General features: G+C 68.8%; 46 protein-coding genes (1 of these 46 running past the window's edge). 19 read left to right on the plus strand and 27 right to left on the minus strand.

Annotation, left to right across the window (positions count from 1 at the left end):
- On the plus strand, positions 1-1736 hold a 1736-nt coding region (locus D7X99_RS19570), incomplete at its 5' end, for a hypothetical protein (RefSeq protein ID WP_121779100.1).
- Between the two features lie 246 nt (positions 1737-1982).
- Here the strand turns inward: D7X99_RS19570 and D7X99_RS19575 are convergent.
- Positions 1983-3551, minus strand: coding sequence for a glucan 1,4-alpha-maltotetraohydrolase domain-containing protein (locus D7X99_RS19575; protein WP_121779101.1), 1569 nt, complete (start codon positions 3549-3551; stop codon positions 1983-1985).
- A gap of 184 nt (positions 3552-3735) precedes the next feature.
- Between D7X99_RS19575 and D7X99_RS19580 the strand changes: the two genes are divergently transcribed.
- The 3 genes from D7X99_RS19580 (at position 3736) to D7X99_RS19590 (ending at position 6740) form a co-directional block, all read left to right on the plus strand.
- Positions 3736-5031, plus strand: coding sequence for an MFS transporter (locus D7X99_RS19580; protein WP_233613539.1), 1296 nt, complete (start codon positions 3736-3738; stop codon positions 5029-5031).
- Positions 5032-5036: 5 nt separating this feature from the next.
- Positions 5037-5519, plus strand: a complete 483-nt coding sequence (locus D7X99_RS19585; RefSeq protein ID WP_121779102.1) for a GNAT family N-acetyltransferase — start codon at positions 5037-5039, stop codon at positions 5517-5519.
- A 183-nt stretch (positions 5520-5702) separates the two neighbouring features.
- A complete protein-coding gene (locus D7X99_RS19590; RefSeq protein ID WP_121779103.1) occupies positions 5703-6740 on the plus strand; it encodes a hypothetical protein in 1038 nt (345 codons plus the stop codon).
- A gap of 80 nt (positions 6741-6820) precedes the next feature.
- Here D7X99_RS19590 and D7X99_RS19595 read toward each other — a convergent pair whose 3' ends face one another.
- From D7X99_RS19595 to D7X99_RS19625, 7 genes are all read right to left on the minus strand, one after another.
- Positions 6821-9898, minus strand: coding sequence for a hypothetical protein (locus D7X99_RS19595; RefSeq protein ID WP_147476188.1), 3078 nt, complete (start codon positions 9896-9898; stop codon positions 6821-6823).
- On the minus strand, positions 9895-11067 hold the full coding sequence (locus D7X99_RS19600; protein ID WP_121779105.1) for a tryptophan 7-halogenase: 1173 nt from the start codon (positions 11065-11067) through the stop codon (positions 9895-9897). The genes D7X99_RS19595 and D7X99_RS19600 overlap by 4 nt, the downstream gene beginning before the upstream one ends.
- Complete coding sequence (locus tag D7X99_RS19605; RefSeq protein WP_121779106.1) at positions 11064-13073, minus strand: LodA/GoxA family CTQ-dependent oxidase; 2010 nt, start codon at positions 13071-13073, stop codon at positions 11064-11066. The genes D7X99_RS19600 and D7X99_RS19605 overlap by 4 nt, the downstream gene beginning before the upstream one ends.
- 228 nt (positions 13074-13301) lie before the next feature.
- Positions 13302-14534 (minus strand): HlyD family secretion protein, encoded by a 1233-nt coding sequence (locus D7X99_RS19610; protein ID WP_121779107.1) that lies wholly within the window; start codon positions 14532-14534, stop codon positions 13302-13304.
- Between the two features lie 3 nt (positions 14535-14537).
- A complete protein-coding gene (locus tag D7X99_RS19615; RefSeq protein WP_121779108.1) occupies positions 14538-16169 on the minus strand; it encodes a DHA2 family efflux MFS transporter permease subunit in 1632 nt (543 codons plus the stop codon).
- Between the two features lies 1 nt (position 16170).
- Complete coding sequence (locus D7X99_RS19620; protein WP_120596180.1) at positions 16171-16791, minus strand: TetR/AcrR family transcriptional regulator; 621 nt, start codon at positions 16789-16791, stop codon at positions 16171-16173.
- Positions 16792-16938: 147 nt separating this feature from the next.
- On the minus strand, positions 16939-20211 hold the full coding sequence (locus D7X99_RS19625) for a C45 family autoproteolytic acyltransferase/hydolase (RefSeq protein WP_121779109.1): 3273 nt from the start codon (positions 20209-20211) through the stop codon (positions 16939-16941).
- 230 nt (positions 20212-20441) lie between these two features.
- On the opposite strand from D7X99_RS19625, the gene ada reads away from it, so the two are divergent.
- The 4 genes from ada (at position 20442) to D7X99_RS19645 (ending at position 25002) form a co-directional block, all read left to right on the plus strand.
- Positions 20442-21515 carry a bifunctional DNA-binding transcriptional regulator/O6-methylguanine-DNA methyltransferase Ada gene (ada, locus tag D7X99_RS19630; RefSeq protein WP_121779110.1) on the plus strand — a complete coding sequence of 358 codons (1074 nt, stop codon included), beginning with the start codon at positions 20442-20444 and terminating at the stop codon, positions 21513-21515.
- Complete coding sequence (locus tag D7X99_RS19635) at positions 21512-22252, plus strand: 2OG-Fe(II) oxygenase (RefSeq protein ID WP_121779111.1); 741 nt, start codon at positions 21512-21514, stop codon at positions 22250-22252. The genes ada and D7X99_RS19635 overlap by 4 nt, the downstream gene beginning before the upstream one ends.
- A 697-nt stretch (positions 22253-22949) precedes the next feature.
- A complete protein-coding gene (locus D7X99_RS44670) occupies positions 22950-23255 on the plus strand; it encodes a DUF4573 domain-containing protein (RefSeq protein ID WP_366934525.1) in 306 nt (101 codons plus the stop codon).
- A 610-nt stretch (positions 23256-23865) separates the two neighbouring features.
- Positions 23866-25002 (plus strand): DUF3103 domain-containing protein, encoded by a 1137-nt coding sequence (locus D7X99_RS19645; RefSeq protein ID WP_121779113.1) that lies wholly within the window; start codon positions 23866-23868, stop codon positions 25000-25002.
- A 44-nt stretch (positions 25003-25046) separates the two neighbouring features.
- Here the strand turns inward: D7X99_RS19645 and D7X99_RS19650 are convergent, their stop codons facing one another.
- Entirely contained in the window at positions 25047-25604 is a 558-nt protein-coding gene (locus D7X99_RS19650; RefSeq protein ID WP_121779146.1) for a cysteine hydrolase family protein, read from the minus strand.
- Between the two features lie 112 nt (positions 25605-25716).
- Between D7X99_RS19650 and D7X99_RS19655 the strand changes: the two genes are divergently transcribed.
- Positions 25717-26700 (plus strand): GlxA family transcriptional regulator, encoded by a 984-nt coding sequence (locus D7X99_RS19655; protein ID WP_158627036.1) that lies wholly within the window; start codon positions 25717-25719, stop codon positions 26698-26700.
- A gap of 50 nt (positions 26701-26750) precedes the next feature.
- Here the strand turns inward: D7X99_RS19655 and D7X99_RS19660 are convergent, their stop codons facing one another.
- Positions 26751-28169 carry a cytochrome P450 gene (locus D7X99_RS19660; protein WP_121779115.1) on the minus strand — a complete coding sequence of 473 codons (1419 nt, stop codon included), beginning with the start codon at positions 28167-28169 and terminating at the stop codon, positions 26751-26753.
- Between the two features lie 21 nt (positions 28170-28190).
- Complete coding sequence (locus tag D7X99_RS19665) at positions 28191-30221, minus strand: lipoxygenase family protein (protein WP_121779116.1); 2031 nt, start codon at positions 30219-30221, stop codon at positions 28191-28193.
- A gap of 259 nt (positions 30222-30480) precedes the next feature.
- On the opposite strand from D7X99_RS19665, the gene D7X99_RS19670 reads away from it, so the two are divergent.
- The gene (locus tag D7X99_RS19670) at positions 30481-32544 is read left to right on the plus strand and encodes a lipoxygenase family protein (RefSeq protein ID WP_121779117.1); all 2064 of its coding nucleotides are present in this window, start codon (positions 30481-30483) and stop codon (positions 32542-32544) included.
- A gap of 46 nt (positions 32545-32590) precedes the next feature.
- Here D7X99_RS19670 and D7X99_RS19675 read toward each other — a convergent pair whose 3' ends face one another.
- The 4 genes from D7X99_RS19675 to D7X99_RS19690 are packed head-to-tail and all read right to left on the minus strand — an operon-like array spanning position 32591 to position 35277.
- Positions 32591-32842: a hypothetical protein gene (locus D7X99_RS19675; RefSeq protein WP_306414345.1), complete on the minus strand. Its 252-nt coding sequence runs from the start codon at positions 32840-32842 to the stop codon at positions 32591-32593.
- Between the two features lie 53 nt (positions 32843-32895).
- Positions 32896-33387 carry a serine/threonine protein kinase gene (locus D7X99_RS19680; protein WP_121779147.1) on the minus strand — a complete coding sequence of 164 codons (492 nt, stop codon included), beginning with the start codon at positions 33385-33387 and terminating at the stop codon, positions 32896-32898.
- A gap of 11 nt (positions 33388-33398) precedes the next feature.
- Positions 33399-34331, minus strand: a complete 933-nt coding sequence (locus tag D7X99_RS19685; protein ID WP_121779118.1) for a DUF2381 family protein — start codon at positions 34329-34331, stop codon at positions 33399-33401.
- A 52-nt stretch (positions 34332-34383) separates the two neighbouring features.
- A complete protein-coding gene (locus D7X99_RS19690) occupies positions 34384-35277 on the minus strand; it encodes a 1,4-dihydroxy-2-naphthoyl-CoA synthase (protein WP_120577562.1) in 894 nt (297 codons plus the stop codon).
- Between the two features lie 87 nt (positions 35278-35364).
- Here D7X99_RS19690 and D7X99_RS19695 point away from each other — a divergent pair, with 87 nt between their 5' ends.
- The 3 genes from D7X99_RS19695 to nth are packed head-to-tail and all read left to right on the plus strand — an operon-like array spanning position 35365 to position 37496.
- Complete coding sequence (locus D7X99_RS19695; RefSeq protein WP_121779119.1) at positions 35365-35682, plus strand: putative quinol monooxygenase; 318 nt, start codon at positions 35365-35367, stop codon at positions 35680-35682.
- A gap of 1 nt (position 35683) precedes the next feature.
- Positions 35684-36850 carry an iron-containing alcohol dehydrogenase gene (locus D7X99_RS19700; protein WP_121779120.1) on the plus strand — a complete coding sequence of 389 codons (1167 nt, stop codon included), beginning with the start codon at positions 35684-35686 and terminating at the stop codon, positions 36848-36850.
- A gap of 10 nt (positions 36851-36860) precedes the next feature.
- Positions 36861-37496 carry an endonuclease III gene (nth, locus tag D7X99_RS19705; RefSeq protein WP_121752138.1) on the plus strand — a complete coding sequence of 212 codons (636 nt, stop codon included), beginning with the start codon at positions 36861-36863 and terminating at the stop codon, positions 37494-37496.
- 4 nt (positions 37497-37500) lie between these two features.
- Here nth and D7X99_RS19710 read toward each other — a convergent pair whose 3' ends face one another.
- From D7X99_RS19710 to D7X99_RS42865, 6 genes are all read right to left on the minus strand, one after another.
- Positions 37501-38346: a hypothetical protein gene (locus D7X99_RS19710; RefSeq protein WP_147476190.1), complete on the minus strand. Its 846-nt coding sequence runs from the start codon at positions 38344-38346 to the stop codon at positions 37501-37503.
- Positions 38347-38420: 74 nt separating this feature from the next.
- On the minus strand, positions 38421-38828 hold the full coding sequence (locus tag D7X99_RS19715; protein WP_147476191.1) for a hypothetical protein: 408 nt from the start codon (positions 38826-38828) through the stop codon (positions 38421-38423).
- Positions 38829-38840: 12 nt separating this feature from the next.
- Complete coding sequence (locus D7X99_RS43170) at positions 38841-39140, minus strand: hypothetical protein (protein ID WP_199756354.1); 300 nt, start codon at positions 39138-39140, stop codon at positions 38841-38843.
- Positions 39141-39323: 183 nt separating this feature from the next.
- The gene (locus D7X99_RS19725) at positions 39324-40280 is read right to left on the minus strand and encodes a DUF1152 domain-containing protein (RefSeq protein ID WP_233613541.1); all 957 of its coding nucleotides are present in this window, start codon (positions 40278-40280) and stop codon (positions 39324-39326) included.
- Between the two features lies 1 nt (position 40281).
- Positions 40282-41388: a hypothetical protein gene (locus D7X99_RS19730; RefSeq protein ID WP_147476192.1), complete on the minus strand. Its 1107-nt coding sequence runs from the start codon at positions 41386-41388 to the stop codon at positions 40282-40284.
- Positions 41375-42316, minus strand: a complete 942-nt coding sequence (locus D7X99_RS42865; protein WP_158627037.1) for a hypothetical protein — start codon at positions 42314-42316, stop codon at positions 41375-41377. Before D7X99_RS42865 ends, D7X99_RS19730 begins: the two co-directional genes overlap by 14 nt.
- 125 nt (positions 42317-42441) lie before the next feature.
- On the opposite strand from D7X99_RS42865, the gene D7X99_RS19740 reads away from it, so the two are divergent.
- Positions 42442-44106, plus strand: coding sequence for a M14 family zinc carboxypeptidase (locus D7X99_RS19740; protein WP_121779124.1), 1665 nt, complete (start codon positions 42442-42444; stop codon positions 44104-44106).
- 117 nt (positions 44107-44223) lie between these two features.
- A complete protein-coding gene (locus tag D7X99_RS19745) occupies positions 44224-47007 on the plus strand; it encodes a CHAT domain-containing protein (protein ID WP_121779125.1) in 2784 nt (927 codons plus the stop codon).
- Between the two features lie 12 nt (positions 47008-47019).
- Here D7X99_RS19745 and D7X99_RS19750 read toward each other — a convergent pair whose 3' ends face one another.
- From D7X99_RS19750 to aspS, 5 genes are all read right to left on the minus strand, one after another.
- Positions 47020-47913 (minus strand): hypothetical protein, encoded by an 894-nt coding sequence (locus D7X99_RS19750; RefSeq protein ID WP_147476193.1) that lies wholly within the window; start codon positions 47911-47913, stop codon positions 47020-47022.
- Complete coding sequence (locus D7X99_RS19755; protein WP_121779127.1) at positions 47910-48722, minus strand: cupin-like domain-containing protein; 813 nt, start codon at positions 48720-48722, stop codon at positions 47910-47912. The genes D7X99_RS19750 and D7X99_RS19755 overlap by 4 nt, the downstream gene beginning before the upstream one ends.
- Before the next feature lie 485 nt (positions 48723-49207).
- On the minus strand, positions 49208-50197 hold the full coding sequence (locus tag D7X99_RS19760; RefSeq protein WP_121779128.1) for a cupin-like domain-containing protein: 990 nt from the start codon (positions 50195-50197) through the stop codon (positions 49208-49210).
- A gap of 59 nt (positions 50198-50256) precedes the next feature.
- Entirely contained in the window at positions 50257-51513 is a 1257-nt protein-coding gene (locus tag D7X99_RS19765; RefSeq protein WP_121779129.1) for a carbohydrate porin, read from the minus strand.
- A gap of 181 nt (positions 51514-51694) precedes the next feature.
- The gene (gene aspS / locus D7X99_RS19770; RefSeq protein WP_121779130.1) at positions 51695-53512 is read right to left on the minus strand and encodes an aspartate--tRNA ligase; all 1818 of its coding nucleotides are present in this window, start codon (positions 53510-53512) and stop codon (positions 51695-51697) included.
- A gap of 190 nt (positions 53513-53702) precedes the next feature.
- Between aspS and D7X99_RS19775 the strand changes: the two genes are divergently transcribed.
- From D7X99_RS19775 to D7X99_RS19790, 4 genes are all read left to right on the plus strand, one after another.
- Positions 53703-54803 (plus strand): hypothetical protein, encoded by a 1101-nt coding sequence (locus D7X99_RS19775; RefSeq protein WP_121779131.1) that lies wholly within the window; start codon positions 53703-53705, stop codon positions 54801-54803.
- Between the two features lie 23 nt (positions 54804-54826).
- Positions 54827-56122 carry a hypothetical protein gene (locus tag D7X99_RS19780; RefSeq protein ID WP_121779132.1) on the plus strand — a complete coding sequence of 432 codons (1296 nt, stop codon included), beginning with the start codon at positions 54827-54829 and terminating at the stop codon, positions 56120-56122.
- An 11-nt stretch (positions 56123-56133) separates the two neighbouring features.
- The gene (locus D7X99_RS19785) at positions 56134-56910 is read left to right on the plus strand and encodes a hypothetical protein (protein WP_121779133.1); all 777 of its coding nucleotides are present in this window, start codon (positions 56134-56136) and stop codon (positions 56908-56910) included.
- Between the two features lie 201 nt (positions 56911-57111).
- Positions 57112-57351: a YHS domain-containing protein gene (locus D7X99_RS19790; protein ID WP_121779134.1), complete on the plus strand. Its 240-nt coding sequence runs from the start codon at positions 57112-57114 to the stop codon at positions 57349-57351.
- Between the two features lie 24 nt (positions 57352-57375).
- Here the strand turns inward: D7X99_RS19790 and recJ are convergent, their stop codons facing one another.
- On the minus strand, positions 57376-57671 hold the final stretch of the coding sequence (gene recJ / locus D7X99_RS19795) for a single-stranded-DNA-specific exonuclease RecJ (protein ID WP_120579145.1). The gene runs 1420 nt beyond the window's last position; only the last 296 of its 1716 coding nucleotides appear in the window; the start codon falls outside the window, past its right edge; it ends in the stop codon at positions 57376-57378.

Genomic DNA, 57671 nt, shown 5'->3' on the forward strand with positions numbered 1-57671 from the left:
CTCCCGTGGTCGTGGCTCCCCCACGTCCCTCCCTCCAGGCGTACCGGCTCCTGCCGGACGGGACGTCCTCCCCGTGGGGCCTGCTGCCGGCGGGTGATGCCGCCCCCCAGCCGCTTCCCGACGGAGACTGGTACGCGGAGCCTCTGGAGCCCGTGAGCACACCGGCCGAGGCCCAGGCGCTGGCCGCCGTGCTGCGCGAATACCGCGTCCCCGGTCTCTCCTTCGGGGAGCAAGGCCTCCCCGCCCCAGCCCTGCTCGCGCTCCTCGTCGAGGGCTCCTCGGTCGTATCGCTCCATCTCTCCGATACCGCGTTCGGCGACGAGCACCTGGCCGCCCTGAGGAACGCGGCACGGTTGAAGGCCCTGCACCTCGACGGCACACGGGTAACCGATGCGGGGCTCGCCTCTCTCCAGGGAATGCCACACCTGGCCATCCTGCGGCTGGATGCCACGGCGGTGTCCGACCGGGGGCTGGTTCTCCTCGCCTCGCTGACGACGCTGCGCCGGCTCTCGCTCAGCGGCACGTCGGTGAGCCCGCGGGGGCTCGGCCTGCTCGCGGCACAGACGGAGCTGGAGTGGCTGGATCTCTCGGACACCACGGTCGATGACACGGTCCTTGCGTCCCTGCCCGGGGACCGCTTGCGCACACTCGTCTTGAGCGGCACCCACGTCACGAATGCCGGCCTCGGAGCCCTGAGGAGAATGCCGGCCCTGGGCTGGCTGGGGCTGGCGCGGACGGCCGTCTCGGACCCAGGCCTGGCACACATTGAAGGGCTGCGCGTGCTGGACGCGCTCCACCTGGGAAGCACCGGGGTGACGGATGCGGGGCTCGTCCACCTGGCGCGGTTGCCGGTGCTCCGGGTGCTGGTGCTCAGCAAGACACGCATCCGCGGCCCAGGGGTTCGTCACCTTGCCGGGCTCACTCGGCTGGAGGTTCTCCATCTCGACGACACCCTGCTCGGGAACGCGGCGCTGCGCCACCTGCAAGGCCTCCACCACCTGCGCGACCTGGAGCTGTCGCGCACGGCCGTCACCGGGAGCGGCCTCCCAGCGCTGGCCGGCCACCAGGCGCTCGAGAGCCTCGGGCTCTCGGGTCTCGCGCTGGCGGACGCGTCGCTCGCGTCGCTGGAGCCCCTGGAGCGGCTCTCCCGGCTCGACCTCAGTGCCACGCGCATCGGCCCCGAGGCATTGAAGCAGCTCGGCTCGCGCATGGTCCTGCGGCACCTGGATCTGAGCCGGACCGACTTCAACGACGGGTGGGTGGCCACCCTTCGGACCTTTTCCCGGCTGCAGTCGCTCCGCGCCATCCGCACGCTCCTCACGGACCTGGGGCTTGGCCAGCTCTCCGAGTTGCGGGAGCTGGAGTCACTCCAGGTCTCGGGGAACCCCATCAGCGGCTCAGGGCTGGTACCGCTCCAGAAGCTCCCCCACCTCGTCAAGCTCGACCTGGGAGGCACCTGGCTGGACGACAACGGGGCGCGGATGCTCGCGGGCTTCGAGAAGCTCTCCTGGTTGAGCCTCGCCGGCACCCGCCTCGGGGACGAGGCGCTCGTTCACCTCCCGGGCTCCCTGCTCACGTTGTACCTGCTGCGCACGAAGGTCACGGACGCCGGCATGCCCGCGCTCCACCGGCTTCCCCTCCTTCGTGAGCTCGACCTGCGCGAGACGGCGGTCTCCGAGGCCGCGCGGGCCACGCTGGTGCGCGAGCATGGCGTCCGGCTGATGTCCTCCCCCTGAGATGAGTGCAGGCTGATCAACGCGCTTCAGCCCGCATCCACCCACGCCGCGTCACGGGCACGCTCCAGCACCACCCGGGCCATGACGGGAGAACCCCCAGGCCAAGAGTGGCCAAGGGGCTACCGTCCGCGCAGGGGCCAGGGCGTGCCGCTGGAGCAGCCCCTTGCAGCGCATCCCTGCTCGCCAGCCGGCACGGCTTCCTCCCCCCCAGGGAGCCGATGCCGAAGAGGGTTGGAGGGGTGCGTCCTAGAAGCTGGCGGTGGCGGTGATGCTGCCGCCGGCGGCCGGGGTGGTGACGGTGTTGTTGCCACCGCCCTGCCAGACGACGTTGCCGCTGCCGTCGCGCTTGAGGCACTTCCACTGCACGGTGGTGTTCGCGGGCAGCGCGTAGGTGCCGCGCCAGGTGGGGTACGCGGTGGGGCTGAGGATCTTGGTGGTGGTGGGGCTCCAGGTGTCGAGCTCCGCGACGCCGCCGGTGACGTAGACGTTCTGGCCCATCACGGTCGTGCCGTTGTTGCACACGAACTCCACGTTGGCGGTGGTGCCGGTGGGCGGCGGCGTGTTGGTGGTCCACACGGTGTAGTCCGTACCGGTGGCGGCCTGCGTCCAGCCGGTGCCCGGGGTCCAGGAGCCGGTGCCCAGCTTCACCGCCACCTTGCCGCCGATGATGGCCGCGTACAGGCCGCTCTCCGCGCGCTGGATGCTGACGGTGGACTCAGACGTGAGGCCCGCGTTCTTGCGGATGTCCATCAGCGTCTTGATGGAGCTGCCCAGGCCCCAGTTGAAGTAGTGCCCCCAGTAGACGGTGGGGATGCCCGGGTGGGTGAGCACGTAGGCGTAGCCCGTCATCACCTTGGTGCACGGCACCGGCCAGTGGTTCTGCCCGTTGCCGCACGTCTCGCTGGGGCCGGTGTCGTGGTTGTCCACGAAGGTGACGTGGCGGCTGGCCCACCAACCGATGCCGCCCGCGGGCTTGCCGTCGGACGCCTTCAAGCGCGTGTAGTTGTTGTTGGTGAGCGCGTCGTTGAGCAGGCCCTTGGTGGCGAAGTCGAACGCGGCGCAGGTGCCCGTCGTGGCATCCACCCAGTTGGTGATCTGCTGCTTCCAGTTGTTGGGGTTGTTCGCGTCGAAGTAGTTCGTGGGCCAGAACTCACCCACGCAGAACCACGGGTCGGTCGCGGTGACGTACTCCTTCACGTAGCTGCCCGCGAAGCCCTTCACGAAGTCGAACCGCCAGCCCGCGAAGCCCACGCCCTTCAGCCGGGTGCCCATCCACGTCTTCAGGTCCGCGCGCACGTTCGCCTGCGAGTGGTCCAGGTCGCGCGCCGCGGCGTAGCCCTCGCCGCTGTCCGCGTTGCCGCAGGCGCTGGGCCATTCGTCACCCGCGGCCACCGCGCTGCAGCCGCTCCAGGTGGGGTTGGTGAAGTCCGCCCAGTTGGCGGTGCCCACGCGGTGGTTCACCACGATGTCCGCGATGGGCTTCACGCCCTGCGCGTTGAGCGCGGCCAGCGCCTGGGTGAGCTCCGCCTCCGTGCCGTAGCTGGAGTTGAGCACGTTGAGCTGCCGGGGCAGGTAGCCCTCCGTGGACGCCGCGTCGGAGGGAGGCGGCAGCCAGATCATCGTGAAGCCCGCGGCCTTCACCGCGGCCGCGTTGTTCTTCACCGTGTTCCACCACCCGCCCGCGCTGGCGGAGTTCCAGTGGAAGCCCTGGAGCATCACGTCGGTGCTGGCGCCATCCAGCGGCTTGGCCACGGCGGGCGCGGCGGCGAACAGGCCAGCCGTGGAGACGACCAGCAGTCGGGTCTTCAACGTCATCGGGGGACCTCGGGGTTGTGGGGGGAAGCGCGGGCAAGCTAGTCCTGCCTTCCGGCACGGACCAGGACTCCCCGTTGAAGGGCACCCTCCCACCCCGTGCTTCCGAGGAGACGGCGCAGTGCGTTGGGCTGTGCAGGACGCAGGAGGTGTCTAGAATCCCACCCTCCCCTGTCCTCCCCTGTAGGTGTCGCCCTTGATTGAACAAGAGACTGCCCTTCCGGCCACCGCTTCCGCCGAGGAGCCGCGCTGGGCCTGGCCCCCGCTGTTCGGCCTCCTGGAGGTGCAGTTCGGCGCCGCGGTGGGCTACCTGCAGACGGCGGTGCCGTACTGGCTGGCGAAGGACGGGATGCCGCTGGCGGAGATTGGCGTGCTGTCCGGCACGGCCTTTTCGCCGCACGCGTGGAAGCTGTTGTGGGTGCCGCTCATCGACCTGGGGCCGTGGCGCCGCGTCTGGTACGGCGTGAGCACGATGCTCACCGCGCTGCTGCTCCTGGCGTGCGCGATGTTCCCGGAGCCCGCGCAGCACCTGGGCGTCTTCACCCTGCTCCTCACGGCGTTGCAGGCGGCGGCGACGACGGCGCACGCGGCGCTCAACGGGCTGATGGCCACGACGTCCAAGCCGTCCGACAAGGGGCGCACGGGCGGCTGGCAGATGGCGGGCAACGTGGGCTCCACCGCGATGATGGGCGCGCTGGCCATCTTCCTGGCGACCCAGTTCTCCCGGCAGGTGGCGGGCATCGTGCTGGCCACGCTGGTGCTGGCGAGCGGCGCGGGCATCTTCTTCATCACCGAGCGGCATGACCCCTCCACCGTGCCCACGGGGCCGTTGCTCAAGGCGGCGGTGGACCGGGTGAAGAGCATCGTGATGGACCTGGTGAAGACGGCCTTCAGCCGCGACGGGCTCATCATGCTGGTGCTCTGCCTGGCGCCGGTGAGCTGCGGCGCGCTCAGCAACCTCTTCAGCGCGATGGCGGGCGCGTACCAGGTGCCGGAGCACACGGTGGAGATGGTGAACGGGCCGGGCATGGCCGTCACCGGCGCGGTGGGTTCACTGATGGGCGGCTGGCTGTCGGACCGGATGAACCGCAAGCTCGCCTACGCGCTGATGGGCGGGGCCACCGCGATGTGCGCGTTCGCCATGGCGGCGGGGCCCATGACGACGGACACGTACATCTGGGGTTCGCTCGCGTACAGCTTCGCGAACGGCGCGGGCTTCGCGGCCTTCGCCGGCATGGTGCTGGAGATGGTGAACGACGGCGCGGCGGTGACGACGAAGTACTCGCTCTTCGTCGCGGCCTCCAACTTCGCCATCAGCTACACGACGGCGCTGGATGGGAACGCGTCGGAGTTCCGCGGCATCGGCACGCGCGCCACCATCGCGGCGGACGGGCTGATTACGCTGGTGGGCATCAGCATCGTGGCGCTCATCTTCGCGCTCTTCCTGCGCAAGAAGCCCGCCGCGGCGGCCGCCACCGCGTGAGCGCCATGGCCCCTGCTTCTGTCGAGGTCGTCCCCTACCGGCCGGAGCTGCGCGAGCACTTCGCGCGGCTCAACCGGCAATGGATTGAAAAGGACTTCCGCATCGAGGGCTCGGATGAGGCCTCGTTCGCGGACCCCCACGGGATGTTCGTGGCGCCGGGGGGCGAGGTGTTCTTCGCGCTCGTGGACGGCCAGGTGCTGGGCACGTGCGCGCTCAGGCGCGAGGACACGGACACGTTCGAGCTGTGCAAGATGGCGGTGGCCCCGGAGGCGCGGGGCCGCGACCTGGGCGACGCGCTGATGAGGGCCGCGCTGGCCACGGCCCGGCAGCGTGGCGCGAAGCGGATGGTGCTGGTGACGAACAGCGCGCTGGGGCCCGCGCTGGGCCTGTACCGCAAGCACGGCTTCGTCACCACGCGCGAGGGCCCGGAGATTGCCCGGGAGACGGGCTACTCGCGCGCGGACGTGGAGATGGCCGTCACGCTCTGACACGTCAGCCCCTGTGCCTGCCGCGTCAGGGTCGTGGGGAAGACCCACCGTTTCGCCGGGCCGCCCAAATGGTTCCAACCAGTTGGGATTCGAACATCCTTGGCATTCAGGATGCACTTGCAGGGCCGCAGCCCTGCGAGCCACGCCTCACGGGGAACGACACCCAAGCCAAGGTGGACACCCATGACCCAGTACAATGATTTGTTCTTCCGTGTGAGCACCAGTGACACCGGGGATCGTAACTTCGGGAACGAGTCGGCGGAAACCATTGCCTATCAATCGCCGGACATCATTCCCCAGGGCCTCAGCCCCACGCCCAATCCGGTGGAGTTCTTCACCGGGAACTACGGCTCGGATGTGGGGCAGAACCTGATCGAGAGCGGCGACAACTACATCTACCTGCGCGCCAAGAACCTGGCGGGTGAAAACCGGTCCGGGAGCGTGTCGCTGTATGCCGTGCCGTTTAGTCTGCTCTTGTACCCCTATTTGTGGGCGGGCAATGAGCTGCAGACCAGCGACAAGAACGTCGACAACGGAAACAAGAATGTCATCCAGGCCGACAGCGGCAAGATTGCCGTGACGGACAACCCGTTCGTCTGGAGAGCCCCCACCCCTGACCACTACTGCTTCATCTCCCGGGTCTCGAACGCGACGCACCCGAACCCTGTTCCCACCACGGCCGTGGGCAACATGGACCAGCTGACGGAGTTCATCCTGGACAACCCAGGGTTCGGATGGCGGAACGTCAGCATCGTTGATGCCAACAAGCCGGACTACACCACCAAGGGCGTCGACTACACGCAGGGCCACGCCGCGGCGATGGTGACCTTCGACATCAAGTGCGTGAACGTGCCCGCGGGGGCGAGCGTCGCCTTCTCGGCGGGGACTCCGGGGCCTTCGCCTCTCATCAGCCTGGGAGAGACGACGGTGCCCCAGACGCTTCCGGACCAGGATGGCAACCACAACTGGCACACGGGGATCGACTGCTTCGTGCCGGCCGATTACAAGACGACCATTGACTATTCGTATTGGTCCCATGGCCTTGCCCCGCTTCCGGGGATGTCCATCACGGTCCGGGTCCTCCCGTTCGTCTCCGATGACCACCGGCTCTACGGCCGGCTCTTCACGCCGGAGCAGCTGGGGATGTCTCCCGAGCGGAGCAAGGCGCTGGCGGGCAAGCGCGGCATCGTGCTCGGCTCCCACACCACCGTCTTCCGCTGAGCGGCGCGGCACGCCTTGAGAAATGAAAGCGGCCACCGGCTCTTGAGCCGGTGGCCGTTTTTCGTTGGAGCCGCGGTGCTTCAGCGCTTCGTCACGCGGGCTTCACCCAGGACCATGGACCAGTTGTTCATGACCTCCGTGGGCTGGGCGGCGCCATAGGTCTGGCTCTGCATGGACGTCTTCGTGTTGAGGTGGCTGCTCATGTAGATGAGCCGGCTCATGGCAGGCCCCGGCTGCTGGTTTCCCTGGAGCGCGTCCTTGAACCGCGCGCCGAGATAGCCCGGAGGAATGCTCTGGTAGTTCAGCCGGACCCGGATGGAGGCCCACGAAGGAATCTCCGCCAGGGGAACCTGGTACACCAGCGTGTCTTCGCCCTCGGCCTCCTGGGGATGGCTGTCGTTGGGGTAGTCCGGGTCGCTCTCAATAGCAGGCTGGGTTCCCTGGACCTCGCTCAGGGGCATGGTGATTTGAGCCAGTTGGTAGAGGTCCAGCCCCAGCTGAAGCTCGCCGGACTTGCGCAGGCTCGGCGGCTTCCAGCCCGCGGGGAGGATCCGGTTGTCCTTCAGGTCCTTGAACTGCTGGAGCTCCAGGCTGGTGACCTTCTTGACGTCGTCCATGACGCGGACCTCGTAGATTTGGACCTGGTCCTGCCGCTGGAGGGTCTGGAAGTGCGGCTGGAGCTGGCCGGGGTCTGACGAGAACTCGCTGGTGAGGATGTTGTCGCCACTGGCATTGCAGGGGCCATTGCAGATGGCGCCTTGCGCGTTGGGTTGTCCCGACGCCCAGAGCGCCTTGCCGGACGCGTCCAGGACCTCGAACTGGATGAACGCCCGGCGGAAGCCCGCGCCGCTGGGGAACTTGTGACCCGCGTTGTTGCTGAGGGTGACGGGGACGCTCAACATGCCGTTGTCCGTGGACATGTTCCCCAGGGAAACCTGCACGGCGGGGAGCCGCGGATTGTAGGAGCCCTGGGCCGTGCTGTACGCGAGGTCCAGGATGGACTGCTCGGCGTTGAGCAGGTTCTGCGCGACCACGTAGTTGCGTCTGGCATCCGTCAGCGGTGCGACGGTGCCATCCGGGAAGCGCAGGGCGAGGAAGAGGTCATCCAAGAGGAGCACTTCGCCACTCCGGCCGGTGAAGCCCAGCTCCAGCCGCCGGGTGTCCGCGCCCACGGCCAGGGTCGCCTGAAGCGCCTGCCACCTCGACTGTCCCGGCTTGACCGCGAGCGGAGGTGTCGTGGACGCCGCGACTCCTTGCGCGTTGAAGGTGCGCACGACGAGCTCACCGCAGGAGAGCTGGTCGCACCAGGCGGTGGCGCCCCAGAGGAGGGTCGTCTTGCTGCCTCCCTTCTGGAGGGCGTCCTGGTAGCGGCTGAGGTCGATGCTCAGCGTCGCGCTGCCCGGGTTGAGCTGGAAGAAGTAGCGGCCGTGGCTCGGGTGGATGGAGCGGCCCTGGTCCCCCGTGACCTTCTGGACGGCGGCGATGGCGCTGTGGTCGCTCCAGCCCTTCGTATTGCCATCCTCCGCGCCCGGGTTGGGGACGAGGTTGGGCGTGCGGTTCAGGATGTCTGGGGATTGGAGGAAGGGCGGGATGCGTGAGTCCTGCGACAGGTAGAAGTCCAGCCCGAGCACGTCCGGGAACTGCTGGAACATCTCGTGAACGAACAGGTTGATGCCCAGCAGCGTGTGCCGGTTGTATTCGCGCGCCACCGGGGGCGGACTGCCTTGGTAGAAGGGGTCCAGGTCGTCGTTGTACTGCGCCACGTACACTCGGTTGTCGTGGGGGGATGACGGCGAGGTGAGCGGCATGTGGCAGCCCTGGCACGTCGTCTTGGAGTCGGGGTAGCCACTGTTGAGCCACTCGAAGTAGGTGGTCTGCTCATAGGCGAGCGCGACGCAGGGGTCCTTCGTGAAGTTGCCGTTGGCGTCGAAGGTCGTCTTGCTGGCGTCGCAGCTCGCGGGGCGCTCGTAGCCTTCGCTCGCTTCGGAGATGCGCATGCCAGGCCTGTAGTTGGTGGGGACCTTGGGGAGGATGACGACGTGGCAGGCGCCGCAGACCATGGAGTCGCGCAGGTAGCTGTGTCCGTCCACGTGCGCCGCGGTCTCCAGGCTCACCCCCGCCGCGGCCATGGGCTTCGCGTTGAGGCCGAAGTCAGGCCCGAGGATGGCGCCGGGGTGCAGGTTCATGGACGAGGTGAAGGGGAAGGACGGCGGCGTTTGCGTCTTCTTCTCCTCCGCGCTGACCAGCCGGTCCGACACGGTTGCGCCGAAGAGGTCTCCGTCGGAGCCATAGAAGAAGCTGTAGTCGGCGCCATCCCAGGGCTGGCCCTCCTTCGGCGCCATGGAATGACAGACGGCGCAGGAGAGTCCGTCCCGGGCCAGCGCGCCGTAGGTCGCGTATTGCGAATCCGCCGAGGGGGCCGAGGGGAACGGGTTCTTGTAGGGCGCTCCCTCGGGCGTCGCGTAGAGGGTGAAGTGGTCGAACGGGGCGTTGTTGGCCAGGGCCTGGCGCTCCGCCAGGGGGGAATGGCATCGCAGACAGAGCTGGTCCACCTGATAGGGCTGGTGCGGAGACAGCGAACGGGTCGTCTCCACCTGCGCGAGGAAGACAGGGTCCCGGCCCGCCAGGGCCTTGATGGAGGCGCTCCAGTCTCCGAAGGGGGACCAGTTGGCGGACAGGTTCATGGGGCCCGCGCCACCGCTCGGCCAGAGGCTGTTGACCGTGGGCTGCTGCCAGAACGCCATCTCCGGCAGGTCGCTGTCCTGGGCCTTCCAATCCGAGTCATGGCAGGACTGGCACACCAGCGAGGAGTTGAAGTCCTGGCTGCCGAGGTTCAGTCCGTTGTGCGCGATGTCCAGGTTCCGGGGCGGCAGTTTGACGAGGTCAGCGCTCTGGATCCTGGGCAGCTGAACGCCCAGCTGCGTCGAGTAGAACTTCAGGAATGCCTGGGCCTCGTCGCTGGACTCGGCGAGGGGCGTGAGCAGGGCATTGCCTCGCGGGAACACGGGATAAGGAGGAGGAACGAGGCCATCCCCTCCGCTGCCGCTCGTGGCCAGGACCGCTGGCTTGGGCGCTCCGCTCCGCACGACCACCGCGGCCGCGATGGCGAGCCCTACGCCCGCCGCGACAATCACATGACGCGCATATCTCGTCTTCATGGGTTCACCTCGGTGGAATGGGAGCGGCGGAACTGCGCGGGGGACGCGGCGGGAGCGGGCAGCGCCTCCCACCGGTTCCTCCAGAAGGGGGCCTGGGGCCACCGCTGTTCCTGGCGGTAGTAGACGCCGCGTGTGCGTTGATGGTCCTGGAACCGCGCGTTCAGCGTGGACTCGTAGGCCTGGAGCGCGTCCGCGTCGCCGCTCAGGCAGCGCTCCAGCGCGTCGGCGGCCAGGAGCGCGGAGTCCAACGACTTGGTGATGCCCTGGGAGGACAGCGGATCATAGGTGCACGCCGCGTCGCCCACGGCGAGCCACTGTTCCCCCCGCGGCCGGACCAACTGTCCGACAAGCACGGGCACCGCGATGAGCGCCTCACCGGCGAAGTCACAGGCATCCAGCCGCGCCCAGGTCACCGGCGCCTGCTTCAGCAGATTCATCCAGGGCTCGGGCGTGGCCCAGCGCAGGCCGCGCAAGGAGTCGCCATCACCGACGAGCGCGACGACGACCCGCCCACTCGGTAGCAACGCCGAGTACCACCAGCCCTCCGGGCAGGACTCCACCAGCGCGTGGGTGGGGAAGGTCGCGCCGCCCTGAAGATGAAAGGCGCCATACACGGCGAAGCAGCGGTCGCTCACGAACCGCCGCGCGCCGCGTGCCGAGGCGAAGGAGGCCTTGCCTCCCGTGGCGTCCACGACGAAGCGTGCCCGCAGCGTGCTGGGGTCTGCTGCCCCATGGGACAGGCGGAGCCGATAGCCATTGCGCCCCAGGGATTCCGAATCCACCAGGGTCGTCGCCCGCAGCACCCGAGCGCCTTGCCGGGCGGCTTCGACGCTCAGCCGTTCGTCGAAGCGCGTCCGGTCCAGGTGCCAGGCGGAGCCCCAGGGGGACATCATCGTGTCATTGAAGCCCGGCTCCGCCCTGCCCCAGCATGACGCCGTGCCGCGGGAGGCAAGGTGTCCGTCGCGCAGGAAGCCTTCCCAGACGCCGAGCCGTGACAGCGGCAGGCGGACGTCCGGTGGCAGGGTCTCTCCCAGCCGGGGGGCGTCATAGGTGGTTCGCTCCACCAGGGTGACGGAGAGCGACGGCGCCTTCCGTCTCAAGGCCACGGCCACGGCCGCGCCCGCGGGGCCGCCGCCGATGACAGCCACGTCGCAGGAGTCCTCGCTCACGAGTTCGCCACCTTGGCGAGGACCGGTTCCTCCTGGCCCGTGGCGGGCGCGTACGTCCGCTCCACCTCGATGAACGTGGGCGCGGGCGGCAGTCCTGGCGCGGCCTCAGGGCCCTGCTGGGGGGCGGGGGCATCCGACCGCTTGAGGACGAAGCCCAATTCCTTCCAGTGGAAGACCATGTCCTCGTCCTTGTCGAAGTTGATGTCCGTCGGACGCGTCCAGTAGTCCTGGTGCCATTGCTGGTCGTCTCCCAGGTAGCTCACGAAGTAGGGCCGCTGAGCGGGCCACCACCAGAGCGACGTCCCCTGGACGGTCTGGTTGGAGCACTCGTTGAAGTCGGCCTGCCAGGGCAGCGCCATGTATTTGCTGGCATCCCCCGGCTCCAGGCCCAGCCCGTCGTGCGGATTGATGCTCCACTGGAGCGGCTGGCCGGTGGGCCTGTCGCGGTGCTTGAAGCGGAAGCCCGCGGCCGGGTCGTCCTGGAAGAAGTTCGCGTCCCGGGCAATCCACGTCATCTCGATGCCCGGGCAGAACGCGCCACCCACGCAGTTCTCCAGCACGGCGCGGTCCAACCGCGCTCCCTCCGACGCGGGGGACTTGGGGGGCGAGTGGTCGACCTTGCCCGCGCTGTACTGCTGGAGGAGGAAGTACTGGGTCCGCGTGAGGCTCAGGAACTTCCGGGGGATGATTTCGGAGATGGGGTTGTCGCCCGCCAACTTCGGCATGAGGTCCGGCGTCGGCGCGTTGACGTCCTCGGGGCTCCGGATCTTCTGAAGGAAACGGGGGCCCAGGTTGCCGCCCTGGAAGGAGTCGTGTCTGCCATTGCCCTGCGGGCCCACGTCAGCGACCCACTGATAGGCGGCGGGGCGGCTCAGGATGGGGAGGAGCTCCGCCTGGAAGTTGGGCGTGTAGCCCTGCTGGAACTGCCCACCCTGGTAGAGCCCGGGGACGAGTCCCCTCTGGGTGACGAAGGTGTCGAAGAGCGTGTCGTAGAGCGTGATGACGTTGAGGATTTGAGGAGCGTACCCGGGGGGCCCCACCACGACCCACGCGGGGAACTCCACCTCGTGCTCCGAGTCGTCATCCATGACCAGCGTCGCGGTGACGGGCCCGTCCGAGATGTCATCCCACCAGAAGGTGTTGTTGGCGTACGTGTCCAGCCGGGGCTGGGGGTAGGCGTTCATGTCGATGAACTTCATCGCCTGAGCCGGCTGGTCGGACGTGAGCCCCAGGCTGGGAGCCGTGAGGACGGAGTGGACGGCGGCATCGAACGCCTCCTGGGTGTCGTAGCCGATGTCCGCGATGCTCTTCAGCGCGAGGAGGATGTCCTGCGCCTTGTCGCTCAGGCCGCTCACCTGCTCCAGCGTGTGGTACCGCGCCCAGTTCTCCAGCAGTCCACTCGTGATGTCGTAGCGGACCGACACGCCGGACTTGCCGTAGCCGCCCACCGCGTGGAGATAGCCCCGGGCATCCGTGACGAGCTTTCCCAGGGTGGTGATGTCGCTGCCTTCGGGGAGGAGTCGCGATGGGCGGGCCGACGCCGGGAGCAGCTCACACTGCACAGTGGTGGGACCGCCCGCGCTGCCCAGACAGGTGACGGTGCGCGGCCCCGCGTCGAGGATGAACGCGTTGCGGTCATTCCCCACGGTGCGAGGATTTCGCAGCGGGTGGTCGACGGCGTAGGTGCCGTCCGCGCCCTGTTGCTGCCGGAACTCGTACCAGGCGGACTTCTTGTTGGCCAGGTGGACCGTCCAACGGATGTCTTTGATTCCGCCTTCCCCCGGCTGGACCCTGCGCCCGTTCGAGCCGGGCGAGTCGTAGGCGTGGATTTGAAAGCGCGCCGCCTGTCTGCGCACCGCCATGCTGGCATCGCGAAACCGGGTCACGCTGCCGCCCGCCACCTCCAGCGGCAGTCCTCCTGCCTCCTCGGGACCGAGGTAGTAGTCCTCGCTGTCTCCGACGCGGGCCACGCCAATGGCCGGGTGAATCTTGTAGGTCGTGCTCATGCCTTTGCTCCTCGCGGTGGGGAAGGAGCTGATGCAAAAGACACTCCCCTCAAGGGAAGCGCAGAAATTCCAGAAATACTGCACATTCTACAGACAGGGGCCATGTCCCGGCAGTGGCGGACGTGGCCGTTGACGCGTCAAGGATTGGCCATGACGTGTCAGCCCCAAAAAGAAGCGCCGCGACCCGTGGGGGGCGCGGCGCTGGGGTGTGGGGCTTCGGGCTGGGGACTACTTCGTGTGCACCGTCACGTCGGCGGAGAGGCCGGCGCGCAGGGCCAGGCCTTGCGGCGGGTGCACCCAGGAGATGCGCACGGGTACGCGCTGCACCACCTTGACGAAGTTGCCGGACGCGTTGTCGGGCGGCAGCAGGGAGAAGCGGGAGCCGGTGCCTCCAGAGAGGCTCTCCACCTTGCCCTCCAGCTTCTCACCGGAGAAGGCGTCCAGCTCCACCTCCACGAGCTGGCCGGGCTGCATGTGACCCACCTGCGTCTCCTTGAAGTTGGCCACCACGTAGGTCGTCGTGGGCACCAGCTCCGCCACGGCCTGGCCGGGGGTGAGCAGCTGGCCCGCGTGCACGGACAGCTTGGACACCTGGCCGTCCGCCGGGGCGACGACGCGCGTGTCCTCCAACTGGAGCTTCGCCTGGTCGAGCGCGGCCTCCGCGCCCTTCACCCGCGCGTGTGCCAGCGACGCGCTGGCCTGGGCGGCGGCGATCTTCTCGTCGATGGGGGCGCTCACGTCGAGCTGGCCCTTGGCCTCCGCCACCTTGCTCTCCGCGGTGCGCCGGCCCTCCTCCGCCAGGGCGAGCTGCGCGCGGGCGCCTTCGAGCGCGGCCTGCGCCGTCTCGTTGGACGTCTGCGCGTCATCCAGCGCGCTCTGCGCCACCACGTTCTGCTGACGCAGGCTCTGGGTCCGCTCCAGGTCCAGCGTGGCCTTGCGGGCCTGCGCCTCCGCGCGAGTCAGCGCCGCGCGGGCCGCCGCCACCTGCGCCTGGGCGCCGCTCACCGCGGACGTGCTCGTGGACACGAGCGCCTTCGCGCTGGAGAGGCCACCCTTCGCGCCGGCCTCCGCGACCGTGGCCTGCGCGTCCGCCGCGACGGCCTGGGCGCGCGCGGACTCCAGCTCGGCCTCCGCCTGCTTCACGCGCGCCTCATACGGACGCGGGTCGATTTGGAGGAGCACGTCGCCCTGGTGCACGGTGGCGTTGTCCAGCACGGCCACCTTCACCACGGGGCCGGACACGCGCGCGGCCAGGGGCACCACGTCCGCCTCCACCTGCGCGTCGTCGGTGGTCTCCTGCCCTGCCGTGACGATCTTGAAGCCGCCAATGGCCAGCACGATGGCCGCCACGACGCCACCGAGGATGAGGAAGCCCCGCTTGCCGCGCTTCGCCTGCGCCGCGGAGGCGGGCGCGGGCGCCGCTTCGGGGACGAGTTGGGGAGCAGTCGTTGTCGTTGCCATGTCTTAAATCTCCACGTCGATGTGCGGTTTCTCGTGGGAGCCCCCGACGCTCGGGGGGTCCTTGAGGAAATAGATGAGCGGCAGCACCACCACGAACATCAGCGCCGCCAAGACAAAGAGCTTGTCGAACGCGAGCACCATGGCCTGCCGTGACACGTTGCCCACCATCATCTGGAGGCTGGCCATGCTGGCGCTCGCGGCATCCAGGCCGTGCTGCATCAGCCCCTTCTGCGTGGCGGCCATGCGGCTGGCGACCTCCCACCGCTCCGGGTTGAGGTGCGCCGCGATGGAGGCCTTGGACAGAACGGTGTAGCGCGACAGGAGCGTGGTGAAGATGGCCAGGCCCACGGACCCGCCAATCTGGCGCAAGAGGGAGTTGAGGCCCGTCGCGTCCGCCATCCGCTCACGCGGGATGTTGCCGAGCGCCGTGGCGCTGAGCGGCACGAACATCAGGCTGAAGCCCACGCCCTGCAGCGCGATGGCCGCGATGATGTTGCTGGAGCCGGTGGCGAGCGAGAAGTGGCTCATCTCGAACGCGCCGAAGCCCGCGAACACGATGCCTATGCCCACCAACACCCGCGCCGGCACCTTGCCGTACAGCCGTCCGACGATGGGCATCATCACCATCATCACCAGCGTGCGAGGCATCAGCGAGAGGCCGGACTGCGTCGCGGTGAAACCCAGCAGCTCCTGCATGAACACCGGCAGCAGGAACATGCTGGCCATGAGCACCGCGAACACCAGCGCGCCCAGGAGCGTGCCGGACGCGAACACCGGGTCCTTGAACAGCCGCAGGTTCACCGCGGGCGCCTCCGCGGTCAGCTCGCGGATGACGAAGGCGATGAGGCACGTGGCGGAGAGCAGCGCGCAGATGACGATGATGGGGGACTCGAACCAGTCATCCGCCTGTCCCTCCTCCAGGAAGTACTGGAGCGAGGCCAGGCCCATGCAGAGCAGCGTGATGCCGGACCAGTCCATGTGCTTGCGCTGCTTCTCGGCTTCCTGGCGCGCGGTGGCTCGCAGCTGTTCGTCCTCCTGGACGAAGCGGGCCACCATGAAGAAGCCCAGGATGCCCACCGGCACGTTGATGAAGAAGATCCAGGACCAGTGCCAGTTGTCCACGATGTAGCCGCCCAGCGTGGGACCAATGGCGGGGCCCACCATCACGGCCATGCCGAAGATGGCCATCGCGGTGCCCTGCTCCTTCGGAGGGAACGTCTGCCGGAGGATGGCCTGCTCGGTGGGTTGGAGCGCGCCGGCTCCCAACCCTTGCAGGAAGCGGAAGAGCACCAGCGTGGGCAGGTTCCACGCGAAGCCGCACAGGAACGAGCCCGCGACGAAGAGCACCAGGCACGCCAGGTACACGCGCTTCTGGCCGAACATGCGGCCCAGGAAGCCCGTGAGCGGCATCACCATCACCGTGGCGATGACGAAGCCGGTGGTGGCCCAGGTGATCTCCTGCACCGTGGCGCCGACAGCGCCGCGGATTTGAGGCAGCGCCACGCTCACGATGGACGAGTCGATGGCGCCCATCAGCGTGCCGAACGTCACCGACAGCGTGACGAGCCACTTGTTGACGGGGGCCTTGGGCGTTGCTGGCGCCAGGACCTCCGGTGTTGCGACGGCTGTCGCCATGTCAGTCGACCTCAATGCCCTTCAAGAAGACGCGGAGGATCTCCTCCGCCCAGGCGGCTGCCGGAAGGTTCGCGGCGTCGTCCTCGCGCAGGCGGTCCAATGCGCCGCGCACCATTCCCATCAGGAGATTCGGGTAGAACGCGCGCCCCTCCGCGCGGACCTCCCCGGCCTGGATGCCCCGGTCGAGGATGACCGACACGCGCTTGCTGAGCTCCGCCAGGATGCGGCTCTTGCGCGCCGGGTCCTCCGGCAGCTGCACCAGCACCCGCACGAACGCGTCGCGCTCCGCCGCGTGAGCGAACAGCGCCGTCACGAAGGCGCGCAGCTGTTCGCGAGCAGGCCGCTCCGCCACGGGAGCCAGGGCCGCGTCCAGCCGGTCCAGCATCATCTGGCGGCGCTTCGCGCGCAGCGCGTCCAGCAGGGCCGCGCGGTCGGTGAAGTGGTTGTAGAGCGTCCCCACCGACACGCCTGCCTGCTCGGCGATGGACTCCATCTTCGCCGCGTGCAGGCCGTCGCGAGCGAACACCGCCGCGGCCGCCAACAGGATGGCGTCGGCGGTGGCCTCCTTCAGACGAGAGCGCAGCTTTTTGACGGGCGCTTCAGATTTTGAATCTCGATTCATTCTCTGAAGAGAGATTTAACCTTCTCCCTTCAGGAGTCAAATCGGCCTGGGGTCCCAGAGGGAGGAAGCAGGCGAACGCAAGAAGGGTCTGCGGAGTGCACTCCCGCCGGCCCTTCCTGGGTGCTTCTGGATTTCAGCGACGGTGGCTTAGGGCGTGAGCATGCCCAGCTTGGGGGCGGGCAGCTCCACGGACAGCTCCTGGGTGAGGCCCTCGGTGGCGTGGAAGCCCTTGCCGCTGACCTCGCCCGCGCGGAACAGGGCCCAGCTCTGGAGGCCGCGCTGGAACGAGCGCGTCATGTGCCACAGCTCCAGGCCGCTGTTGGCGACGAAGAGGTACATCGTCCGCTTCGGGTTCCAGGGGTTGGGCAGCGCCAGGGCGAGGCCGTCATCCGCGCGGCCGTACGTCTTTCCCTGCCAGCGGAAGAAGCGCCGGCCCAGTTCGACAGGCAGCTTCTTCTCCGCCGCCAGGCGCGCCATGAGCCCGTTGTCCTCCAGGCCGCCGAAGACGACCAGGTCGCGGTCCGCCAGCTCCGCGTCCGTCACCTCGGCGTCCGGCTTGAGCGGGGCCAGGCGCTCCGGAGACGCGTCCGCCAACTGCTCGCGGTAGTTCGTCGCCAGCGTGCGCATGGACTCCACCTGGCGCGCGGAGCCGTACACGAAGAGGAGCTTGTCCCAGTCATCCAGCGTGTTGGCCAGGGTCTGGTAGCGCTCGCGGGCCACGGGGATGTCGTTGCCCACGTTGAACACCACGCGCACCGGCCGGTCCGGGACCTTCACGGTGAAGGTGTCGCTTGAGCCCTTCACCTCCACGCGCTCCAGCACGGCGCCCTTCTCCGTCTGCACCTCCACCAGCGTGGCGAAGCGCCAGGGCGTACCGGACTGGTCCACCTTCAGCGTCACCTCGAAGCCCTCCTTCGCCTTCTGGGCGCGGGAGGTGAGGCGCGGCGCGGGCAGGCCCCCGCGCTCCACCCACTGCTTCACCCACGGCCCCACGTCCTGGCCCGCGGCCTCTGAAGCGGTGCGGATGAAGTCCTGGGTGGTGAGCTTCTTGTTCGCGAACTTCGTGTGCACCGCGTCCATCACCTTGGCGAACTTCGCGTTGCCCAGGGTCAGCCGCAGCTGGTGCAGCAGGTACGTGCCCTTGATGCGAGGCACCGCGTACTGGCCATAACGGCCGTAGTCCGTGCGAGCGGAGGTGGGCACCACGTCGCCCTCGCGGGCCGTGACGTAGAGGTAGCGGGCGTTGAGGTCCGCGAGCGCGTCGCGCTGGGCGTCGAAGGCCTTGGAGAGGTCATCCCCTTCCGGCAGGTCCCTGAGCAGCGTCCAGTACGCAGCGGACCCGCTGCCGAACCAGTTATCCGCGTCCGTGGCGGGGAACACCGTGTTGGCCCAGAGCTTCTTCTCATCGAAGCCGAGCGCGTCCTTCACGCGAGCGAAGTCGCGCTTGGGCTTGTCCGCCTTGGGCTCCGGCTTCTGCTTCGCCTTGGCGGCCTTGAGCTGATCCGCGACGTAGATGGGGCTGAAGGCGGTGTAGCCCAGGGACAGGTGCGGGGTGGCGCCGGGCAGGTCGGGAATCCAGCGGCTGCCCACCATCTTCTCGCGCAGCGTCGTCTTGCCGTAGTGGGCCAGGAACATCAGCTTCTCGGTCATCTCCGACGTGGTGACCTTGCCGTCACACGCGTGGGGCCGGTTGATGGGGCTGGACGCCATCATGCGAGTGGCGCTGTCCACGTCGAAGCCGCCCTTGCCGTACTTCGCGTAGGCCTCCTGGAAGGCGATGTCGCGGTTCCAGGTGTTGAAGGCCAGGTCCACCGGGGCGTTGCTCGCGTTGGGCACGGACTCCTTGCGGACCTCCGGGTCGCGGTTGTTGTTGTTGGCCCAGATGAAGTCCCTGAGGTTTCCGGGCGTGTCCGAAGCCTTGCCCTTGCTGCCGGTGCGCCACAGCCGAGTCTTCGCGGTGCCCAGCAGGAGGCACGCGCCTTCATCCGTCTTGGTGTCCGCGAGCGTCCAGTCGTTGGTGTAGAGGCCGTTGTTGCGGTCCTTGAGGATGCGCTCCACGTCGTCGATGGAGTTCGCGTACTGCACGGCCTTGCGGATGCGGTTGCTCTGCGGGGTGCCGTCGATGTTGAAGGGCGTCTGGCCGACGGTCGTCTCGCCGATGACGATGCCCGCGTCGTTGAGCATCCAATCAGAGCCGCTGTGGATGCCGCCCGGGAAGGTCTGCATCACGAAGCGGTGGCCCTTGGTGGGCTGCACGTCCAGCACCACGTCCCAGTGGACGCCGGTGTAGCCGTTCCACATGAAGATCTGGCCCATGACGACGCGGCCGTCCTTGGTCGCGGACTTGGTGGCCACGAAGGACGAGCAGTGGTCGCCCTCCCCTGCCCGGCCGTTCTCATCCTCGCCCTTGAGGAAGGTGCGGCCGGAGAGCGGCGACGCGGTGACGCGGTTGGCGTCGTCCAGCTGGCCCAGGTCCACGGCGGAGTTGATGGCGACGACGTCCAGCACGTCCAGGTCGCGCTCCTTGCCATCCGGGCTCTTGAACTTCGCGCCGCCCACGTTGGCGCCGTCAGCAATGCCCTTCATCTCCTCCAGGTACTCGGGGTCGAAGCGGCGCAGGAACAGCGAGTCCGCGAGCAGGCGCACCTGCGCCCAACCCTTCGCGGCATCCGCCTTGTCCTTCTGGATGCCCAGCTTCTCGATGTAGCGGACGATCTCCTGCGACACGAGCTCGCCGTACTGCCGGCCGCGCTCGTAGGGCTCGCCCTCGATGTGCACGTACACCCAGCCGCCGTCGTCGTAGCGGAAGCCCTTGCCGGCCCACCGCACGCTCTCCATGGGGATGTACGAGGTGATGTCGTCCACCTCTTCCACCTTCACGTCGTCGAACCACGCGGTGCCGGTGGCCTTGCCGTTGTGGCCCAGGTGCGCGCGCACGCGGTCATTGGACTGGGTCGCGAAGAACAGCACCTGCACCCGGCCGCTGGAGTCCGCGCCCTGCGGAGGAGAGCAGTTGGTGAAGGGGAAGCTCTGCATGGACAGACACGCGCCCAAAGCCGTGGGGTAGCGGGCCTGCGCATCCGCCTGCACGCCCTTGGTGCGCACCCAGGCGGAGAGCCGGTAGAGGCGGCCCACCTGGAGCTTCACCGGTTCGGACTCGACGGAGGTCTCCGCGCCGCCCTGGGGGCTTTCGATGACGAGGCTGCGGCTGCCCTCCGACTTCGCGTCGGTGCGGGCGGACACCTTGCCCTGACCCGAGGCCGTCCAGCCCTGGGGAAGGCCGGTGGCGGCGGCGGTTTCAAAGCCGGCGTTGGGGACGGCGATGGATGCGGGGGCTGCCCAGGCGGAGGCCGAGGCGCAGGCGGCCAGCGTGGGCCAGAGCAGACGGGAGCGTTTCCACATCAGACGCAGGTGGGACATGGCTTGCTCATGGGAAGGAGGAAAGGGTGCGGCATCCTGTCACGTCGTACGCAGGCGTGCTGGCACGCATTGCGTGAGCATGGCGGGAGGTTCACTCCTGGCGCGATTGGACAGCTTCACGACATGACGCCCTGTTCCATGCCGGTCCGAATTCGACCGCAAGGCGCGGAGTGCTGGCCTGGGGACCGGGGGTTAGGTTTCGCCTCGTGGTCATCGAAAGGAGGCGGAGCATGGCGACGAAGACGGAGGCCCTCGCGGCGGCGACGGTGGGCGACCCGCGCTGGGCGGCGGTCGTCGCTCGGGACGCGGCGGAGGATGGGCGCTTCTTCTATTCCGTGAGGACGACGGGGGTGTACTGCCGTCCGTCCTGTGGCGCGAGGACGCCGCGGCCGGAGAACGTGGGGTTCCACGCGACGGAGGCGGCGGCGGAGCAGGCGGGGTTCCGGGCGTGCAAGCGGTGCAAGCCGGGGGAGCCCTCGCTCGCCGTGAAGCACGCGGACCGGGTGGCCGAGCTGTGCCGCTTCATCCAGGCCGCTGAAGAGATGCCGAGCCTGGAGGATCTGGCGGAACGCGCGGGGCTGTCGCCGTATCACCTGCACCGGGTGTTCAAGGCGGTCACGGGGCTGACGCCGAAGGGCTACGCGGCGGCGCAGCGGGCGGAGCGGATCCGCACGGGGCTGACGAAGCGCGGCTCCGTCACCGAGGCCATCTACGACGCCGGCTTCAATTCGAGCGGTCGCTTCTACGAAACCTCCAGCCAGGTCCTGGGCATGACACCGACGAACTTCCGCGCCGGGGGCGCGAACACGGAGATCCACTTCGCCATCGCGGAGTGCTCGCTGGGCCCCATCCTGGTGGCCACGAGCGACCGGGGCGTGTGCGCCATCTTGATGGGGGATGATCCGGACGCGCTGGCGAAGGACCTCCAGGACCGCTTCCCGCAGGCGACACTGGTGGGCGGGGACGCGAAGTTCGAGCAACTGGTGGCGAAGGTCGTGGGCTTCGTGGAGGCGCCGCGCGTGGGGCTGGATTTGCCACTGGACGTGAGGGGCACGGCGTTCCAGCAGCGCGTGTGGCAGGCGCTGCGGGAGATTCCAGCGGGGAAGACGGCGAGCTACATGGACATCGCTGAGCGGATTGGTTCGCCGAAGTCGGTGCGGGCCGTGGCTCAGGCGTGTGGCGCGAACGCGCTGGCGGTGGCGATTCCGTGTCACCGGGTGGTGCGGAATGACGGGGCGCTGTCTGGGTATCGGTGGGGCGTGGAGCGAAAGCGTGCGCTGCTGGAGCGAGAGGCGCAGCGATGAGGGCGCGAGCACTCGCGGTTCGCTCGGTGGCTGGAATCGCCGAGCGGGTGCGTGCGGTGGATTGGGCGGCGACGGGCGGGGAACTGGATGCCCGTGGGTGCGCGGTGTTGGAGCACCTGCTCACGCCGGACGAGTGCGAAGTATTGGCGCTGCTCTACGACGTGGAGGATGCCTTCCGCAGCCGCGTGGTGATGGCGCGGCACGGGTTCGGCCGGGGCGAATACAAATACTTCGACCATCCGCTGCCGGAGGCCGTGACGGAACTGCGTACGGCGCTGTACCCGTACCTGACGCCCATCGCGAACCGCTGGAACACCGCCATGGGCATCGACGTGCGGTATCCGGACGCGCACGCGGACTTCCTCGCGCGCTGCCATGAGGCTGGACAGACGCGGCCCACGCCCCTGCTCCTGCGCTACGGCGTGGACGACTACAACTGCTTGCACCAGGACCTGTACGGCGAGCACGTCTTCCCGCTCCAGGTGGCAGTCCTCCTCTCCGAACCGGGACGGGACTTCACGGGCGGCGAGTTCGTGCTGACGGAGCAGCGTCCCCGCATGCAGTCAAGGGCAGAGGTTGTCCCGTTGCGTCAGGGAGACGCGGTCGTCTTCGCGGTGCATCACCGCCCGGTCCAGGGCACGCGGGGTACGTACCGCGTCAATCTGAGGCACGGCGTCAGCCGTGTGCGCTCCGGCACGAGGCATACGGTGGGCATCATTTTCCACGATGCGGCATAGGCCGCGCAGTCAAACCAAGACTGACTTCATCCGAACTGCGTTTCAGAATCGGCATGAACCCGCCTCGTGAAGATTGAAGAAATAGCCCTCAGAGCCTGTTGAATTGGGCCGCTACGCAAGGCGGCGCAGCATGAGGCCGGTCATCGCGATGTGGATGAAGGTTTCGGACAAGAGCTCGTGAAAAAGGCGGCGCCGGACAACGGCCAACCGTCTCCTGTTAAGGACACGTAGGCCGAGCACACCGCCCCGGGCTTGGGGCCCGGGGCGGCTCCCCTTCAAAGTGAGCCGTCCCGATGTCGAGCAGGGCGCGCGAAGAGGCAGCGCGCCGCCCTCCAGCAGTGGGTGGGGTGCCGCTGCGTGCATGACGGCCCGAGCAGCGGCACCTGGTGGCGCACGGCCTCATGGGACTCGGCCGCGCGCGTCTCCAGTGATTCCCACGAGGCAAACCCTGGCGTTGCCTCGTGGCCCGAGGCAGTCATCCAACTACTTCAAGCAGTTGAAATGGGCATAAGAGGTATCATACTCAAAAATGCCAGTAGTGGCCGCATAGCCGCTTGCAACGCAGAAGCGATGAGCTGCTGTGGTGCATAGGAGAGTTAGCTTGTTGGCGTACGTGCAGTCTGGTTTGTAGGATGTGAGAGTAGTCCAAAGTGCAATGTACTTAACTGCACCTGGCCCCTGTGGCCCAACAGGTCCGATGGCGCCCGTTGCGCCCGTCGCGCCGGTGTCGCCCTTGAGGCCCGTCGCGCCGGTGTCGCCCTTGGGGCCCGTCGCGCCAGTGTCGCCCTTGAGGCCCGTCGCGCCGGTGTCGCCCTTGGGGCCCGTCGCGCCAGTGTCGCCCTTGAGGCCCGTCGCGCCGGTGTCGCCCTTGGGGCCCGTCGCGCCGGTGTCGCCCTTGGGGCCTTGCGGGCCCACCGTGATGCCGAGGGCAGAGTTCTGTTCCGGAGCTGGCCCCGTTGAGACACTGAGCAAGTACGTCCCGGGCGTATCCAGGAGGTTATAGGGGACGGTGATGACGATCGCCGTATCCCCATAGACCTGGATTTTGTTGGGTTGGACGACGATGCCTGCGAACCTCACTGACGACTTCACGGTGCCGAAGTTCTCGCCGTAGATGTAAAGCGTGTCGTTCGGCGTGTCAGCTTCCGTCGACGTTATGAGCAATGCGCCAGCCGCATGGGCCGAAGTCGCCGAGCCCATGAGGGCAAGCACACCCACCAAATACGTCCAGCCACGAATCCGTTCCGCTACGGCCATTTCGGCTCCTTTGAGAGTAGGAAGAGCCGAAGTTGAACCCTGGACTTCATTCGAAGTCCACGATTTGACTGTAAATCCAGCGTGTCAGTAATTATCCGAACGCGCCCCCGCAGGATTGGCGGCTCGCGCTAAGCCAGCCCAACCAATTCCGTTCAGGGGGTGGCGGCTCGGGTAGGCAGTCTGCCGCGGGGACCGGGCTCATCCGGCCCGGGTCCCTGCCACTCAGCAGACGCTTCTTCGTAATCCTGCTTTTTCTTGCATATCCATGAACGCAGGCTGTGATGAATAATGGCCGGGACCGCGTTGCCTTGCATCCGCGGCGGCTGGCCCAGCACCCTCGCTCACCGGAGAATCCAATGAAGCGGATAGGGATGGTCATCGCGCTGTTCGTCTGCGTGAACGCAGCCCCCCAGGCTCGAGCCGCCGCCATGAAGCCAGCGGCGCTGCGCGAGCGCATCAGCGTGTCGCTGGCCGCCGACAAGCGCGAGGTGGCGCTGACCCTGGCGAAGCAGGACCCGGTGCTGCGAAAGGCTCTCGCCTCCCGCTTGAGCGGCGAGCACCTCGCTGTGGATCTGAAGCAGTGGCTGGGCGCCGTGTCGGCCCCGCCCTCCGTCACGGGCGTGGCGGAGCGAGCGGACCTGAACGTCCGTCGGCTCAAGGGCCTCGAACGGGAGCTCGACAGCCTGCTGCAGCTTCGTCTGGCCAGCGCGTCCATGCTGCCGGCATTGCAGCAAGGCGTTGAGCCTCTCTACGCGTACGAACCGGATGGCGATGACTCCCAGTGGCGCTTCATCGAGGCCTTCGATGGCCTTGGCCGCGTGCACCGCCTCGACGTGCACCGCCTGCCCGAACAGCCGGTGCTGGTGGTGGACATCGACGCGCGCAGGGACCTGGCCGCCGGCATCAAGCTGATGCGCGAGCACCTCGTGGCCCTCGGGCAACGTCCCCTGCCCGTCCTGGAAACGGCCGCCGCAGCGACCAGCACGCCGGTGACGATCCTCGATCGCATCTACCTGAACGACGACGAGGAGCCCTGGATCTCCGGCAACGCGGAGGTCTATGCCATCGTCAATGGTGTCGACCCCAGCCGTGACGCGCCTCAGTTGGACATCGTCGACATGCCCTATCTGGACACGGACGGGAGGACCTACTCCCCGAACCAGGTCCTGATCTTCTGGGAGCGCTACCGCTGGGCGGCGGCGAACGTCATCCTCATGGAGCACGACGACAACACCAGCTACCAGGAGCTGGTGAGCTACCTGTTCAATGTCGCGAGCCAGATCCTGACCGCAGTGGGCCAGCCGGAGATCGGCGCCCTGGTGGCCCTGGGCAGCGGGCTGGTGGATCGCATGCCGGGCGAATGGTTCACCAACGACGACGACTATGTCGATTCGTTCTACACCCTGGAGAAGAACCACGCCTACACCAACCACAGCGGGGCACGCGGCAACGCGGTGGTGTCTCTCAGGCCGTACGAGCTCGCGAGCCAGTAGCAGCGGCCGGTAGGGGTCGAGGCGGCGCTGCTCGACCCCTCCGGTCAGCGTCCGGCCTGGGCCAGGAAGTCGGCGGTCGGCAGGACCCTGGCGTAGCCCATCCCCAACGCCGCCAGGAACGCGGCATGGACCTGGGGCGCGGGCACGCTCTGGCCCTGGAACTCCAGGCTCCGGGCCGCGCACGCATCCCCCAGCACGGTGACCGTGTAGCCCAGGTCCGCTGCCGCCCGCACCGTGGCATCCACGCACATGAGGGTCATCATTCCCACGACCACCAGGTGCTTCACCTCCAGGGTCCGCAGGCGATCCTGGAGGTCCGTCTCGCGGAAGCTATTGGGGAAGTGCTTGAGCACCACCGCTTCACCCGGTCGAGGCGCGACTCGGGGATGAATCTCCGCGCCCGGAGTCCCCGGCAGGAAGAAGGTGGCGCCTGGCTGCGGTGATTCGTGGCGCACGTGGATGACCGGAACGCCGCGCTCCCGGAAGAAGTCCAGGGCCGCCCGGGCCTGGGTGGCCGCGGCATCGGAGCGCTCCAGCTCGAACCGCCCCCCGGGGAAATAGTCATTCTGGATGTCGATGAGCAGCAGTGCGGTGTTCTCCACGGACGTCCTCCTTCATTCGGGTCATGATGCGTCGCCACGTCGAATACGCGGGCCCGCGCCCCGGCGGGAGTGTTCGGATCGACAAATCCGGGGCGGAAACCGACAAACGCGCATGCCTGCCGAGTCCTCGTCGATTCGTGTCGCGGTGCTGGCCCTGGAGGGCTGCGTGGCCTCCAGCGTCGCGGGCCCGCTGGACGTGTTCGCCATGGCCAACCGCCTGAGCCGGGACCAGGGCGGTGGAGAACCCTTCACGACGGAACTGGTGGCGCCCCTCGCCGGCCCCGTGCGCAGCTTCCATGGCCTGATGCTGGGCGCCGCGCGAGTGCCGACCCCGACGGAACGCTTCGACGTCGTCATCATCCCCGCGCTCGTGGGCGACCTGGAGCAACGCGTGGCGAAGCGCTCCACCACGGACTGGCTGGCGGGACAGCACACGCGAGGCGCGAAGCTCGCGGCGGTGTGCGCGGGCGCCTTCCTGCTCGCCGAGGCGGGGCTCCTGGAGGGCCGGGAGGCCACCACGCACTGGGGGCTGGCCCGGGACTTCGCGACCCGCTATCCCCGCGTGGCGCTCAAGCCGGAATTGCTCCTGGTGGACCATGGCGACGTGCTCACCACGGGCGGCATCACCGCCTGCATGGACCTCTGCCTGCACCTGGTCGCGAAGCAGGTCTCCGCGGAGCTGGCCGCGCTTTGCGCCAGGATGCTCCTGGTGGAACCCGGCCGTCGGTTCCCCGCCCCCGACGCGGTGCACGCCACGCATCGCGACCACGGCGACACCGCCGTGCTGCGCGCCCAGGAGTGGCTGGAGGCCCACCTCTCGGAGCCGGTGACCCTGGCGGGAGCGGCCGGGGCCGCGATCCTGGGCGAACGCACGCTGCTGCGTCGGTTCCGCAAGGCCACCGGCGATACGCCCCTGGACTACGTCCAGCGCCTGCGCATCGAGGCCGCCCGGCGACTCCTGGAGACCACTCCTCGAACCGTGGAGGACATCTCCCAGTCCGTCGGCTACGCCGACACCACATCGTTCCGCCGCCGCTTCAAGGCTCGCACCGGACTGTCTCCGGGCTCCTACAGGAAGCGGTTCGCGCTGCGCTGATGTGACAAAGGAACCGGTCCTTCAATATCGCGACCGTGGTGGCCTCCGGCCTATGCACTCCGGGCGCGCACGTCCGCGGATGACGAGGCTGCGCGAGCGACGAGCTTCCCGGTGACACCCTTCGGCAGCACCACGCCGAAGAAGAAGCCCTCCTCGAAGGGCTCCGTCGAGTCGAGTTGGACCTTCACGCGGGAGGCAATCGTCGCGAGCGCCGTCTTCAGGAACGTCATCGCGAAGTCCGCGCCCACGCACGCGCGCGGCCCACGGCCGAAGGGGAAGAAGTGGCCGCTCCCCAGCGGGTCTCGCGTCGTGCCGCCGTCCAGCCAGCGCTCCGGCTTGAACGTGTCCGGGTCCGGCCAGTGCGCCGGGTCGCGGTGCAGGTGCTGGTTCGAGATCATGATCATCGCCCCCGCCGGCAACGTGACCCCGGCCAGCTGCGCGTCCTTCGGCGGCGTGCGCGTCATCACCCGGACCGCGGGCAGGATGCGCAGCGCCTCATACGCCACGGCCTCCACCCACTTCGCGGCGTCCAGCTTCGCGAGCGTCAGCGGTCCGTCCGCCACCAGCGAGGCGGCCTCGTCAGCCAGGCGCGCGTCGGAGTCCGGATACTTGTTGAGCTGGTGGAACGCCCCCACCAGCGTGACGCTGGAGGAGAACGCACCGCCGAAATAGGTGCCCCCGAGCATGTGCGCCAGCACCTGATCATCGATGCCCGGCGTCTCCCGCAGGTAGCGGGACATGATGTCCACGGCACGCGGATCCTGCCGCTTGCGAGCCGCCTGGATCCGGTCCACGAAGTGCCCGTAGAAGCGCGCCTTCGCCACGTCGAAGTCCTTCGGCGGCCTTACGAACTTCAGCGGCAGCTTCGACTGGATGCGCGCGTCCGCCGCCCTCGCGAGCAGAATGAAGTCCTCGAACACCTGATCCGGCAGCTTCTCCCCCACCGAAGCGACCGAGAACGCGTCGAAGGTGAGCCGGCGCAGCGCGGGCGTGAGGTCGATGTTCCTCTGATTCAGCAGCGCGTCCACGGATTCGGAGATCGCCGCCTGCATGGGGCCCACCTGATCCGCCAGCCACTCCGTGGCCCACGGCTGCGCGCCGGGCTCCAGCTGGCGCTTCCGGACCCAATCCCCGCGCAGCTCCGCAGTGAAAGCCGTGTCGTCCGTCGTGGAGGGGCGGATCTGCTCGCTGATGTTCCCCTTCTCGAACTCCATCCGGCGCGGGGACTCGTAGACCTCCGCGATGAGCGCCGGGTCGTTGAGCACCAGTCCGGGGTTGGGCCCCATCCAGATGAGCGTGACGCCGCCGTACTCGCGGCCATAGCGCGCACAGACGTCCCAGGGCGACGCCCCCAGGAAGTCCCCAGCAGTGCCGAGGATCCCCGGCTGGGGACCGGGCAGCGACGCGAACGGCTTGCGCTTCGCGCCGAAGAACAGGTTGAAGATGCCGCGAGAGAGGGCGTTGGGCATGGGCAGAGTCTCCTGACGGCGCTAGACGGTGATGCCACAGGGGATGCGGTCGGCCTGCAGGACGGTGTAGGGCACCGCGCTCTTCGCGTTGCGCGCCTTCACGGCCTCGCTCTGCGCGCGCAGCCGGGCGTGGAAGCGGTCGCGGATGGCGATGAGCTCCGGCTCCTGGAAGTAGTCCTCGCGCCAGCCGCCCTCGTGCAGCAGGTACTCCTCGTCGTCCCCGAAGCTGGACAGCGCGCGGCCCACCGCCACCTGCCAGAGCATCTGCGTCTTGGAGGGAATCATCGCGTCGATGTCCTTCTCCCCCAGGACGCCCTTCTCGCGCGGCGGAGGCTGGCGCATGCACAGAGGCGCGTTGGGCACGAAGGCGTAGTGCTCGTACTGGAGGTAGTTCACCGCCGCGTGCTGGACGCTGACCGTGAAGAGCACGGTGGTGAGGATGTCGGTGAGGTCGGACACGCGCTCCAGCTCCGCGCAGGGCAGCTTCTCCACGGGCAGGCCGTGCTCGGTGAGGTCCTTCCACCAGCGCCGCAGGTCGGTGTCGTGCACCAGGTCCTCGTCCGACTTGTAGAAGTGCTCCAGCACACCGCCCACGTACTCTTCCAGCGCCTCCCACAGGAGCAGCGAGTCATCGCGGTACGGGTAGTGCGGGAGCACCGCCGGGTCGAGCACGCCACGGCGCTCGAGGTCCAGGCGCGGCTTGTTGTCCGCGAGCGTCCAGGCCCTGTATCCCTTCTTGCCCAGGAACACGTGGCCCTGGTCGGGGCCACCCGTGGCGATGAGGTCGTCGAACACGCCGCCCGCGGCGAGCAGGCCCTTCCGGGCGCCCTCGTTGATGGCGAGCGTGTAGCGGAAATGGCGGCGCAGCAGCTTGTAGACGGGGTGCGGGTCCGGGAGGTTGCGCATCGTCGCCATGACGAACGGCTCGGCGACGAAGTGGGTCCGGAGCGCGTGCCCCACCATCTGGTGCGTGTTGCCCTCGCTGCACCGGAGGTAGATCTTCGCGGCCAACCAGTCGTGCGGGCTGTCATTGGGCGTGAACACCGGATCCAGCGCCGGGTCGCGGCCGAGTTGGATGGCGATGGGCCGCAGTTCCCGCGTGTCGTCCAGGTACAGCAGGCATCGGGACGCAGGCGCCCACCGGCGCTCCTCGACGCCCGCCTTGTCCGCCTTCCTGAACATGGGCACGTCGCCCAGGATCTCGAAGTCGAGCAGGAAGACGCGCTTGCCGGCCAGCGCCTGCGGGAGCGTCATGCCAGGAGCCAGCAGGCCCCGCAGCTCGGAGTCCTGGAGGGGCATTCCTTCCGGCAGCGCGGTGATGGACTGGATATGGACGGGGCTGATGCCCTGCACGGCCTGCCGGGCGAACTCGGTGTCGTCCTGCCAGCGCCTGGCGATCGCGGGCAGTTCGAGGCCCTTGAAGAAGTCGAAGACGTCCACGAGGCCATTCCACGCCTTGCCGAGCACGGGCATGTGCAGCTTGATGGCCGCGAGCGTCTTCGCGATGACGACCTCATAGCTGCCGTCCACGAGGCCCCGGTAGAGCTCGTCCTTCGGCAGCGGGCGCTCCTCCGTGATGTCGAGCGCGCCGGGCAGCCCGGCGGTGGCCTCCGCGGGGCGCCAGGGATACATCCGCTGGCGGGCCTGGAGCAGGTCGTTCCGGGCGACCTTCTCCCGCTCGTGCTGGACCTGCTGGGGCAGCCGGGCGGTGCCCTCGAGGACGTCGGCGGTGGCCTTGCCCAGGACCCAGCGGTAGTACGGGAAGAACCAGTGCTTCCCCAGCGCGGTGACGGTCACCGAGTCGAGGAGCCAGTCGCCACCAACGCCACCACCCGCGTTGGAGAACCGGAGCAGGAGCAGGTCCCCCAGGTCCTCGGACCTGACGGAGTAGGCGTCCACCGCGCCGGCCTCGAAGTCGTTGTGGAAGCGCTTGTCCAGGACTCGCGGCTGGCTTTCGCCCTTCGTGCCCACCAGGACCACGGAGATGGTCGAGTTGGTCCCCGCGCCGAGCTTCGAGCTCGTGCGAATCGTCAGCGTGTAATCGACGGTCATGGATTCCCCCACTAGCACGCAAAGCGAAAGGTACGCCGCTGAAACCGGGACGGACAAGCCGGGCTCTCCTCGCACTGACGCTGATCACGGCGACGTCTCTCGGAGCCTGCACTGAAGTCGATAGCGGATTGCCCTCCGGGGCGAACACCCGGGTATGGGATTACCGCGAGGGCATGCGGCGGTGCTCGCCCCGGGGCGTGTTACCTTCCCGCGCGATGAAGCCTGCTTCCCGTCGTCCCCTGATTGAGGCACGGAGCTGATGCGCACCACCTGGCGCCGTCTGTTGACCTCGTTGGGGTTCGCTTCGAAGGCCGGGGAGCCGCCGCTCCTGGAGGCGGAGGAGCTGGCCCGGTGGTACGCGGGGCTGGGGCTGAAGGAGCGGCTGGCGGTCAGCCGCAACCTGGTCGAGCGTGTGCGTGCGCCGCGAGCGTCGCGGGATCCGTTGACCCTCCCGGCCGTCGTCACGGGCCGGCTGATGTTCGAGCAGGACGGGCCGCAAGGCCCCATTCCCATGCATCACATCAAGGTGGAGCTGTGGGACCGGGACTTCGGCACTCCGGACGACTTCCTGGGCGAGACCTTCACGGGCGCCGATGGTTCATTCACCATCCGCTACGACCCGGCGGACGCGGGTGAAGGAGACGTGCCGGACCTGGAGCTGCGCTTCTTCGAACCGCAGCACACCTTCCGGCAGGACGGCCGTGTGGTGGAGACGTGGAAGCGCATCGGTTCCGAGCGGGGGCCGGATGACCACGCAGGCTTTGACCACGACTTCGGGACGTTGCGGCTGCCGTACTGGGAATACGATCCGTCGACGCCGCTGGCGCGGCTGCTCGTGGTGGAGGAAGGCACGCCACCCACGGCGTATGCACCAGGGCGCGCGCTGGCGATGCTCAAGGCCGTCGCGCCCATCGAGCTGGTGAAGCGGCAACACCAGATGCAGATCCGGCTGGGACAGGCACCGAGCCTGGGGAAGATCCAGGCGGACTACCCGGAGGCGACGACGGTCCGGATGGAGCGGGAGTCACCGGGCTCCTCGCGCAGTGATGCGTGGTTCGGGGAGCGGCTGCTCAACGGGATGTTCTCCAGCATCCTGGACCGGGACCCGGAGGTGCCTGGGGATGCGCAGGCCTTCCGGCTGTATCTGCCGTGGAATGCCTATGAGCAGGACGGCGTGCATTGCCTGCCGGACGTGGACCTCCGGCTGAGGCTGGTGGACGGCAAGCTGATGCCCCAGCGGATCATCCTGGGGATGCGGGAGCCCGGAGCGACGGCGCCCGGCTCACCGGTGACGCGGCGGACGTACACGCCAGCGGACGGCGCGGACTGGGAGGCGGCGAAGCGGATGGCTCGGGTGAGCGCGACACTGGACGTGGAGCTGGGCAATCACCTGGGGCAGTGCCACTTCAACGTGGAGCAGTACGCCATCGCCGCGCACCGGAATCTGCGGCACAACCCCTTGCGCTGGTTGCTCATGCCGCACCTGCGGGAGGTGGTGTTGATCAACCACGCCGCCACCGGATTCCTGGTGGGCCCCACGGGGTACATCACGCGGGCCAGTGCGTTGACGGAAGCAGCCATCCACCAGCGGTTGGAACACCTGATGGGCAGCTACGACTGGAAGGGCTTCGCGCCCGCGACGCCAGTCTGCGAGGGCCACCGCTACGCGCAGGCGGGGCAGTTGTTCTGGAAGCTGCTCGGGGAGCACATCGACGCGTTCTTCACGGAGCACGGCGCGGCGGTGGAGGCTCAGTGGCATGAGGTGCGCCGGTTCTCGGAGGACCTGGTCGCGCATTCCGCTCCGGCGTTCGTGTGCCGCTACCTGCGAGCGACGGTTCCAGGAAAAGAAGCGCCGTGGTTCGTGCGCTCGGAGCGCATGGACCTGGGGGCGAAGGTCGCGGAGCCCGCGACGAAAGCCGTGAGCGCCGTGACTCGGACGGATACGCCCCAGCCGGGTGAGGTCGAGGCGCTGAAGCACCTCTGCCGCTACGTCATCTTCTTCGCGACGTTCCGCCACGCCTGGGCGAACAACCTCCAGTGGGAGGACGCGGGAGAGGTCCTGTACTCGTGTCTGGGGTTGCGCTGGGGCAAGGGCGGCGCGCTGTCCACAGAGGAGGACCTGGACGTCGCGCCGACGCCTGACGAAGCGACGGAGATGCTGTGGATCTCCTGGATGCTGTCCAAGACGAACTACGGCTTCATCCTGTCCAACGAAGAAGAAGACATGCATCCCCGGCTGCTGGAGCTGCTCCGGGCCCGTGCCGCGGACTTCGCGGCCCTGGGCCTGGACGTCCGGACGGTCAGCTCTCGCATCAACATCTGAGCTGCTCAGGGCTCCATTTCCTCGGGAAGTGGCGTGCGGAGAAACATCAGCCCGCCGCCCTTCCTGCGAGGAATGACCCGGAAGCCCTTTCCCGCGACACGAACCAGGTCGCCTTCCTGCCCCAGCCCCTGCGCGAGCCAGGCATCCGCCTCCTCTTCCCGTTCTCACGGACATAGAGCAGCGCCACCGCGGCGATTCTCAGAGCTTCGTCCTCGGGCGCCCCGTCCTGGAACTGCTCACCAATCCTCCCAAGCACGCCCATCACGGCATCGACGTCGAAATTGGAGTTGTAGGCCATGGGTCCTCCTACAGAACCAGGATCAAAGCTCCAGCGGCACCCATAGTCAGATGTCAGCGAAATGAATCGACGATGTAGGCAGCCGCAACGGAGCCGTCGAGAATCGCCATTCCGGGCTTTGACTCAGGCAGCTTCCGCATCTGATCCCGGCTGAGCCGAGCCACAGCGCAGATGGGAACCTTGTCGCCGTCTGGCGGGTGGGCCTCGTACCAGCGAATGACGACCTGGGGCCCGCTCGTCCAGACTTGCCCATACAAGCGCGTCGTCGCCTCAAGGGTGCCCATGTCGTCCTTGAGAATGCTCTCAATGGGTCCGTCGTAGAGCGAGATGCGCCTTGCATCGATCTGGTTGGCATCGAGATCCACCAGCGCTGCATCTCCAACGCGCAGCCTCAGGTACCGCATCACTTCGAGCGCCTTCGCCGAGCACTCCTGCGGTCCTGGGGTGCCGTCGGGGCGTAGCGCGACACCGCCAGCCGTAGTGCAGCCGGAAGGAGCGCCAAGCAGGAGAACGGAGCCGAGCAACAGGGCCTTGGGCATGCGCATGAGCGCCACTTCTACTGCCGAAGCAGGGTGTGATCCATCGCGACGAATACCTGGAGGAGTCCATCGTCCCGGAATATCTGGAGCGCCAGATCGGCCAGTTGCCCTTCCTTGTCCTCGAAGGCGCTCTTGTCGACAACGACGGCGATCCTTCCCGACTGTCCCTCGACGAGGACGGAGCGATTCATGCGAAGCGCGAACGGGCGAGCGGTGTCACTGGAGAAGTCGCGCGTCAGATAGGCCGCGTCAAACCTCCAGGACTGGCCATGGTAGGTGTTCGTCAGGTGAATCACGGCCGCAGCCTTTTCCGGCCCCGAGAAGACCTCAACGACCATGTCCATGTCTTCGTTCTTCGAGCGCCAGAACTTCGCACGCCGAAACGGCGTCTTCTTGACCTGTCCATTCGCGAGAAGCGTCGCATAGGCGTGGTCAACCGAGTTCTCTTCCTGCTTGAAGCGCTCATTCTCCTCACTCAACTTGCGCTCGCGGCTGAGCGAGTCATAGAGCGACGAGAGGACCGCATCGTAACTGTCGGGGTCCTTGAACACGTTGACCTGATAGTCGATCCAGCCCCAGCGCTCCTGGCCCTTGGCCCTCACGAGGAACATGAAGTCTGTTCCATCAACGAGTGTCACCAGCAGGGGTAACGCTTCGCCGCTGTCGAGCTCACGCAGCGGTTCGAGGATGACCTTCTTGCCGCCGATCAGCGGCGCTTCGAAACGTCCTTCCCACCCCAGGAACTTCGTCCGGGCGGGATCCACTTCCGCCTCGAATCGAAGCGCTGTCACCACCTGCCAGGAGACATAGATGGACGACGCCTCCTGGGCTGGATGGGCTGGGACCTTGAGCGTCCGAATTGTGAGCTTGTCCGACACGTCCCTCGCCAGGGACGGCGAAGCGATCAGGACGAGCAGTAGGCCACACCTGAGCAGTGGGAGTACGCGCATGGAGGGACAACCTACCAGGGCAGGTGTGTCCCATCCAACCCGTACCGCAGGCTCAGTACGTCCAGGGGAAGCGCTTGAAGTCGCGCTTGCGCTTCTGGACAAACGCGTCGCGGCCTTCCTGTGCCTCTTCCGTGCCGTAGCCCAGACGCGTGGCCTCGCCCGCGAAGAGCTGCTGGCCCACGAGCCCGTCGTCCGGGAGGTTGAAGGCATACTTCAGCATCTTGATGGCCGTGGGGCTCTTGGTGTTGATCTCCGCCGCCCACTCCAGCGCCACCTTCTCCAGGTCCTTGTGCGGCACGGACTTGTTGATGGCGTTCATCTGGAACGCCTCGTCCGCCGTGTAGGCCTGGCCCAGGAAGAAGATTTCCCGCGCCCGCTTCTGCCCCACCTGCCGCGCCAGCAGCGCGCTGCCGTAGCCCGCGTCGAAGCTGGCCACGTCCGCGTCCGTCTGCTTGAACATCCCGTGTTCCTTGCTCGCGATGGTCAGGTCACAGACGACGTGCAGGCTGTGCCCGCCACCCGCCGTCCAGCCCGGCACCACCGCCATCACCACCTTCGGCAGGAAGCGGATCTGCCGCTGGACCTCCAGGATGTGCAGCCGCCCCAGCCGCGCCGGGTCCGCCGCGTCCTCGCCGGGCTCGTACTTGTATCCGTCCTTGCCGCGGATGCGCTGGTCGCCTCCCGAGCAGAACGCCCACCCTCCGTCCTTCGGCGACGGCCCGTTGCCCGTGAGCAGCACCACGCCCACGTCCGTCATGAACCGCGTGGCCTCCAGCGCCCGGGCCAGCTCGTCCACCGTCTTCGGACGGAACGCGTTGCGCACCTCCGGCCGGTTGAACGCGATGCGCACCGTGCCCTGGTCCACCGCGCGGTGGAACGTGATGTCCTTGAACTTGTGGCCTTCCACCGGCTGCCAGCGGGACGCGTCAAAGAGGTCCGAGACCATGCGCAGTCTTGCTCCGAAAATGGGGGAGTGAACGGCCCGGAACCCTAGCGGTTTCCGCTCGGGGACGCCCGCGCTACCGTGCGCGCCATGTCCACGAGCCTGCTCGTCGTCCATGTCCATGTGCACGTGCTGCCCCAGCACGTCGACGCCTTCCTCCAGGCCACCCTCGCCAACGCTCGCGAGAGCGTGAAGGAGCCCGGCATCGCCCGCTTCGATGTCTGCCAGGACAACGACGACCCCACCCGCTTCGTCCTCGTGGAGGCCTACCGCACGCCGGACGCCCCCGCCGCGCACAAGGAGACCGCCCACTACCTCACGTGGCGTGACACCGTCGCCCCCATGCTGGCCGAGCCCCGCATCCCCCATCGCTACTCCAACCGCTTCCCCGACGACGCGGCCTGGTGACATGCCCACCGCCCCCTTCGAGTTCGCCACCGCCACCCGCGTCCTCTTCGGCCCGGGTCGCGTCCAGGAAGTCCCCGACCTCGTGCGAGGCCTCGGCGGCCGGAAGGTCCTGCTCGTCACCGGCACCAACCCCGCCCGCGCCGAACCCGTCCGCGCGGGGCTCGAACGGCTGGGCATCCCTTCCACCTCCTTCCGCGTCCCGGGCGAGCCCACCGTCGAACTCGCACGCGAAGGCACCGCCGCCGCCGTGGACTCCGGCTGTGACGCCGTGGTCGCCATCGGGGGTGGCAGCTCGCTCGACGCGGGCAAGGCCATCGCCGCGCTCGCCGCCAACGGGGGCGACCCGCTGGACTACCTGGAGGTCATCGGCCGGGGCCAGGCCTTGACGAAGCCGCCACTGCCGTTCGTGGCCGTGCCGACCACGGCGGGCACCGGCTCGGAGGTGACGCGCAACGCGGTGCTGGGCTCGAAGGAGGCCGGCGTGAAAGCCAGCCTGCGCAGCCCGATGATGCTCCCCCGCGTCGCACTGGTGGATCCGGACCTGCTGGAGCATGCGCCCGCAGACGTGCTCGCGGCCGGCGGCCTGGACGCGCTGTCACAGCTCATCGAACCGTTCCTGTCCATCCGCGCCCAGCCGCTCACGGACGCGCTCGCACGTGAAGGCATGCAGCGTTCAGCGCGCTCCCTGCGCAAGGCGGTGCTGCATGGCCCCGGCCCGGCGGAGCGCGAGGACCTGGCCATCGCCAGCCTCTTCGGCGGCCTGTGCCTCGCCAACTCAGGCCTGGGCGCGGTGCATGGCTTCGCGGCGCCGCTGGGCGGGATGCTCGGCGCGGCCCATGGCGCGCTGTGCGCCGCGCTGCTCGGGGCCACGCTGGAGCTGAACCTGGAGGCGCTGCGCTCGCGTGCTCCGGACCACCCCGCCCTGCCCCGCTTCCGCGAGCTGGCGGTGCTGCTCACCGGCCAGTCCAACGCCCGCGCCGAGGACGGCATCATCTGGGTGAAGGACCTGGTCCACGCCGTGCGCATCCGGGGCCTGCGCGACATGGGCCTCACCGATGCGGCCATCCCGGAGCTCGTCACCAAGGCCCGCGCCGCCAGCAGCATGAAGGGCAATCCGCTCCCGCTCACGGACGCGGAGTTGACGGCGCTCGTCGAACGGTCGATGTGAGGACCCACCCATGAAACCCGCCGCCCTCGTCCCCGTGGTGCTCGAACGCCTTCGCGAGAAGTACCCCGACGCGAAGTACGAGCTGAACTGGAACACGCCCTTCGAACTGCTGGTGGCCACCATCCTGGCCGCGCAGTGCACCGACGAGCGCGTCAACCGCGTCACCGCCGAGCTGTGGAAGAAATACGACGGCCCCCAGGCGCTCGCGGACGCGGACACCGCGGAGCTGGAGGAGGACTTGAAGCCCACCGGCTTCTTCAAGCAGAAGACCAAGACGGTGCAGGCCATGAGCCGCGCGCTGCTGGACGCCCACCGGGGCGAGGTGCCCGACCGCATGGAGGACCTGGTGGAGCTGCCCGGCGTGGCGCGCAAGACGGCCAACGTCGTGCTCAACACCGCCTTCCAGCAGGCCTCCGGCATCATCGTGGACACGCACGTGGCCCGCGTCAGCCAGCGCCTGGGCCTGACGAAGCAGGAGAAGCCGGAGGCCATCGAGACGGACCTGATGAAGCGGGTGCCCAAGGACGACTGGACCTTCTTCGGCCCCGCCGTGGTGCTGCACGGCCGCTACACCTGCGTGGCCAAGAAGCCCAAGTGCTCGGAGTGCCTCCTCAACGACGTGTGCCCCAAGCTGGGCGTGGCCTGAGCCATCACATGTGCGCGAGCACCACCAGCGTCAGCACCCAGTCCAGCCCGGCCTGGAGGAAGTAGTAGGTGGAGCCGTCCAGCGAGGTGCCAAACCCGGTGCCCAGGTGGCCGATGGGCCCCGCGAAGAACTTCATGCCCACCTCGGCGCCCAGGTTGATGGGGGCGCGCCGCGAGGGCGAGTCATCCAGGTACGGGCCCACCAGCGCCCGGGCATAGGGCGCGAACCAGTTCGTCACGAAGTGCTGGTAGCCCACGGTGGCGTTCAGCGACACCCGCTTCGGGTCCACGCTCGCGTTGACGCCCAACGTCAGCCGCCGCGCCTTGAGCCCCATGGGCTGCACGTTCACGTCCAGCGCCATGCCCATGCCGCCGTCGAACGGGACGCGCCAACCCAGCGCGAACTCCGTCGTCGACTTGTCGATGGACAGCGCCTCGTAGCGGAAGTGCGCCGCGCCCGCCACGTCCCCGCGCGCGTCCTCGAGGTCCGCGAGCGCCAACGTGGCCTCCTCCGACTCCTCGTCATACGCCTTGCGCAGCGGCGACTCCGCGCCGTCCAGGTCGCCCCGCGACAGCCGGTCCCTGCCCTGCGACAGGCAGGCGGACGTGGAGCCCATCGCGCACGCGAGCCCCAGGGCCCGGTCCGCCTCCTCCGTCCGGTTGTCCACCTGGAGCTGCTTCCCCCAGGTCTCGCAGGCCCAGGCGCTCCCGCCGTCGCACTTCTCCTCCAACGTGGGGACGCGCGTCACCTCGCTCGTCGTCACGCACGCCACCGCCAGCAGGCACGGCAACAGGAGCAGCCATCGGACGGAGGACGCATGAGGACCACGGAGGGCTTGGGCCGCAACCATGGTCCACATTCAAACACACTGTGAGGGAGCGGGTAGGCCCCAGGCATCGGAGCTCCTGCCACACCTCGGCGCCGTCAGTGGCTGGCCGAGGCCCGCTTCCGGAACTCAATGATGGGCGATGCATCCAGCTTCCACTCGCCATTCACGCGGCGGACCTCCATGGGAAGGGGGGAAGCCGGGCTTTGCAGGACGACGCTGTCGGGGGCTTCCTTCAGCCGGGTGATCTTCATCTCCCGGGTTTGAGCCCCCAGGGCGTCCGCCACGTCCTTGGGGTAGCCCTTCCCTGGCCAGAGCAGCGCCGCATCCGGATGGTCCAGGATGAGGGGCCGGATGGCCTGCTCATCACCGGTGAGGTTGGCCAGCATGAAGCGGCGGTAGACGTCCTCGGGCGATCCAGCGGCATCGCTTCCCTTCGAGCAGCCCGCTGTCGCCAGCAGCGCCACAGCCGCGGCGCCACCCCACCGCATGAAGTCCATCCTCACGGTCCCATCCTTTCAGCGTTCTTCCAGGGGGCCTTCCCCGTCGTGGATGATGCCAGGATTGCGGCCGATGTCCGGCCCGTCCCCGCTGCGCTCGTCGGCCTTCTGTTCCTCGGAGGCCGTGTCGCCCGAGCCGCCTACGCCTTCACGGAAGCCGTCGGCGGCCTCGCGGCTGGACTCGCGGATGCTCTCCGCAGCCCGGCTGGCGCCATGTTGGACGTCCTTGGCGGCCTCGCCTACCTCCTGCCCGGCCTGCCGGGCGTTCTCGTTGACGGCCTGCTGCTGGCGCTCATTGCAGCCGGCCGTAAAGCTCACGGTTCCAATCACACCCAGCACGACGAGCCCCGTTGAAGTGGCGTGTCCACATGGTCGTCTCCCCGAGGGTCCCGGCCCTCTGGGGTGAAACGTAGGCACGCCCGCTTCCGGACGGAGTCCCGCTTCCCCGCTCGGAAGGCCCCAAGGCGCCGCTTGCCTGTCAGCCCCCGGCCGCCCGGGCCGCTAGACGGGAATGTCCTCCCACGGCTTCGTGGGGTGCCGGGCGCGGAAGGTCTCGATGCGCGCACTCACCTCCCAGCTGGTGGTCGTGTCCCGCAGCAGGTCCAGGTACAGGCAGCGCCTGGCGACGGCCTCCAGGTCGAAGGCCCAGTACATGCTCATCAGCGGGTTGATCCACAGCTTGCTGCCCTGCGTCCGCGACGTGCGGTGCTGGTCGCCGTAGTCCCCATCGATGGCGCCCACCACGGACAGCGACACGATGCTCGGACGCCGGGCCATCTCCTCGGAGGAATACAGGACCGCCTCACGGTAGCGGTCCACCTCCGGCATCCCTGGCAGCAGCGCGGTGACGCCCAGGTAGGCCCCGCGCCGGCTCAGGTCCGCGACAGCTTCCAGGTAGTGCGCGTGACAGATGCCGTGGAACGCATCCACGCCGAAGCCCAGGCAGACGATGAGCTTGTCCCGCAGCGTCAGCGAATCCACCGCCGCCAGACTGGAGATGTCCTCCTCCGGTGTGCCCAGCCCGGCCTCATCCCCGCGCATGAGGATGTCCGTGCCGCCGTCCACCAGCACCACCGTGTCAAAGCCCAGCTCCGCCTGCAACGCAGCCCAGGCTGCGCTCAACGGCGCGACCCCGACCTTGTCGAAGCAGTAGATGGAGACGGACTCGCCTCGCGCCTGGAACCAACGGGCGAGCACGCCTTCCGGGAAGTAGTGCGCCGGCCCCTGTGTCTCCGCGCGGACCTCCATCAGACCCGGGGCCACGACGCGTCCATCCACGCGGTCCAGGACCGTGAAGCTCAGGTTCGCCAACGACACGCGCTTGCCCATCGCGCGCAGCCGGAAGTACAGCGGCAGGCCGCAGTAGATGTCGAAGCCGCCTCCCGCGCCCGCGAGGAGCACGTGATCCGCACGCTGGAGCCGTTCGAACAGCGGGGATGTGGCCAGGTCCATGGACATGTCAATCCGCCGTCTCTTCCGACGCGTCGTCAGGTTCAGGTGGCGGCTGGGGGAACTCCACCTCGGGGTCGTAGGCATCGCTCTCGTCCATCCCCGTCTCCTCCTCGGCGGGTTCGGCGGTGCTCTCCTCCGCCTCCTCCTCGGGGTCGTCTGCGTCGCTCTCGCCCAGCTGCGACCCGTCCTCGTCGGAAGCCTTGAGGGCCGCGGGCTTGTCGAACCGCAGACGGACCGGCGCCTTCTCCGGCTTCGACTCGCATCCCCGCGCATCGAGGAACACGTCCAGCGCAACCACCTCGTCCCAGCGCTGGCTGTCCGAAAGGTCGACCCTTTCGGTGAAGGTCTTTGTCGCCCCGGGTGCCAGGCTGTGCATGCTCAGGTTGTTCGCCAACACGGAGGCCCTGTCCTCGCTCACGTCCTCGTCCGTTCCATACCCCTGGACGCAAACCTGGGCATTGATGCGCCGCCTGCTCACGTTCTTCAGCGTGTATCGGAGTTGGTACTCGTCGCCTTCGCCTCCCTGCCACAGCTTGAGGCCGGACAGCTCCATTTCTCCCGGCTCCAGTCGTCCTGGCCGTCGGGGGGCCGGCGCGTCCGCGGAGGCGGGCTCTCCCGTGGCACGCAGTCGCAACGGCTCGCTGGCCGCCTGGAAGTCGGCCCCCTCGCAGCGCCCCCCCTTGACCGTGTACAGCAGCACCGTCAGGACCGAATCCCAGTTCTCCTCCGGCAGGTAGACGTTGTCGTTGAAGACGTCGTCCGTGCCGCCCTTCACGGTGATGCTTCCCAGGTTCCGCTCGTAGGTGACGAAGCCCATCTCGTCGAGCAGCGCCAGGCAGGACTCCCCACGTCCCTGCGCCGTCCCGGGGTTGGTGAGCGTGTACGTGACGTTCACGAAGTACGGGTCCCGCTTGAGCGTCACGCCGGAGAACTTCAGCGGCTTCGCCACCTTCGCCACCGGCTTCGTTTCCGGGACCCCCGCCTGGGCCGTGGCCACCACGCCCGCGTCCACCGGCGCGCTCGCCTGGGGCTGTTCCTTCTTGCACCCGGACACCCCCGCGCCGCACAGGAGCAGCACGCACAGGATCCGCACCGGCCAATCACTCCGCATCATGATGAACCTCTTCGCTGCCGGACTTCTCCGGGAGGGGGACGGGATGGCCCGGGCCGCCTGCCCCTTCCGACATCACGCAGCCATAGGGGCCCACGAAGAAGCGCAGCACCGTCGCCTCCTCCCAGTGTCTGGCGCGATGAAAGGCGACGGGGGCCGTCTGGGTCGACGAAGCCTTCGGGGCCAGATCGAACTCCCCGACCTCGACCTCTTCCAAAGCGCGTGAGCCCTCTTGCGCGTAGGCCCGCAGGCATCCCGCCCCCGAGGCCCGGTGGTCACTCACGTTCTTCACCGTGAAGGTGAGGGAGGGGCCCTCCGGAGTCCCGGCCTGGCGCAGCTGGAGGCCGGACACCTCGAAGTCCTCCGCCAGCGACGCCGGGGGTGGATCGGGCAGCGGTAGGTCCGCGGGCGCGGGGGCTCCCGTCGGGAGCATCCGGAAGGGCTCACTGGCAGGCTTGATGGGCGTGTCGGAGCAGTAGTCGTTGGCCGCCGTCGTGAAGAGCCTCAAGGAGCGGACCTGGTTCCACTTCAGGTCGTCCACGTACGCCCGGTCCTCGAACGTGTCCTCCAACCCGCCCTTCACGGTGATGCTCCCCAGCCCCCCGACCTCGATGGCCAGCTCATGTGCGTCGAGCAGCATCAGGCACACCTTCTCGCGCGCCTGCGCCGTGCCTGGGTTGGTGAGCGTGTAGGTCACGGTCACTCTGCCGTCTTCCGCGCGCTGGAGCCCCACGTTCGAGAAGCGCAGCGGCTTCCCCCCGTTCGCCACCGTCCCCGCGTCCACGCCCCGGGTGCCCGCGTCCACCACGGCCACGGCCGCCACGCCGGCGTCCACCGTCGCGGGCTGCTCCTTCTTGCAGCCGGCGCCAGACAGCGCCGCGGCGCCCGCCAACAACACGCCCCAGACGTGCCGCTGATCACTGCGCATCATGAGGCCCCCTCCACTGCACAATTTCGTCGGGGTTTCATATGGGACACCGCCACGGCGCGGCAAGACGGCCCCCTATCGCGCGTGCTTGACGCGGCAGGGCCGGAGCGCTCGGATGCGCGGCACCTATGCCCACTCCCAAGCTGCTCACCCGCGCGGAAGCCACCGACTACCAGGAAACGTCCCGCAGCGCCGACGTGGTCGCCTTCGTCGACGCCCTGTGTGCCCAGACCAAGCTCGCCAAGCGCGTGGACTTCGGCCAGAGCGGTGAAGGCCAGCCGCTCATGGCGCTCATCCTGAGCGACCGCAACTGCTTCACGCCGGAGCTGGCGAACAAGCAGAAGAAGATCATCGTGATGGTGGAGGCCAACATCCACGCCGGTGAGGTGGAGGGCAAGGAGACCCTCCAGGCGCTCGCGCGTGACCTCACGCTCACGTCGCTGGGCAAGAAGCTGTTGGACCGGCTGTGCCTCGTGTTCGTCCCCAACTTCAACCCGGACGGCAATGATCGCATCAGCAAGGGCAACCGCGCGCTGGATTTGAAGAACCTGGAGGGCCAGGTCAACCCGCCCGGTGGCGTGGGCATGCGCTACACGGGCGAGGGCTGGAACCTCAACCGCGACAACATGAAGCAGGAGGCGCCGGAGACGCGCGCCATGGCGAAGCTGTACCAGACGTGGTGGCCGCACCTGTTCGTGGACTGCCACACCACCGACGGCAGCATCCACGGGTTCGACCTCACCTTCGACATCCCGCACGGCAACGCGGACCTCATGCACACCTCGCGCGGCGCCAACCGCGAGCTGGCCGAGCGCGTGTCCGCCGCCGTGAAGAAGAAGCACGGCTTCGACAGCTTCTGGTACGGCAACTTCCTCAAGGAAGGCGACCCCACCTCCGGCTGGCACACCTACCCCGCACTGCCCCGCTTCGGCAGCCACTACCGGGGCCTGCTGGGCCGGCTGGACGTGCTGCTGGAGACCTACAGCTACATCGACTTCCCCCGCCGCTGCGCCGTCATCCGCGCGTGGGTGCTGGAGCTCATCCGCGACGCCGCCCGCTACGCCAAGCAGTACCGCGCCGCGACCGGGTTCGAGGAGGCCGCCATCATCGCGCGCGGCAAGACCCCCGACGCGAAGGAATGGGTGGGCATCAACTTCGGCGTCGCCCAGCGCGACGCGGAAGGAGCGCTGGTGTTCGACTACCCGGCCTACGTGCTGGGCAAGGACATCGCGGCCATCAACTCCTTCGACGAGGCCAGCATCCAGGCGCGCCGCTACCCGGGCAAGCGCAAGAAGATCTACAAGACGCCGCACTACCGCACCTTCGTGCCCACGCAGTCGGTGAGCACGCCGTCCGCGTACCTGGTGCCCGCGTCGCTCGCGTCCCGGCTGGAAGGCCACGGCATCCGCTTCGAGAAGCTGGCCAAGGCGGCGCGCTTCCAGGTGGACAGCTACCGCATCGCCCGCCGCGAGCAGACCTTCAGCCCGGACGTCGCCGCCAACGTGCCGCCCCCTGGCCAGGACGAAGTCCCCTTGAGCCAGAGGCCCAAGCCGGTGCGCTTCGAGACCATCCTCACCGTGGCCCCCGAGCGCTCCGAGCGCGAGTTCCCCGCCGGAACCCTCAAGGTCCCCACCGACCAGCGCACGGGCACGCTCATCACCTACCTGCTGGAGCCGCACTCGGACGACGGCTTCTGCCGCTGGCAGTTCCTGGATGAGAGCCTCACGGTGGGCGAGCTGTACCCCATCCACCGGGTCGTGGAGGCCACGCGTCCCCCCCTGAAGGTGGAGTAGGCCTCACACCTCCGGACACCTCCTCGCCCCCAGGTCTGTCATGCCTGGGGGCATTGGCCCTAGACTGGGCCCCGCAGGACCCGCGGAGATGGTGCGGGGGCACGCGGGAGGCCCCGGATGGCTGGCAAGCGGCAAACGCCCCGAGGCACGCGCCTTCCGGGGCGCACAGGCGTGGCGCGCGTCTGGGGACTCGTGGCCCTGGCGCTCTGCATGGCGCTGGGCTTCGTCGCCGTGCGCGTCTGGAAGCAGCGAGGCGCCGGGCCGGAGACGCCCGCGCTGTGGCTCTCGGACGCGACCCACCGTCCCCTGGAGGTGCGGCTGAGCCTCCCCGCCGCGGACGTGTACCGCCCCCATGCGCCCCCGCGGGGACGAGACGCGCTGGCCCCGCCGGTGCCCCTGGGCGCGCTGTCCAGCCTGGAGGAGCGCGGCGACGCGCACGGCGTGGGCGTCAGCTACCTGCTGCATGGCGACACGGAGCAGGGGCTCGCGTACCTGAAGCGCGCGTCGCCCTCGCTGGACCGCGACAGTGACCTGGCCGCCGTCGCCATCCTGCGCGGCCACTCCGACGAAGCCTTGACCCTGCTGGATGCCACGCTGGAGGCCATGCCCGAGCACCCGCAGGCGCGCTGGAACCGCGCCGTGGTGGCGCGCGAGCTGGGGCTGACGCTCCTCTCCGCCACGGCATTCGAAGCGGTGGCCGTGAAGGGCGAGCCCGGCTGGAGCGACGAGGCGCGCGAGCAGGCACGAACGCTGCGCGCCCGGTTCCAGGCCCGGGCGGATGCCTGGAAGGCCACGCGCGAGGCCTTCCACGCCCGGCTGCGCTCGCCCCAGGCGCCCCTGCCGGTGGAGTTCGCGGCCCGCTTCCCGGGGATGGCTCGCGAGTCGTTCTACGAGCTGCTGGCCAGCTCGGAGAGCTCCGCTCAGGTGGAGGCCCTGCTGCCACTCGCGGGGGTGCTGGACCACGCGGCCGGCGGGGGCAGCGTGCTGGAGGACACCGTGCGGCGGATGGCGGTGCTGGACTTCGCGCGCCGGGCGCCGCTCGCGCGGGAGTACGCGAAGCTGGTTCAGGACACGCACCCCACCCCCGCGAACCTCATCGAACGGCTGCGCCAGGAGCCCACGGCGAAGGACCTGCTCCTGGGCGCGCTGCTGCGCACGCCGGGCGTGGCCCGCACGCACGAGGAGCTTCGCGCCCTGACGGTGGGCGAAACGGATCCCTGGATCCTCTCGCGCGTGGCGCAGGAGAGCGCGCGGCTGGACGACCTGTCGGGCCAGGGGACGCAGGCCGGGGACCGGTTGCGGGAGGCGCTGGGCGAGTGCCGCGCGAAGAAGCTGCCCCTGCGCTGCGTGGATCTGCTCATCCGGTTGAGCAGCCGCGCGACCGCGTCGAACCGGCTGGTGGAAGGCGAGGAGTCCGCGAGGGCCGCATGGCAGGAGGCCGCCGCGCTGGGCGAATGGGAACGCGAGGGACAGGCGCTGGTGATGCTGGCCAACGCGACGCGCTTCCAGGTACGGGTGGCGCTCTCCCGGGCCTATCTCACCGAGTCCCTGGCCCGTCAGCCCGACAACTGCATGGCGCGCACGCAGGCGCACCGCAACCTGGCCTCGCTGGCGCTGATGCGCTTCCGTCCGCAGGAGGCGCGGCAGGAGCTGGAGGAATCGCTCGCGTGCGGCCAGACGCCCGGGCTCCAGGGCGCGTGGATCCTCGCGGACCTGGCGCGGCTGGCGCCCCGGCCGTCCGACGAGGCACTCCTGATGGCGGAGCTGGCACGGGTGAGTCCGCTTCGCGAGAACGCGGGGCGGCGCGTGCTGGCCACACTCATTCGAGGCCGGTTCGCGGTGGACCGCGACTGGCGCGAGGGCCAGCGAGTGCTGCGGCAGACCATCGCGGAGGCGGAGCCGCTCCTGCGGGTGAACGCGGATGCGCGCGACGCAAGGGCGGTGGCCTTCCAGACGCTCGCGGTGAGCGCGGGCCACGCCGGGGCCTTCCGGGAGGCCATGGACGTGGTGGCCGAAGGCCTCCAGGTGCCCGTGCCGGAGGGCTGCGTACTGGCGGCGGCGGTGGAGGCGGAGCGCACCGTGACGGTGGTGCGCGGGCCGCGGGGACAGGTGCAGGGCCACTATGACGCATCGCGCACGGTGCCCCTGCGCGATGACCTGACGGGGCTGGTGCCCGGCGAGCTGGTGGAGTTGCTGCGCGACTGCCCCCGCGTGGCGGTGCTGGCCGCGCCGCCCCTGGACAGCCGCGCGGGCCTCCTCCCGGTGGACCTGGCCTGGAGCTATCGGGTCAGCACGGGCGCGCACGCGCCGTCCCCCGCGAAGCCGCCCCTGCACGTCGTGGTGTCGGATGTGGAGCCACCCCTGACGCTGAAGCTGGCGCGGCTGCCCTCGGCGGCGGACGTGGACCTGGCGGGTGCGCAGCGGCTCCTGCGGCTCAAGGGCGCGCAGGCCACGCCCGAGCGCGTGCTGGAGGCGATGGAGCAGGCCACGGACATCGACATCCACGCGCACGGCGTGGTGGACCGCGCGTTGTCGGACGCCACGGTCATCGCGCTGTCGCCGCAGCAGGATGGCCGATATGCGCTCACCGCGGAGGAGCTGCGCCGCCGGCATCTGCATGGCGCTCCCCTGGTGGTGCTGGGCGCATGCAGCGCGGCCCGCCTCCCGCCCATCCTGCATGAGACGTCATCGCTGCCGCAGGCGTTCGTCGCCTCGGGAGCGCGGGCTGTCTTCGCCGCCACGGCGGAGATCCCCAACGACGCGGGCGCCTTCTTCCGCGCGGTGCGCGAGCGCATCCAGTCCGGCGAGGAGCCCTCCCAGGCGCTGCGCGCCGAGCGCCTCGACTGGCACAAGAAGCAACCCAACATGCGCTGGGTGGACAAGGTGCTGCTGTATCAGTAGCGCCCGCGACCCTCAGTCGCGAGGAGGCAGCGGCGAAGGCTGGGGCTCCGCGTCGGCGTCCCAGGTCACGTTCGGTTCCGGCAGCGCGAAGGCCTCGAACGAGACAGCGACGCCGCCCCCGGGAGCGCTGAAGCCGTACCACCAGCCCACCGGCAGCAGCAGGCACTCTCCCGGCGACAGCGTCACGTCCAGGCGCAGGGGTGCGTCGTCAGGCCCCGGCGAAGCCAGGGCCACCCGCCGCAACTCAAAGGCCGGAACGAGCTGGAGCCGCCGCTCCCCGTGCACCTGCGCCAGCAGCACGTTGCGCCGCGCCGCGCGCAGGGGCACTTCCGCGCCGGGCGGCTCCCACCACAGGCGAGGCTCGCACGCACGAGCGTCCTCCGCCGTGAAGCCCCGAAGCGGCGTCAGCCCCCGGGCCAGGCGTTCCAGCCGCGAGTCCTCGAACAGGGGCACGCAGCACGCGTGTCTCGCCTCGCGCTCGCCCAACAACGCGGCCACGTTCCCGGGGCTCCAGGCCTCCGGCTCCAGCGACGCGCTCCATTCCGCGCGCAGCACCACGGGCAGGTTGTCGAAGTAGTAGCGCTCGAAGAACGCGGCGGGCGTCAGCGCGTCATGCCGGTCCACGCGCGGCGGTCCCTCCGTCTGCTGGAACAGCTCCGCGTACACGTCCAGCAGCCCCTCCAGCTTCCGCTGCATGCCCACCGCACGCAGCGCGCCCGCGACGAAGGGCTCCTGCTGCTCCACCTCCACCGCCCGCCGCGCCTGCTCCGGAGCAACACCCGCCTTCTCCAGCGACGCCACCAACTCCTTCGGCGACGCACCGCGCACCAGGTTCTCCACCAGCCACCGCCGCCACTCGGGTGTCAGCGGCGAAGTCCCCGCCTCCACTTCACGCGAAGCTCTCATCGGTGCTCCTCCGGAGGCGTGGCGCCCAGCCAGCCCTCCCGCCAGCAGGTGTTCATCCCAGGTGTCTCTTCGAAGCTCACGAACGTCACCGACAGGCTCGGCTCCACTGCCCGCAGCGCGTGCCACCACCCCACCGGGATGAAGAGCGTATCCCCCGGCCCCACCTCCACCGTGTGCAACGCCACCCGGGCGAAGTCCGGGAAGCGCTCCAGGTCCGGCGCCAGCACGTCCACCGCGCTGTAGAAGCCACGCACGTTGGACATCCACGGCGTCTCCCACGACGGCGCCAGCCACACCTGCTTGCGCCCCCACACCTGGCAGAAAAGGACGTTGAGGTGATCATGATGCAGGTTGGACAGCGTCCCCGCCGGCCCCAGCCACAGGTGCACGCGGTCGGGCCCATGCAGGTCCGGATGGATGTATCCCTCCGGCGCACGCAGGTCCTCCAGCAGCGGCCGGAACGCGTCACGCAACAGCAGGCTGTTCCGAGCCACCAGATACATGTCGTTCGCCGGCGCACCGTCGAACCGCGCCAGCAATTCCCGCAGCGGCACATCCCGGCGCAACCGGTCCGCGTGCAGGTCCGGCAGCTCCTGGGCATCGCGCCCCGCCATCACCTCCACCGTCTCGTCACCGAAACGCTCGGCCATCCACGCGGGCGTCCACCGCGTCCGCGCCGGCCAGTCCTCCATCAAGCCTTCAATGACAACCGGCCGGTTGCGCCGGTAGTAATCCGTGAAGAATTCCGCTGGCGCCAGCCGGGACCGCCGCTCCACGCGCGGCGAGGGCAATGCCTGCCGTCGCGACACCGACCGTGTCTCCAGCAGTGATTCAAGCAATCCAAGACGTGTCGTGAATTCACGTGCCCGCATCACCGCCGGATGTATCTCCGCGGCCCGAATCGTTTCCCAGACAACCTCTGGCGCGATTCCAGCCGTCTCCAGACGGGCCACGAGGCTCTCGGAAGGCACCCCACGCGCAAGGTTCTCCGCGAGCCACGTTCTCCATACAGGGGGGAGGGAAGACGTCATCGCCAGCCCCCTTGAATCGGGCTGAACCATTTGGGTCGTTCACATCCACCCCGAGCGGACTCCATGACGCCTCCCGAGAACTCATACAAGATCGTCCCGAACCCCAATCCCCCTTGTGATCCCGCGCAGGAGGACCTCAGCCGGAAGCGGACGCCTGAAACACCATCGCCCACGCCGCCGCCGTCCACACCGCCCCTTCCTGAAACGCCGAAGGACGAAAACCTCAACGGCTGACGTGAAGCCATTGAAGCGGCGGGCACACCTCAACCGAAGGTGTGCCACCGCGCGTTTCCGCCCGGCACCTCCAGCGACTGGAACGTCAGCGACACGCTCACGTCCAGCGCGAGCACCTGGTGCCACCAGCCCACGGGGATGAAGAGCATCTCCCCCGGGCCCACCACCACCTCGTGCACGTGCGCGGTGGCGAAGTCCGGGAAGCGCTCCAGGTCCGGCGCCGCCGCGTCCACCGGGCTCCACACGTGCTCGCGGTTGTACAGGCGAGGCGTCTCGAACGACGGCACCAACCAGAAGCGCTTGCGCCCGTGGACCTGGCAGAACAGCACCGAGTCCACGTCATGGTGCAGCGCCGTGTGCGTGCCCGCGGGCCCCACCCACAGCTTGATGCTCCCGTGCTGCCGCTTCGGGTACACGAAGCCCGGGGCCGGCCGCAGGTCCTCCAGCAGCCCCCGCAGCTCCGGCCGCTCCAGCGCGAAGTTGCGCGCGGTGAGGTACAGGTCGTTGGACGGCCCGCCGTGCTCCAGCCGGCGGAGGAAGTCGCCCAGGCGCATCACCGTGCGGCACGCATCCGGTGACACGTCATGGTCCACGCGGGCTTCGCGGCCCGCCATGACCTCCACATCCACGTCGCCGTAGTCCCGCGCCAGCGCTTCCGGCCGCCAGCGCTCCAACAACGGCCAGCCCTCCAGGAAGTCCTCCAGGACGACGGGCCGGTGCGCGCGGTAGTAGCGGGCCTGGAACTCCTCCGCGGACACGCCCCGCCGCCGCTCCACCGTCCGGCGGGACTGCGCATGCAGCGCCGCGCGCACGCCCAGGAGCGACACCACCTCCGCCCCCAGCGCCCCGCGCGAGCCACCGGCCTCCACCGCCGGGTGCCGCCGCGCGCGAGCCACCTCCGAATGAGCCTCCTCCGGGGCCACCCCTCCGGCGACCAGTGCCTGGGCCAGCGCCTCCTCAGGCACGCCCCGCAGCAGGTTCTCCGACAGCCACGCATCCCACGAGGGTGACAAGGCCATGGCCCCACTCTAGGCCACCCGCGAAGCGGCACGGAAAGGGGGCCCTCTCCCCACATGCCCTACAGGGTGAGCGCCCCCTTGAGGCCCAGGACGATGATGTTGCGCGCGTCCTCGTCACCGCCGGGGCGGATGTATTGGAAGTTGGGCCGCAGCACGAGCCACGGCGTCGCATGGAGGCTGTAGTACAGCTCGCCCAGGTACTCCGTGCGAGGGATGGGCGTGTCGGGGTCCTGCGCCTGCTTCTGCCGCTGCGCGGTGACGTAGCGCCCGTTGGTGTGCGTGGCGCCCAGCGCGAAGCCCACGTCGTCATCCGCCCGGCCGAACACGCCCGTGTAGCCCAGGCCCAGAGTGTACTGGCCGTCCTGCGTGGAGGTGTCCAGGTCCGTGTGCGTCAGGCGGACGAAGACGTTGAGGCCCTGCGCCTCGTTCTCCGAGCCCGCCACGTGCGTGAGCTGCTGACGCGCGACGAAGTAGATGCCGTATCTCCCTTCGCGCTCCACGCCGGCCAGCAACACGTCCGGCGCGTTGGACGTGTCGTACCAGACGCCCACCTTGTAGAGCCCCTCCAGCAGGTCGCCGTGGAACTTCGGGTTCCAGCCCAGCTCCAGGGGCAACATCACGCCCGTCGCCCCGTTGAAGCGCCCCAGATAGAAGGCCTCCTCCAGGTTGCGAGGGTTCATCTCGTAAGCGGCCAGCTGCACGTACGCCACCTTCGCCAGGTCCACGCGCAGCCGCGTGGCCCACTGGCTCACCGGCCAGTTGAACCAGTAGTTGCCCACGATGTTGCCGGGCTGCGCGCCGCAGAAGGACAGGTTCTGGAAGTCGCAGGGGAAGTCCGCCGTGTCCTCGCCCACCGTCATGCGCCCCAGCTTCAGGTGCACCTGTTCGCCGAAGAAGAGCTGATCCCACCAGAGCTGAGTGAGGCGCCCCACGTTGCCGCGCCCATACACCTCCTGCACCAGCTGGAGGTTCCCCAGCTCCATGTCCGCGTTCAGGTTGTTGCCATTGCGGTACGTGAACGTGAACTGGAAGGTGCCGCCCTTGAGCCCGGCCAGCTTCTCCATGTCCAGACCCAGCCCCACGTTGAGCTGGCCCGCCTGCCGCAGCGCATGGCCCTTGCCACCGCGCGCGTTGAAGGCGAGCTCCGTCACGTAGCGGACCTGGAGCGCCACACCCAATTCGTAGAGAAGCCCGCGCGCCCCGCCCCAGCCACCGGTGAGGCCCGGGGGCATCTTCGTCGTCTCGGCCGCGAAGGCCGGCCCCGCGCACAGCAGGGCCCACGACAGCATCCAGGCCCCGAACGCCCGTCCCCGCATCGCGCCCTCCCCCTCGCACGCCACGGGTCCCCAATGGCCATGGCCACCGGGATGTCCAGCCGTGCCGGGGGGCTGTCCGTCGGCTTCCAGCCACTGCCCCGGGCCCTTCGAACGGCCCGGGGTGCGGCGAGCAACGAAGCAGCAAGCCGGGAGTGTCCACCTCCCGGCGGGACGTGACGGACTACTTCTGCGGCAGCGGCACCGAGCGCACGTGCAGCTCACGCAGCTGCTTCTCGTCCACGTCGCCGGGAGCGCCCGTCATCGTGTCCGTGCCCGTCTTCGTCTTGGGGAACGGAATCACGTCGCGCAGGGACTCCGCGCCGGTGAGCAGCATCACCAGGCGGTCCATGCCCAGCGCGATGCCGCCGTGCGGGGGCGCGCCGAACTTGAGCGCGTCCAGCAGGAAGCCGAACTTCACGCGCGCCTCCTCCTCCTGGATGCCCAGCGCCTTGAACACCTCGCTCTGCACCTTCGGGTCATGCAGGCGGATGGAGCCGCCGCCAATCTCGAAGCCGTTGAGCACCACGTCGTAGCGGTGGCACTTCACGCGGCCGGGGTCGGTCCCCAGGTACTGCACGTCCTCGTCGTGCGGACGGGTGAAGGCGTGGTGCGCCGCCGCCCAGGTGTTCGTCTCCTCGTCGTACTCGAAGAGGGGCGGGTTCACGACCCAGAGGAACTTCCACTGGCCGCCGCTGCCGTACTCGGGGATGAGGCCCAGCTTCTTCGCCACGTGCACGCGCAGGTTCGCCATCACCGTGTGCACCAGCGACTCGCGGCCGAACTGGAACAGGATGAGGTCGCCCGTCTTCGCGTTCACGGCCTGGTTGATGGCCAGCCGCAGCGCCGGGGTAATCGTCTTGGACAGCGGGGACTGGGTCCACTCACCGCCCTCGCCCACCTTCGCGCGAGCCAGGCCCTTGGCGCCCGCCTGCTTCGCGAAGTCCTCCAGCTTGTCGCTCTCCGCGCGGGACAGCGCCTTCTCCGCCGGGACGACCATCGCCTTGACGATGCCCTTGTCCTGCACCGCGTCCCACATCATGGGCACGCCGCCCGCGGCGCCGTGCTCGCGGATGACGTCCGTGAGCACCACGTGCTCCAGCCCGAAGCGCAGGTCCGGCTTGTCGTTGCCGTACTTCGCCATGGACTCGTAGAAGTCCATGCGCATGAAGGGCGTCGGGATGTCGATGCCCAGCACCTCGCCCCACAGCTTCTTCAGCAGGCCCTCGATGATGGTGAAGATGTCGTCCTGGGTGACGAAGCTCATCTCCACGTCGATCTGCGTGAACTCCGGCTGCCGGTCCACGCGCAGGTCTTCGTCGCGGAAGCACTTCACGATCTGGAAGTACCGGTCGAAGCCCGCGACCATGAACAGCTGCTTGTACAGCTGCGGGCTCTCCGCCAGCGCGTAGAACTTGCCCGGGTTGAGGCGGCTGGGGACCAGGAAGTTACGCGCGCCGCCCGGCGTGTACTTGCCCATGAAGGGCGTCTCCAGCTCCAGGAAGCCGTTGCCCGCCATGTACGAGCGCGCCAGCGTGTTCATCTTCGAGCGCGTCATCAGCGTCTTCTGGAGCGGCCCGCGGCGCAGGTCCAGGTAGCGGTGCGCCAGGCGCTTCTCCTCGGACGTCTCCACGTTGTCCTCGATGAGGAACGGCGTGGGCTCCGAGCGGTTGAAGATGGTCAGGTCCGAGGCCTTCACCTCGATCTCGCCCGTCTTCATCTTCGGGTTCACGTTCTTGCCGCGCGACAGCACCTTGCCCTTGATGCCGACGCAGTACTCCAGGCGCAGGTGGCCGGCCGTCTCGTGGGCATCCTTGCTGTCCGGCTCGAACACCACCTGGGTGAGCCCTTCGCGGTCCCGCAGGTCGATGAACACCGCGCCGCCATGGTCGCGGCGGTTGTGCACCCAGCCGAAGAGGACCACTTCTTCGCCAACGTTCGCGGCCGTGAGCTGACCGCACGTGTGGGTACGCTTGACCTCTGAAATGAACGGGACCGCCATGGAGACCGCCTGCGTTTGGTTCGGGAAGGAAGGCCGGGCACCATAGCGGATCGTGGAAACGACGCGTCAAGGAATCCATGGCCCGAAAGCCCCCGTGTTTTCACCGTCATCTCCCTCGGAAGACGGGCGCATGAGCAGGCAGGCGCGCACGTCCCCGCAACCGGGAATTGGATCCCGGGTTGAAGCCCCCATGCAGGGGGACCTGGAGACCCGCCGCCGGCCCAAGGGCATGCCCCCGTGCGTGCGCGCGGGGTGGGTGCTGCTGGCGCTGTTGGGGGCGCGAAGCGCAGGGGCGGAAGTGGCGGACAGCTCCGTCACGCTCGAAGCGAGCGGCGGCCACGGCTATGCCCTGTGGAGCCTGCTGGGCGACGTGGGCGTGGGGGAAGCGACCTTCGTCACGCTGGGCTACACCGGCGTGCGTCCGGAATCCGGCACCGCGGCCACCCATCAACTCTCCCTGGGCATGGACCACCTGGCGGGCGAACACTGGCTCCTCTCCGGCGTCGTCAGCCTGGGCCTGTCCAAGGCCTCGGACACGGAGCTGACCCAGGAGCGCCCCCGCCTCAACGTCCCCGGCCTCACCGCCCGGACGGGCTCCGGCAGCCAGGCGGTGCAGCTGGGCGCGGCCTGGGACTCGGCGGGCTTCGGCACCTGGGAGTACGGCCTGGACGCGGGCGTGGGCGTCAGCCGCAACCCGCTGCGCCGCCAGCTGCTCACCGTCTCCGACGGCGCCGCCACGGAGCGCTACGCCCAGGAGGACATCCTCTGGTCGGCCCGCCCCACGCTGGGGGCGCGGGTCCTCTGGAAGGGCCAGTGGGAGCTGGGGCTGCGCGGGGCTTTTGCCTTCTACAGCGAGGACCCGCTCACCGCGGGCCAGTTCACCGACGCGGAGACGAACCAGCTGGAGGCCCAGCTCGAAAGCCGGGTGGCCGCCCGCAAGGCCCTGGCGGGACTGCGCCGCCGCCAGCTGCGCGACCTGGGCGCGGCCGTGGCGCGGCGCCTGGGCGAGGTCAACGCCACCACCGGCTTCCCCTCCGCCCCGGTCCGCTGGGACCTGAGGCCGTCCCTCTCCTGGCGCCTCACCCCCGCCCTCCGGGGCCAGCTGTCCTACGCCTTCACCCGGTACGTGCCGGGTGAGGGCGTGGCGCACGTGGTGGCCACCCGGTGGACGGTCCGCCTGGGCGACGCGGTGCGGCTGTGGGCCTCCGTGGCCCTCCAGCGGGACGTGCCGGTGGACCTCCCCGTGGACACCTCCGGCCTGCTCACACTCGGAGGGGAATACACGTTCTGAGCGGTCCGGAGTAAAACGGCGTCATGCTCCGAACAGTCACCACCGCCGCCGTCGGGCTGGCCCTGGCCACGGGCTGCGCGCCGGACAGCGAGGCCCCCGTCAAGGTCTCCGTCCTGTCCCGCTCCAGCAATGGCCAGTACGTCCCCACGCAGGTCGAACTCACCACCATCGAGGACGTCGTCGGCCTGAAGGGCACCGTCGGCGACCTCCAGGGCGGTGCGCGCATCGTCATCGACGTGAACGACCCCGCGCTCCAGAACGCCACCGCGGACAACGTCGCGGAAGTGCTGCTCAAGAAGTCCGGCCACGACGTGAAGGCCAGCTACATCAGCCAGAAGGACGAGAAGACGGGCGATGACGTCCTCTGGCCCGCGGACTTCCACTCCTGGAACATGGTGACCTCGTATTACAACCTCGAGCGCGCCAACGAGTACTTCCGCACCGTCGCCAACGTGAAGGTCGTCTCCTTCGAGCCCACGCCGACGCTCTACTACTTCCCTGAGTTCATCCAGGCGCAGGTGAGCAAGGAGCCGGCGCGCGACAACGCCATCTTCTACCCGGTGCTCCAGTCGTTCATGGTGCTGCCGTTCGATCAGATCCAGCGCGCGCCCCTGCCCCTCAACGCGGCGGTGATGGCGCACGAGTATTCGCACCTGGTGTTCAACCGGCTGGCGTACGCCGGGCAGTCCCTGCCCGTGGCGTTGTCCAACTGGTCCGCGGGGAACCCCAGCCAGGGCGCCAACGTGCTCAAGTCCTTCGACGAGGGACTGGCGGACTACCACGCCTACGGCGCCACCTGCCGCAGCGTCAGCGGGTGTGACCCCCGCTTCATGTCGACCTCGTTCGACGGCGGCCCCTTCGCCGGGGTGACGGACGCGAGAGATCTGTCGCGCGGAGACCGCTGCATGAGCGCGCTCCTGTACGCCCGCGTGCAGCAGCAGGACGTGGGCACCTTCTCCGCCGACGGCGCCGAGTACCAGGTGGGCACGCTGCTGGCGACCGCGCTCTACCAGGCGGGCCGCTCCACCGGCCAGGAGGCCCAGCTGCAGCGCGACATCGTCTCCGCGTACTACGACACCGACCCCGCGAAGCCGGGCATCTTCCAGTACACCCAGCTGGTGCTGGGCGATCAGTCCCAGTTCTCGCTGGCGGTCCCCGCCGCCGCCATCATCTCGCACATCTCCGACCTGGATCTGCGCAAGGCCGTCTGCAACGAGTTCATGGACCACCTGCAGATCCCGCGCGAGCTCCTCATCGGCGCCAACCTCTGCCCGGCCAGCGCCGCGGGCGGCACCACCTGCCCCAGCATCTTCCAGTGAGGCCCGCTCCCTTGAACACCTGGCTCAAGGCCTGCCTCGCCGGCAGCCTGCTCTTCACCCCTGTCGCGTTCGCCCAGAGCGCGGATGACGACGACCCCTACGCCTACCCGGAGCAGGAAGCCGAACGCGCCCAGCAGAAGGCCCAGAAGGACGACGACGACGCCTACGATCGCCGCCGCAGGCTGGTGGACGAAACGGACGAGTTCCGCGAGGCCGCCGAGGCCACCAACGACGACGGCTTCCGCGGCATGTCCCGCCTGGACGACCCCAACCTGGGCGTCGCGGTGGAGCTGGTGGCCGGCCTGTTGATGGTGGACAGTGCCCGCGGCGACTTCTCCGACAACAAGCCCGGCCTGGGCGTGCGCGCCACCTGGGAGTTCGGCCGCAACTTCTTCACGGAGAACGCGACCCTGCGCGAGGCCCTCTTCGCGGACCTGCGCTGGCTCTACGGCAGCCTCAGTGACGGCACGGAATTCATCAAGGGGGACACGCGGCTTCACTACTTCACGCTCGCGCCCGCCTGGCTGTTCCAATTCGGCGACTCGCCCTTCGGTCTGTACCTTCAGGCCGGTGGCGGACTCGCCTACCAGAACACCGGCATCACCGTGGGCGAGGAGGAGACCCAGGTGAACGGCCTCAAGCCCGTCGTCCAGTACGGCCTGGGCCTCCGCGGCCGGCCCGCCCTGTCGCGCACGCTGCACCTCACCTTCCGCATCGAGGCCATGGGCCTGCGGCGCGGCTACGCCAACGACTTCTTCCTGGGTGGCAGCGCCGGCGTCGGCTTCTGAAGCACCACCCGTTTTTGTCCCTTCGGCCCCCGCGCCCTTCCCACCCGGGAAGCGGTGGCGGGGGCTGAACTTTTTCCCCCTCCCTCGCGCCCGCGGGCACGGCCCCCTGCTTGGTATTCCAAGGAGATGGACCCCTGGCATGCCCCCTGCTTACATTCGCGCCGGTTGGGGGAGTCGGGGGCGTCGGGCTGGAGGTGGAAGATGAACGGCGAACAGGAACAAGGGCAGGGCAACACCAGGCACTGGGATCCGGTGTGCGGCAGGCACCTGGAGGCGCCGGAGGGCCATCCCTCGTCGGAGTACAAGAAGCGCCGGTACTTCTTCTGCTCGGAGGGCTGCCGCACCGCCTTCGAGCGGCAGGCGGAGCGCTTCCGCCTCAACGAGCTGGCGCGGGCCGGCGCGTTGATGTCGCCGGGCCGGGTGCGCTGGGGGCTCGCGTAGCGCGGGCCAAAGCCTGGGACGGCGTCAGGCGGCCTGACGCACGTCCTTGAGGCGCAGGGACAGCTTGCGCTGGCCGCGGAAGGTGTCGAAGCCGGCCTGGAAGGCCAGGTCCACCGGCCCCTCCACCAGCGACACGCGGTCCGCCATGCCGAAGCCAATGGCATCCAGCTCCGGAGCGTCCACGAGCGCCAGCTTCAGGTGCCCCGCGCCAGGCACCCCGGACTTCGCGGGCAGCACGCGAGGCCGGGCCTGCTGGCCGCGCAGCACCAGCACCGGCTCCGGGTTGCCCTGACCGAAGGGCCCCAGCTTCTGCAGCGACT

Source organism: Corallococcus sp. AB032C, from assembly GCF_003668935.1.
Classification (GTDB): domain Bacteria; phylum Myxococcota; class Myxococcia; order Myxococcales; family Myxococcaceae; genus Corallococcus; species Corallococcus exiguus.

Bases quoted from the DNA above. Each gene is read 5' to 3' on its own strand.
- D7X99_RS19575 (WP_121779101.1), bottom strand. From the start codon at position 3,551: ATGACGTTGAAGACCCGACTGCTGGTCGTCTCCACGGCTGGCCTGTTC.
- D7X99_RS19585 (WP_121779102.1), top strand. From the start codon at position 5,037: ATGGCCCCTGCTTCTGTCGAGGTCGTCCCCTACCGGCCGGAGCTGCGC.
- D7X99_RS19590 (WP_121779103.1), top strand. From the start codon at position 5,703: ATGACCCAGTACAATGATTTGTTCTTCCGTGTGAGCACCAGTGACACC.
- D7X99_RS19595 (WP_147476188.1), bottom strand. From the start codon at position 9,898: ATGAAGACGAGATATGCGCGTCATGTGATTGTCGCGGCGGGCGTAGGG.
- D7X99_RS19605 (WP_121779106.1), bottom strand. From the start codon at position 13,073: ATGAGCACGACCTACAAGATTCACCCGGCCATTGGCGTGGCCCGCGTC.
- D7X99_RS19610 (WP_121779107.1), bottom strand. From the start codon at position 14,534: ATGGCAACGACAACGACTGCTCCCCAACTCGTCCCCGAAGCGGCGCCC.
- D7X99_RS19615 (WP_121779108.1), bottom strand. From the start codon at position 16,169: ATGGCGACAGCCGTCGCAACACCGGAGGTCCTGGCGCCAGCAACGCCC.
- D7X99_RS19620 (WP_120596180.1), bottom strand. From the start codon at position 16,791: ATGAATCGAGATTCAAAATCTGAAGCGCCCGTCAAAAAGCTGCGCTCT.
- D7X99_RS19625 (WP_121779109.1), bottom strand. From the start codon at position 20,211: ATGTCCCACCTGCGTCTGATGTGGAAACGCTCCCGTCTGCTCTGGCCC.
- ada (WP_121779110.1), top strand. From the start codon at position 20,442: ATGGCGACGAAGACGGAGGCCCTCGCGGCGGCGACGGTGGGCGACCCG.
- D7X99_RS19635 (WP_121779111.1), top strand. From the start codon at position 21,512: ATGAGGGCGCGAGCACTCGCGGTTCGCTCGGTGGCTGGAATCGCCGAG.
- D7X99_RS44670 (WP_366934525.1), top strand. From the start codon at position 22,950: ATGGCGCCCGTTGCGCCCGTCGCGCCGGTGTCGCCCTTGAGGCCCGTC.
- D7X99_RS19645 (WP_121779113.1), top strand. From the start codon at position 23,866: ATGAAGCGGATAGGGATGGTCATCGCGCTGTTCGTCTGCGTGAACGCA.
- D7X99_RS19655 (WP_158627036.1), top strand. From the start codon at position 25,717: ATGCCTGCCGAGTCCTCGTCGATTCGTGTCGCGGTGCTGGCCCTGGAG.
- D7X99_RS19660 (WP_121779115.1), bottom strand. From the start codon at position 28,169: ATGCCCAACGCCCTCTCTCGCGGCATCTTCAACCTGTTCTTCGGCGCG.
- D7X99_RS19665 (WP_121779116.1), bottom strand. From the start codon at position 30,221: ATGACCGTCGATTACACGCTGACGATTCGCACGAGCTCGAAGCTCGGC.
- D7X99_RS19670 (WP_121779117.1), top strand. From the start codon at position 30,481: ATGCGCACCACCTGGCGCCGTCTGTTGACCTCGTTGGGGTTCGCTTCG.
- D7X99_RS19675 (WP_306414345.1), bottom strand. From the start codon at position 32,842: ATGGCCTACAACTCCAATTTCGACGTCGATGCCGTGATGGGCGTGCTT.
- D7X99_RS19680 (WP_121779147.1), bottom strand. From the start codon at position 33,387: ATGCGCATGCCCAAGGCCCTGTTGCTCGGCTCCGTTCTCCTGCTTGGC.
- D7X99_RS19685 (WP_121779118.1), bottom strand. From the start codon at position 34,331: ATGCGCGTACTCCCACTGCTCAGGTGTGGCCTACTGCTCGTCCTGATC.
- D7X99_RS19690 (WP_120577562.1), bottom strand. From the start codon at position 35,277: ATGGTCTCGGACCTCTTTGACGCGTCCCGCTGGCAGCCGGTGGAAGGC.
- D7X99_RS19695 (WP_121779119.1), top strand. From the start codon at position 35,365: ATGTCCACGAGCCTGCTCGTCGTCCATGTCCATGTGCACGTGCTGCCC.
- D7X99_RS19700 (WP_121779120.1), top strand. From the start codon at position 35,684: ATGCCCACCGCCCCCTTCGAGTTCGCCACCGCCACCCGCGTCCTCTTC.
- nth (WP_121752138.1), top strand. From the start codon at position 36,861: ATGAAACCCGCCGCCCTCGTCCCCGTGGTGCTCGAACGCCTTCGCGAG.
- D7X99_RS19710 (WP_147476190.1), bottom strand. From the start codon at position 38,346: ATGGTTGCGGCCCAAGCCCTCCGTGGTCCTCATGCGTCCTCCGTCCGA.
- D7X99_RS19725 (WP_233613541.1), bottom strand. From the start codon at position 40,280: ATGTCCATGGACCTGGCCACATCCCCGCTGTTCGAACGGCTCCAGCGT.
- D7X99_RS19730 (WP_147476192.1), bottom strand. From the start codon at position 41,388: ATGATGCGGAGTGATTGGCCGGTGCGGATCCTGTGCGTGCTGCTCCTG.
- D7X99_RS42865 (WP_158627037.1), bottom strand. From the start codon at position 42,316: ATGATGCGCAGTGATCAGCGGCACGTCTGGGGCGTGTTGTTGGCGGGC.
- D7X99_RS19740 (WP_121779124.1), top strand. From the start codon at position 42,442: ATGCCCACTCCCAAGCTGCTCACCCGCGCGGAAGCCACCGACTACCAG.
- D7X99_RS19745 (WP_121779125.1), top strand. From the start codon at position 44,224: ATGGCTGGCAAGCGGCAAACGCCCCGAGGCACGCGCCTTCCGGGGCGC.
- D7X99_RS19750 (WP_147476193.1), bottom strand. From the start codon at position 47,913: ATGAGAGCTTCGCGTGAAGTGGAGGCGGGGACTTCGCCGCTGACACCC.
- D7X99_RS19760 (WP_121779128.1), bottom strand. From the start codon at position 50,197: ATGGCCTTGTCACCCTCGTGGGATGCGTGGCTGTCGGAGAACCTGCTG.
- D7X99_RS19765 (WP_121779129.1), bottom strand. From the start codon at position 51,513: ATGCGGGGACGGGCGTTCGGGGCCTGGATGCTGTCGTGGGCCCTGCTG.
- aspS (WP_121779130.1), bottom strand. From the start codon at position 53,512: ATGGCGGTCCCGTTCATTTCAGAGGTCAAGCGTACCCACACGTGCGGT.
- D7X99_RS19775 (WP_121779131.1), top strand. From the start codon at position 53,703: ATGCAGGGGGACCTGGAGACCCGCCGCCGGCCCAAGGGCATGCCCCCG.
- D7X99_RS19780 (WP_121779132.1), top strand. From the start codon at position 54,827: ATGCTCCGAACAGTCACCACCGCCGCCGTCGGGCTGGCCCTGGCCACG.
- D7X99_RS19790 (WP_121779134.1), top strand. From the start codon at position 57,112: ATGAACGGCGAACAGGAACAAGGGCAGGGCAACACCAGGCACTGGGAT.